We start from the raw sequence: 57,449 nt of genomic DNA on the forward strand, positions 1-57,449 counted from the left end.
AGCACCCCAGCCCACCCCCCAGCCCACCCCCCAGCCCACCCCCCAGCCCACCCCAACGCGCGTCGACGGTTCATAGGACCTCTCGTGAGCCCTCGCGAGCGTAGCACCGCCCGGCGCTTGCGTCGCGCGTCGCGCGAACGAGCCTGGAGGCCTGCTACGGTGTGCGTATGCGTCTCACAGCGCCTGCGCTCCGCACGACGCGCGGCTTCGCGCGCGACGAGAAGCTCGCGCCGGCGGTCGGGATCGGTGGGTCGTGAACGACGAAGGCACTCCGGATCGCGCAGCCCGCGCACGCCTGCCGGCGACCGTGCTGCTGCTTGGCCTCACGAGCTTCCTCACCGACGTGGGCACGGAGATGGTCTTCCCGCTGCTGCCCGCGTTCGTCGCGGCCCTCGGCGCGAGCCCCACGTTCTTCGGACTCGTCGAGGGCCTCGCCGACGCCGTGGCGAGCCTCCTCAAGCTCGCCGCGGGCGCGCTCGTCGACCGCGCGCCCGCGAAGAAGCCGCTCGTGCTCGTGGGCTATGGACTCTCTGCGCTCGTGCGTCCGCTGATGGCGCTCGCCACCGCGCCCTGGCACGTGCTCGGCGTACGCCTGGCGGACCGCGTCGGGAAGGGGATCCGCTCGGCGCCTCGCGACGTGCTCCTCGCGAGCGCCGTCCCCGCGAGCGAGTCTGGGCGCGCGTTCGGCTTCCACCGGGCGATGGACCACGCCGGCGCCGTGGTCGGACCGCTCGTCGCTGCCGGCCTCCTCGCGTCGGGGCTCTCCGTGCGGAGCGTGTTCTTGTGTGCGTTGGTCCCCGGAGCGCTCTCCGTCGTCGCGGTCTTGGCCCTGCGCGAGCGCGCGAGCCCCGGCGGGGAGAGCGCGCCGCAGGAGGGAGCGCTCCCCTCGGAGACCGCCGCTCCGAGCGCGCCCCGGCTGCCGACGCGGCTGCGCGTCGCGCTTGGCATCTTGGGGGTCTTCGCGCTCGGCAACTCGTCCGACGCGTTCTTGCTCCTCCGAGCGCGGGAGTTAGGCGTCTCGCTGGCGTCGCTGCCGCTGCTCTGGACGGCGCTTCATGTCTCGAAGCTCGCGAGCTCGGCGCTCGGCGGCGATCTGTCCGACCGGGTGCCGCGGGCGCGTCTCATCGTCGCGGGGTGGCTCGTCTACTCGGTGACCTACCTTGGCTTCGGGCTCGCGACGCGACCGTGGCACGTGTGGGGCCTCTTCGTGGTCTACGGCACCTATTACGGCCTCACGGAGCCCGCGGAGAAGGCGCTGGTGAAGGACCTCGCGCCAGTGGCCCTGCGAGGTCGCGCGTACGGCCTCTACCACTTCCTGGTGGGCATCGCGGCGGTGCCCGCCGGCGTGCTCACGGGGGCACTCTGGCAGGCGCGCGGGCCGCTGACGGCGCTCGGCGCGGGCGCCGCGCTCGCTGCCGTCTCCGCGGTGGCGATGATGGCGTGGGAGCGAGGGAGGCCGCGCTGATGCGCGGAGCCGCTACTCGCCGATCTCGTGCGCCATCACGTCGCGAGGGCTCCGGAAGAACTGCGTCGGCGAGTAGGCGCCGAGGTTCGACACGCGCGAGGTGTAAATGCACGCGTACTCGTCAACCTGCTTTCCGAAGCTCGACTGCTCGTTGCCGTCCTTCATGAGGGAGCCCCAGTAGGCGTGGAAGCGCGCGTCGGCGCGGCGCTCGATCGCCAGCGACTCGGACTCCACGTGGCGAAGCACGCCGCGGATGCGCTCGACCGCGCGCTTCACGCGGGCGCGCTCGGCCTCGAGCCTGTCGCTCGGATCCCGGTCGAGCTGCCGAGCGAGATCCTTGATGCGCGCCTGATAAAAGCGCAGATCGTCCTCGTGACGCTCGCGCAGCTCCTCGAGGCGCGAGAGGGTCTCGAGGTCGTCGCGGCACGACTCGTAGGCCGAGACCTCGGTCTCGAGCTCCTGGATGATCATGGCCGTGCGCCAGGCCGAGTCCTTCTTCGACCGGAGGATGTCGCCGTAAATGTGATCGCCCACGTAGAGCACCTGATCGCCCGCGACGCCCATCGCGCGTTCGAGCTCCTGCAGGTTGCCTCCCTCGTAGACCTTTCCCCGCTCGAGCGGGAGGGCCGCCGGCTTCGTGCGGTCGCCCTCGTGCTCCAGCAGCGGTCGCCGCTCCTGGAAGAAGGCGGGCTTGGTCGCCGCGACGATGACGACGTCGAAGAAGTTCCGCCACGACGGGTACTCGTTCATGCTGCCGCCGAGCAGGTACGTCATCATGCGCTCGGTGTAGGCCCATCGCGAGTTGGTCAGCAGGAAGAGGCGCTTGCCCGAGCTCCGTAGCTTGTGGAGCGTCGGCGCGAGGTCCGCGTCGCGGAGCACGAAGCGGGGAAGATCGGCGGCGATGGCGTCCAGGATCGTGCCGTCCCGGTGCGCCTCGTCGATGCACTCTCGGATATCGGTGAAGAGCTTCGCGTAGTCGACCGCGAACCCTCGGTCCTCGAGAGCCTGCACGAGCGACGCGTAGGTCACCGCCTCGCTGAGCGCGTAGAGCGTGTCGATCCAGTGGTAGCGCGGGGTAGCCGGGCGGATCTTCTTCGAGTGATAGAGCGCGCGGATCTCGTCGCGCGACAGCTCGCGGAAGCCGTGGAAGCCCTTGCTCACGTTCTTGTAGCGGTCCATCTTCAGGACGTGCCCGAAGCGCTTGTCGATGAGCAGCCCGCGCACGGCGAAGTCGGTCGGCACCGTGACGCTCTGGATGAATTCGGGGTACCCGCGCGCGATGAGCTTCTTGAGGGTCGCCTCGATCGACAGACGGTCCATCTCGGCTTGGTTGTAGATGGCGAGCGTGTAGTCCATGTCGAAGCCGACCCACGCGATGTGCGCGAGCCGCAGGTTGCGATTGCAGAATACACGTTGTTGCCGCGCGATGCGCGGAGGCCGGTCGCGGGTGAGGAAGTCGTCGAGCGGCAGGAAGAGCTGCCCGCCGGTCCCGGCGGCGTCGGGCGTCGCGCCGCCTGCGTCGCGCCGGAGCCTCGCGGTCGCGTCGCCGCTCCCGGTCGCGCCGCTCTCGGACGCGGCCTTGTCGTCGTTGGTCATCCTGTCGGTTCTCGCATTCTCGGGTTCGCCCCTGCGCAGGCTGGCCGCCTGCGCCCTCCCGTGGGCCTGCGCGGAGCGCCGCAGGCAGCGCGCTCAGGATCCCACGGCGCTCGAGCTCTTTCAAGTCGAGCGGCCTCGGCCCGTTCGCGCGGTGCGGTGCGCTGGGAAGTGCTACACGGGCGAGATGGGCCCCCTCGTCGTCCTCCGCTCCGGTGACGTGCCTCCTCCCATCGCCGCGCGTCGCGGCGAGTACCTGGGCTGGTTCCGCGGTCACGTGGGGGACGCGTGGCCCGGCGCCGATGCGTGGGTCGAGCACGACGTCCGCGTCGACGCGCCGCTGCCCGATCCCCGCGCCGTCGCCGGCTTCGTCCTCACGGGCTCGAGCCACAGCGTCACCGAGCGCGCCCCCTGGATGCTCCGCTACGAAGCGTACCTCCGCGAGTGCGTCGCGGCCGACGCGCCGGTCCTCGGGGTCTGCTTCGGCCACCAGATCCTCGCCCAGGCGCTCGGTGGGCACGTCACGCAGAACCCCCGCGGGCGAGAGATGGGGACCCGCGTCGCGCGTCGCCTCGGCGACGATCCGCTCTTCGCGGGCCTTGGCGCCGCGTTCTCCGTGAACACCACTCATGTCGACACGGTCGCGCGGCTGCCGAGGGGCGCGCGGATCCTCGCCACCACCGCGCTGGAGCCCCACGCCGCCTTCGCGCTCGCCGAGCACCCGCGCGTGCGCGCGGTGCAGTTTCACCCCGAGATAGACGGCGACGCCATGCGCCAGTGGGTCACGTTGCGGAGACCGCTCCTCGAGGCGGAGGGCCTCGACGCCGACGCCATCCTCTCCGAGGCCACAGACACGCCTGCGGGCGTCTCCGTGCTCCGCAACTTCGTGACAGAGTTGGTGGCTCGTCCCTAGCGCTGCCCGCGAGCGCGCCGCGACCCTACGCCAGGGGTCGCCACCACGCCTTCACGTGGTCCCACGCGTTCATGCGGACCCGCAGCGCCTTCGCCGCCGGCACTGCGGCGCGCTTCATGCCGAGCGCGTCACCGGGGGCCACGACGAACCCGTAGCGCGTGCGCACGTAGATGCGGGCCGCCTCCGCGAGCGGCGAGTGGGGCTCCACCGGGGGTGCCGGCGATTGGGGCGGAGGCGCCTCGGGTGTCCCCTCCGGGGTCGGCGGGGCGACCGCGCGCTCGACGAACTGCTCGACGGAGTCGGAGGCGAGCGGGAGGGTGCCGGCGTCCTCTGCGGCGATCCTCACGTACTCCCACAGGTTCTCGATGCGCTCGCTCGGTGGGGTGGGGAAGATCGGGGTCACGAGGTGGCTCGTCAGCAGCGCGCGCTTCACCGGCCGATAGAAGAGCGCGAGGAGCAGCAGCGGCCAGAGCGTCTGCGCGGCCGACTTCGCCGAGCTCGCGGCGCGCTGCATGGCCTGGCGGATCGCCTCTTCATCGAACTTGGGGCCGCGGGGGCTCGGGCGTGGCTCCCCTCCGTCGGACGGTTCGCTGGGTTCTTCGGTCGGCTTGCCCGCGTGCTGGTGGCCCTTGCGATCGCCCTTGCCCGTGCGCCAAAGGTAGGGCGCGAGCACCGCGGTGAAGGCGAACACGAGGAGCGCCGCGCCGAGCAGCGGCAGGACGTTCTTCCGCGGCAGCGCCGAGACCGTCGCCTTCTTCTGGACGCGCCGCGACGTCGCCCCCGAGAGCGACTCCCAGATCGAGACGCGCATCGCCTGCTTCGACGCCATGAAGAAGAGCAGCCCCACGAGGAAGCCCCCAAGCAGGAGCAGCGGGATTGGCATCCACGCGCTCATCTTGCTCTCTTCCCACTTCGAGACGCGACCCTCGTTGTTGAGGATGATCATCACCGCGCCTATCCACCCGACGGACGGCCAGAACGCGCCGAGCAGCTCGAACCGGTGGTGCAGCGAGAGCATCCCGCTCGGGAGGGCGAAGCAGAAGAAGAAGGTCCCGATGAGGAGCACCTTCGGCAGATCGACGTGCCCGAGCAGGCCGACGTAGACACCCACCCACATCAGGAAGAAGCCCGCCATGAGCACCGGAATGGTGCGAAAGCGGAGCAGCGCGATGAACTGCCCGGTCACGAGCCCCGCGAGGCCCGCGAGCACGGCCCCAATGACCTCGAGGGAGTCACCCCGCTCGTACGAGATGATCGTGAGAACGAAGGCGCCGAACCCGAACACCGCGAAGAGGAAGTAGGCGAGCAGGGGACGCCACGCGAGCTTCACCGACTCGAGGAGCGACGGGTGCCAGTGGCCGACGGGCGTGGTCATGTCCCCTCCAGCGCGAGGTTCGGTCCGGCACGCCGGAGCCGCAGGACGTGCGCACCTCGCGCGTGCGACAGCTGCGTGGCGTAGCGAGCGCCCTCCGCGGCGCGCGCGGCGGCGACGTTGGGCGAGGGCTTCCCCTTGAAGAGCCCGAGCAGGTCGGTGCGATTGTCGTCCGCGCCGACGGGATACTTGAAGAACAGGAGCTTCCCGAGGGCGCTCAGCTCCTTCTGCGTCGCCATGATCTCGCGCGGGTCGATCACGGACGGATCGGCGTAGATCACGCTCGCGCCTGGTCCGATCGCTTGCGCGGCGGGGCCGAACCCTGCGCTCACGAAGATGGCGGACATGTCGCCGCCCGGGCGGGGGAAGGCGTCGAGCGGGAAGTGATTCTGCCAAGCCACGTCTGCGCCGAGGGCCCGCCACTTCCGCTCCTCGCCTCGCTTCGCGACCATCTCGTGGAGCTGGACGGTGCCTCCTGGGCCGCGCGCGGCGACCGCGAGGCTCACCTTCTCGCCGCGCTTCGCCAGGGTGTGCGCCAGCGCGATCCACCCTTCGACGAGGAGATCGAGCAGGGCCTCGAGGTGCTCCTCGCGGGCACCGTCGGCCTCGGGGAGGTAGCTGTCGAGCACGAGCAGCACCTTGCGCGGCGCATACGGCACCGACTCGGGCACGCGCACCTGGAGCTGACCCGTGTTGACGCTGAGCTTCCAGTGGACGCGGCGGAGGTCGTCGCCGGGGAGGTAGGCGCGCACGCCGTAGTGCTCCTCGGTCGGGCGGCGCGAGAGCATGCTGAGCGAGCCCTCTGCCTTGGCCAAGGAGCGCGGCTTCTTGTCGAGCTGAAGGGGGCGCAGCCGCGGAAGCGCCCGGAGGCTCGCCACCGCGCGCGCCGCGACCCGCACGCGGGTGAGGCCGAGCACGTCCTCGTACCAGATCTCGGCGGGCCCAAGCTCGTACACCCCGCGCGGCGTGCGCGGGAGGGGGGCCGACACGGTGGTGTCGGTGCGAGAGACCGATCGGTCCAGCGCGAAGCGCGTGTCGCCGCCGAGCCTGCGGGGAAGCGTCTCTTCGATGTGGAGGCGAAAGCCCGGCGGGACCGGGATACGGGCGAGCGTGAAGCGCTCGACCACGGCGTCGCCGGCGTCGACTACCGCGGGCTGCAGCTCGCGCTCGATGGAGCCGCGGCCTCGCCTCACCCGGTCGTCGAAGGCCCGCACGCTGAACGCGGACACCAGGGTCGCGGCGGTCGCGAAGAGGTAGTTCAGGCCGAGGCCCGCGACCGCGATGACGCCCAGCTGCGCCCACTTTGCCGAGAGCGCGAGCCCGACGGCGATGAGGGAGGTGATGGCGAGCGAGATGCCGCGGGCGGTCATCACGCGCACGTGGCGATCGAGGGCCTCCACGAGCGCGGTGAACGGCGGCTTGCCGGCGACGCGCAGCGCTCGCCGCTCGCGGCCCACCTTGACCGAGATGCCCACGAGCTGGGCGAAGAAGAGGGGGGTGGTTAAGTATGCGAAATACGTCGCAAATTCGCCGCCCGAGTCCTGTACCTCGCTCGTGTCGAAGACCATCGACGAGAGCCCGCCCACCGCCCACGGGAGCAGGAAGAGGAGGAGGCCGTGGAAGCCGGCGCGGAGCAGCTTGAAGAACGTCATGCGGGGGCCGGCACACGCTCGGTGCACTGCGCCACGAACTCGCGCCCCACCTGAGAGTCGGCGGTGAGGACGCGGTGGCCGAGCACGTCGGGCGCGAGCACCTTGACGTCCTCCACGGCGACGAAGGCGCGGCCCTCGAAGAGCGCCCTGGCCTGGCAGGCGCGCGCGAGCAGGAGCGTCGATCGAGGCGAGACCGACCGGAGGTTGCGGTGGTCCGAGCGCAGCGCCCGCATGATGGCCACGAGGTACCTGCGGATTTCCGGCGAGACGTAGATCCGCGGGACGGTCTGCTGCCAGAGGAGCACGTCTTCCTTCGTGACGACCGGCGTCACCTCGGACAGCGCGGCGGTGGCGCCCAGGTGGACCTCGAGCATCTTGGTCTCGGCGAGCTCGTCCGGGTAGCCGACCGAGAGCATCATCATGAAGCGGTCGAGCTGCGCGGCGGGGAGCGGGTAGGTGCCCTCGTCGTCGAGCGGGTTCATCGTCGCGATCGTGATGAACGGCGCCTCGAGCTTGTGGGTGGTGCCCTCCACGGTGACCTGGCGCTCCTCCATCACCTCGAGCAGCGCCGACTGGGTCTTCGGTGGCGCGCGGTTGATCTCGTCGCCGAGCAGCACGTTGGTGAACACCGGCCCCGGCTGAAACGTGAACGTCTTCTGACGCATGTCGAAGATGTTCGCGCCGGATACGTCCATCGGGAGCAGATCGGGGGTGAACTGGATGCGCTTGAACTTCGCCGCGACGCTCGCCGCGAAGGCGCGCGCGAGCACGGTCTTGCCCACCCCGGGGACGTCTCGGAAGAGCACGTGCCCGCTCGCGGCGACGCACCAGAGGACGCGCGCGATGACGTCGTCCTTGCCCAGGATGACCGAGCGCATCGAGGCCATGACGGCGCGGAACTGCTGCTGAAGGTGAGAAGCGTCGAAGGCCGGGTTGGCGGGCGCGACGTGAGGAGGCATGGCGTTCAAGGGTCGGGTTTCTCCCATCGGGAAGAGAGCAGGAAGCGTCGTATCCGAAGCCAGAACTGTCGGCCCGCCGAGGCCTGCGCGTGTTCGTATCCCCAGAGCCAGGTCTCGACCTTCTCCTCCGGGACGCGCCACGCCGCCGCGTACGCGCGTACCACCCTGAGCTCGGCCTCGTCCCCGAGGCCGTCCACCGCGGCGAGCTCGCACATGAGCTCGACGATCTTCTCCCGCCGCTCCTTCGGGACGTACCGCGCGGCCTCGGCCGGCGTGTACACGCGGAACTCGTCGTCCTGGAGGGGCGCCATGCCCTCGGTCGCGAGGAACGCGTCGACGAAGGCGCGCTCCGCCGCGTGCACCTCGCCGTCGGCAGCGACGACCGACACGAGCGGGAACAGAATGGCGCGGGGCGGCGCGGACTGGGGCGGCGCGTCGTCGAGGGGGCCGGGAGGGGGCGGGGGAGGCGGGGCCGCCTCGGCCTGCGCATGCGCAGGGGAGTCCGGGGATGTGCGCGCGCGCGCGGGAGGCGCGAGAGGCGCGTGGGGAGCGTGAGGCGTGGGCCAGGCGCCGTCCGCCACCGGTGCGCCGCCGTTGGGCGGCGGGATCGTGCTCGGCACGACGCGGAAGGGCGGGGCGCGCTGGCTCTTCGGGCGGCTCGGGGCCTCGGGGCTCGGCGCGCTCGCGCTCCCGCCGCCGGCGCGGCCCCCCAGCGAGAACGGATCGGCGAGGGTCTCGAGCGGCCTCTGCGCGAGGACGAGATCCATCAGCGCGTCGAGGTCGGGCGCGACGAACGTGGCCGAGACGAGCGCGGCCAGATCGGGGAAACCGTCGCGGACGGCCCAGGCGTCGAGCTGCGTCACCAGCGCCTCCCGCGAGCGGAGATCGGTCGCGCCGCGCTCGTCCAGCAGCGCTGCGTGCGCGCCGCACGCCGCGCATCGGCGCACGTCGAGGGCCTCGGGGGCGAGCTCCTCGAGGCACGCGGGGCAGCGGTTGCCCTGCACGAGCGAGAGGTCCCTCGCGAGCTGCGCGGCCGCGACGCGGCCCACCTTGGTGACGCCGCACAGCTTGCACCACACCCGCGCCGGCACACCGAAGCGACACGCCGCGATACGCGCGTCGTAGGTCTCGACGAGGCCGCCTTCGAGGAGGCAGTGAGGGCAGTCGTCGAGCAGCTCGACAGCGGAACCACGCATCTCGTGAGATGGTATCGGGTTCTCGCGCGCGCTGTCATGGAGTCGCGCCGCGCGGGGCGCATCGTGCCCGACCGCGCCTACACCCCCCCCTGTCGCACGACCTCGCCCGCGCGTTCTTCGCGGCTCGTCGTGTGACGCCTTGCGCGTGGGTCGCTTCGAGCCCACCCTTGCACTGCACCACGCCGGTGCAACGCGCGCCCTTCGGGGGACGTGCGGCCTGACCATGCCGACCCCGCGCTCCACACCCGCCACGCTCGGCCCGAGGCTCCCCGGCCTCCCCGGCCTCCCCGGCCTGGCGCTCGCGGCGCTGCTTGGCTTCTTCGTTGCCCACACCGGGGCGGCGCGGGCCGAGCAGGCCTCGACCGGCGACGGCGACAACCGCGTCCGAATCGCTCAGCTCCTTCGGCTTGGGCGCAGCCACACACCCGAGGCCCGCGCCGAGCTCGAGCGAGCGCTCCAGGATCCCGCAGAGGCGGTCCGGCTCGCGGCCAGCGTCGCCCTCGTCGCCCTCGCCGATCCCGCGGCGGTCCCCGCGATCGAGCGGCGCCTCGCGGTCGAGACCTCGCCTCGCGTCCGGGAGCGCCTCCACGGCGCGCGCGCCGACCTCCGGGCGATGGCGCTCAAGCGCGCGAGGTTCGTCCTGCAGGTCGGGAGGATGGTGAACGCCACGAGCAACACGAACCCCGCGCTCTCGGCCGTGATGGCGACCACGACGCGCGCGCGCGCCTCGTTCGTTGCCGGGGCCGTGCTGCTAGAGGGGCCCGCCGACCCGCTCTACGCGAGCGCGGTCGACCGCAAGCTCCCGGTCCTCCTGCTCGATGGGCAGCTCTCGCGCTTGGCGCGGTCGAGCGCCCCTGGTGGGGTCTCGCTCGCCGCGCACGTGGAGATCGTCGTCAGGGCGGTGCCGTCGCACGCGCTGAAGGCCACGCTCCGCGGGAGCTCCACGGGCACCGACACGCCAGCGGTCCTCACCAGCCAGGCGCGGCTCGCCGAGCTCGAGAGCCAGGTGGTCGGCAGCGCCGTCGAGAGCGCGCTCCGCGGCGCAGAGGGCGCGCTGGCGGGCGCGTCGAAGTAGCCGCGTCGGTGAGCGGCGTGCCCACGCCAGGCGACCCAAGGGGCAAGGCATGAACCTGAGGTGCGCCCCGAAGGGGCGAACGATGGTCGAAGGCGGGCCCGAGCCGCAGGCGAGGTCTCGCCTTGAACCGCCCGAGCCCCCGGTGGCGGTATAGGATGCACGCGTGCCTTCACCGCGCGTCCTCTTCGTGTCCAAGCCCGTCGCCCCCCCCTGGCACGACGGCTCGAAGAACCTGGTCCGCGACGTGGCCGCGCACCTGGAGCGCGTCACGCCGACGGTGATGAGCACCGAGGCCTTCGCGCGCGCGTCGAGCCTCCCGCCGCGGGTCCGCGTCGAGCCGGTGTACTCGGCGGCATCTCGGTTTACGCCGCCGTTCGCCGCGAACACTCGAGTGTTCGCGCGCCTGCTTCGCGGCGATCCACTGGACCTCTGGCACTTCATCTTCGCGCCCAACGCCGCGTCGTCGGGCGCCGCGCTCGCCGCCAAGCGCGTCCGCCGGCTCAGCGGCTTTCGCGGGCCCGTGGTGCAGACGGTGGCGAGCGCCCCGCGCACCTTCGAGGGGGTGTCGCGCCTGCTCTTCGGCGACCACATCATCGCCCTCAGCGAGTGGACCCGCCGACGACTCGTCGACGCGGGGGCGACCCGCGCGCCCATCCATGTCATCCCACCGTGCGCCGCGGCCCCGGCCGAGCCAGCCGAAGGGGTGGTCCGCGCTCTGCGCGCGCGGCACGACCTCCGCGGCAAGGTCGTGCTCTACCCGGGGGACTACGAGTTCTCCCAGGGCGCGCGGACGGTGGTCGCCGCGCTGCCCCGCGTCCTCGCCGAGGTGCCCAACCTCACGGCGGTGTTCGCCTGCCGCGCCAAGACGCCCCGCGCGGCGGTCGCGGAGGCGGAGCTGCAGCGCGAAGTCGAGCGCCTCGGCCTCGCCCCGCGGGTGCGGTACCTCGGGGAGGTGCCCGACATGCCGGCGCTCCTGCGCGCCAGCGACGTCGTCGCCTTCCCCGTCGACGATCTGTACGGCAAGGTCGACGTGCCGCTCGTGCTCCTCGAGGCCCTCGCGCTGGGCGTCCCCCTCGTGGTCGCCGCCGGGGGCCCGCTGGAGGAGCTCGCCCCCGCCGCCTCGGAGGTGCCACCCGGCGCGCCCGAGCGCCTCGCCGCGGCCGTCGTCGGCCTGCTCGCCCCCGGCGCCGCCCTCGAGGCGGCCAAGCTCGGGCGAACGCTCTACGGCGAGCGCTTCACCCCCTCCGTGGTCGCGCGCGCTCACGACGCCCTCTACGAGCGCGCGCTCGGCGTGGCGCCCGCCTGAGAGCGAGCGTGGCCGTCGTGGACGCCTCTCGCGTCGACCCGAGCGGGGGGCGTTCCCGCGCTCGCCAGGAAGTGGTAGACGCCCCTTGCCATGTTCGACAAGCCCGGCTCCGAGATCCGCTCCTCGTTCCTCGACTTTTTCCGGAAGCGCGGCCACGAGGTCTGCCCGTCCTCGAACATCGTGCCGCAGAACGATCCGACGCTGATGTTCACGGCCGCCGGGATGGTGCCGTTCAAGGACGTGTTCACCGGCAAGGAGACGCGCCCGTACACCCGCGCGACGTCCAGCCAGAAGTGCATTCGTATTTCCGGAAAACACAACGATCTCGAGAACGTGGGCGTGACCGCGCGTCACCACACCTTCTTCGAGATGCTCGGCAACTTCAGCTTCGGCGACTACTTCAAGGAGGAGGCCATCGTCCACGCGTGGGACCTCCTCGTGCGCGAGTGGGGCATCCCCCAGAACCGCCTCGTCATCACCGTGTTCGGCGGCGAGGGTGACCTCGCGGCCGACGACGACGCGCGGGGGCTCTGGCGGAAGGTGACCGGGCTCGGCGACGACCGCATCATCGGCATGGGCGCCAAGGACAACTTCTGGTCGATGGGCGACGTGGGCCCGTGCGGCCCGTGCACCGAGATCCATTTCTACACCGGCGACGGCGAGCCCACGCTCGGCACCTTCGGCGACGAGCCTGGCCCCGACGGAATCGGCTGGATGGAAATCTGGAACCTCGTGTTCATGCAGTTCGAGCGCAGGAAGGTGGAGGGCGGCTTCGCGATGGACGCGCTGCCCAAGCCCTGCGTCGACACGGGCGCCGGGCTCGAGCGCGCCGCGAGCGTGCTCCAGGGCAAGCGCTCGAACTACGACTCCGACCTCCTGCGAGCGCTCGTCGAGAAGGCGGCCGAGCTTGCGAAGAAGCCCTATGGCGGCACGCTCGGCGACGACGACGTGTCGATGCGGGTCATCGCCGATCACGCCCGCACCACGGCGTTCCTCATCGCGGAGGGCGTGTTCCCCGACCGCGGCGACCGGGAGTATGTGCTCCGCCGCGTCATGCGCCGCGCGATTCGCCACGGACACCGTCTCGGCATCCGCGAGCCCTTCTTGCACCACGTCGCGCTCGAGGTCGTCTCGCAGATGGGAGGCAGCTACCCGGAGCTCGTCGAGCGCCGATCCATCATCGCGAGCGTCGCCGAGCAAGAAGAGGTGCGCTTCCGCGAGACCATCGACCGCGGGCTGCGCATCCTCGACGACGAGATCGCCGGGCTCCGAGGGCGGGGCGAGGACACCCTCGCCGGCGACGTCGCGTTCAAGCTCTACGACACGTTCGGCTTCCCCCTGGACCTCACCTGCGTCATCGCGCGCGAGCGTGAGCTCTCGGTCGACCAGGAGGGCTACGACCGCGCCCTCGAGGCCCAGAAGGCGCGCAGCGAGGGCTCCAAGGTGGGCGACCGCGCGCTCGACGACGTGTGGCACGCCGTGAAGGAGCGCCTAGGCGCCGCGGCCTCCACCCGGTTTCTCGGCTACGACGCGGAGGAGGGCTCCTGCGCCGTGCTCGCGATCGTGAAAGACGGCGCCGAAATCGCGCGGGCCGAAGCGGGCGACGAGGTGGCGATCGTTCTCCACGCCACGCCGTTCTACGGCGAGTCCGGCGGCCAGCTGGGCGACGCGGGCGCGCTCACCTCCGCCGAGGCGGGCGGCGCGACGGTCACAGTGCGCGATACGCAGAAGCCTCTCGCGGGCCTGTTCGTGCATCATGCACGTATCGATGCCGGCGCCGTGGCCACGGGCGACACCCTGCGGGGCGCGGTCGAGCACGCGGCGCGATCGGCCACGCGGCGCAACCACTCGGCGACGCACCTGCTCCACTGGGCGCTCCGGACCGTGCTCGGCGAGCAGGCGACCCAGAAGGGCTCGCTCGTCGGCCCGGACCGCCTCCGCTTCGACTTCTCCCACGGCCGCGGCGTCTCGCAGGAAGAGATCGCGCGGATCGAAGGCCTCGTGAACGGGAAGATCCTCGGCAACGCGCCCGTCGTCACCGAGGTGCTCCCGATCGCCGAGGCGCGCGCCCGCGGCGCCGTCGCGATGTTCGGCGAGAAGTACGGCGACGTCGTGCGCGTGCTGACCATGACCCCCGACTCCGTCGAGCTCTGCGGTGGCACTCACGCGCGAGCGCTCGGTGAGATCGGGCTGTTCAAGGTGGTCTCCGAGGCCGGCATCGCGGCGGGCGTGCGGCGCATCGAGGCGGTCACGGGCGCGAACGCGCTCGCGTACGTCCAGCGGCTCGAAGCGCAGGTGCGGTCGGCGGCGGCGACGCTCAAGGCCTCTCCCGCGGAGCTCGGCGAGAAGCTCGACAAGCTCGTCCAGGGCTCGCGGGCGCTCGAGAAGGAGCTCGCCGACGCCAAGCGAAAGCTCGCGATGGGAGGCGGGGCGGCGGGCGGCACCTCCGGGGGTGGAGCCCTCGACGACCTGTCGGGGCGCGCGAGCGCGCGGTCGTTCGGGAAGGTGCTCGCCGCCCGCGTCGACGCGCCAGATGGCGCGGTTCTCCGCGAGATGGCCGAGAAGCTCCGGGACAAGCTCGGGGAGTCGATCGTGCTGCTCGGCTCGGTGAACGGACCGAAGGCGCAGCTCGTCTTGACCGTCTCCAAGGGGCTCATGGGCCGCTTCAAAGCGGGCGAGCTCATTCGCCCGGTCGCCGCGGTCGTTGGTGGCTCCGGCGGGGGTCGCCCCGACATGGCGCAGGCCGGCGGGACCCAAATCGACAAGCTCGATGAGGCCCTCGCGGCGCTCGACGCGCTCACTCAAGGGTAGCGGGCGCCCCAAATCGTAAAAAGAGCAAGAGCTGAAGAAACTGGCGTCTCCGCCGCTCCGGCGGCGGTGCGCTAGTCCCCTGGAGTCGTGGTTCGTATCAGAAGTCCGGTCTCGGTGTCATGCCGAGGAGCGAGGGGGTGCCCCGTTTTCGGCGGCGGCGGGCCCGTCCTCAACTCGGACGTCGTTCCGCGCGGTGGAGGCGGCGCTTTGCGCTCAGGGGACAGTGGTTTCGGGTGTGACCGCGCGAGAACGCCGACCCTCGAACATGAGTATCCTCCCACCGCCGCCGAAAACGGGACACCCCCTCGCTCCCTTGTGGCGAACGGCCGAACCCGCGCGAATTCTGGAAGGGATCACGCTTCCAGGGGACTAGCTTAGTTAGTTAGTTAGTTAGTTAGTTAGTTAGTGGTCGGCGGCATCGGCGGCGCTCGCGTGGCGACGGAGGCGCGCGCGGGCTTTCGCGAGGGGCCTGAACTGCTCCAGGGGCACCAGCCGCGCCGGACGCGGGCGGGCCCGCAGGAACGCCGCGACCTCCTCGCTCACCGGCACGCCGGACAAGTCGAGCCCGGTCAGCGCGCTGGTCACCACGCACGCGCGCTCGTACGACGAGCCCGACGCCTCGACGAAGACCACCATCCGCCCGTTCAGCTTGCAGGCGCCCCCACGTGACGGACCGCCACCCCGTGCCCGCCCGAGCTCGGCGCGGACCTCCACGCCGAGGGCGCGCGCTAGCGACTCGAGCGTCCGTAGGAGCGCGCCAGGGCCCATTTGAGGAAGGGTAGCATCTGCGCGTCGTCCGGCACGTTTTTGAACGAGGGCGGCGCTGAGCGTCAAGACGCCACCCTTCGACGCGGGTCGGAATTGCGGTTGCTTCGCGTCGAAGGATCGACGACGCTAGCGGTCTGACAGCGCCAGCTGTCGGACAGCGACCACCCGGCATGACCGAAACGCAGCGTACTTCGCCGCCACCCCCGATCTCGCACGGCACCGTCATCAACGAGCGGTACGAGATCTCCCAGAGCCTCGGGAAGGGAGGCATGGGGGAGGTGTTTCTCGCGTACGATCGGACGACCCACCAGAAGGTCGCGCTGAAGATCGTACGCGAGGAGGCACGCATGCCCGGCGACGACGAAGCGCTTCGGCAGGAGCTGCTCCACGCGCGCTCGGTGTCGAACCCCTTCGTGTGCCGCGTCCACGACCTGGTCCCCTCCGGCTATGGGCCCATCCTCGTGATGGAGCACATCACCGGGAAGACGCTCCACACCCATATTCGCCTGAAGAAGGCGCTCGGGGGGTACACCTCGGACGAGTTCCGCCGCATCGCGCACGAGGTCTCGTCGGGCGTCGCCGCGATCCACGCGCAGGGGCTCGTCCACGGCGACCTCAAGCCCGGCAACGTCATGGTCACGTCCAACCCGGACGGCTCCATCGGCAAGGCCATCGTCCTCGACTTCGGCTTCGCGAAAGAGCGCGCCCGCGCGAGCGCGCGTCGACCCGGGGCTCCGCCCGACGGCGGGACGCCCAACTACATGGCGCCCGAGCGCATTCGGTCCGGTGGCGCTTCGCAGGAGGACGACCTCTACGCGCTAGGCCTGACGCTGTGGGAGATGTGGACCTGCCGCGTGCCGGAGCCCGGGTACAAGCCCCGCGCCAAGCCGATGCGCAACCAGATCATGTTCGACGTGCCTTCGGGGCTGTCCGTCGACGAGATCAAGCAGATCTTCCGCTGCCTATCCGACGAGCCCACCCAGCGCATCCCAGCGCGCCACCTCCGGTTCTTCAACCCGGCTGCGCTCACCACGAGCGGCGTGCAGCTCCCACGCGAGCGCCTCGACCCCGGGCCCCCGCCCGGTCGCAGCGCCGCCACGAGCTTCCAGCCCGGGTCCCAGTCCTTGCTCACCACGTTCGCGACGAACTCGCCCGAGTACGTCGGTGAGCTCATCGCCCTCGACAAGCCGCAGATCTCCATCGGGCGTCGCACCGACGTCGACATCGTCGTGCCTGAGGCCACGGTGAGCGGACACCACGCGAACCTCCGGTGGAGCGCGGGGAGCTGGCAAATCGAGGATCAGGGCTCCACGAACGGTACCTACGTAGAGCACACGTACGAGCGCAAGAAGTCGGTCAATCTCATGCACTCGGGCGAGGTGCAGTTCGGCGAGCTGCGCTTCAAGCTCGTGAGCTTCCCGAAGGACTCCGCCGCGCACAAGCGCGCGCGCACCTACCTGGCGAAGCGCGACGGCCTCACCGGGCTCTACGCCACCGACTACCTGCTCAAGGCCGTCCAAGAAGAGGCCCAGTTCGCCGAGTGGGTGGAGCAGCCGCTCACCGTGGCGCGCTACGAGCTGCGCGGGCCGACACGCCAGGTATCGGAGCGGCCGACCATCCTCGAGATGCTCGCGCTGCGCCGCGCGGCGACCCGCGTCATCGAGCTGACCGACATGCTCTTGCTCTCGCTCATCGCCGTCACGGGCGGCAAGACCGGGCCGTTGCGGTTCGCGGTCGCGATGGTCGGGCCCGGCCCACACGAGGCGAAGAGCCTGGTCGAGCAGGTGGTGGGGCAGGTTCAAGGGATGCTCCCCGAGGGGCTCGATCTGCACGCGTCGATCGCGCGCCACGAGCCGGGCATGAACGTGCGCGCGCTCGTCGATCCAGCCTGAGTCGGCGCTGGCCAGTGGCGTAGAGGCGTAGAGGCACAGCGCGCGAATGACCGACTCGCAGAGACAGCCGTCGCATCCGCCTTCGGAGCCCCGCCCCGCGCGGCGAAGCTTCGTCGAGCCGGCCCGTGACGCCCCGGTGCGCCTCCAGCTCCTGGGCGCCCTGTTGCTTCCGTTCCTGCTCATCGCGGGGCTGCTCTACGTGTGGCGGCGGCCGCGGGCCGACGAGTCGGCGAAGGTTGACGCCGCGACCAACCCGCCCGCGAGCGCGGAGGCCACGGCCACGGTGGACGCCGGCGCGCCCGCCGCCCCGGCGGGGCCCGCGGTGAAGCTGGGCGAGGTGAAGATCCTCGGGTGCCAAGACGCCCGCAAGAAGCTCCCGCCCGAGCAATGCGATCACGTCCCGCTGGTCGAGCAGGCGCTCGTGAAGGCCATCGAGTCGCAGAGCAAGTGCCTGCCCGAGTCGGCCGGGGCGGGAAGCATCGAGTACGCCGTCGACGTCACCTTCACGCGAAAGCGCACCCCCGTGGTGCTCTCGCTGCCCCGCGCGGGTCGCTCGTTCAAGAACGCGAAGGTCGTGGGCCCCTGCGCGAAGGCCGTGCGCGCGCAGCTCGCGACGCTCTCCCTCGAGGGCGCGCCCCATACACACGCACGCTACAAGCTCAGTGTCGTCGCGACCTACGGGGCGGCGGCCCGCGAACGCTGAGCGCCCGCCGAAAAAGTTGCTAGGATGCCCCTCATGAAGCGCGTCCTCGCTCTGCTGCCGCTCGCCGCGACCTTGCTCGTCCCGCAGCTCGCCCTGGCCTGCCCGTCGGGCGCGAGCTCGTGCTCGGGCCCCTCGGGCTACGCCTCCACCTTCGGCGTCGGTGTCGCCGCCGGCATTCTCTCAATCCTGTACGAGCGCACGCGGGGGAAGCGGCGGTGATGACCGGCTCCCGCCTCGAGGCTATTCCCGCGAGAAGAGCGCGTCGTCGTAGATGCGCAGCGAGCGGAACAGCCCCTGATCGCTGCGCTCGAGCACGAAGAGCGACGGGGTAGGGCGGACCTCGGCGCCGTGCACGCTGAGCAGCGCGCCCTCGACGATGCAGTGGCGACCGTCGTCGCCCATGCCCGTGGGGAAAAAATTGACCCCGCCGGCGAGCAGATGCACGAAGCCTGCGGCGATGTTGGCCCGGCCCTCGCGCTGCCGCGCCGTGGGTTCGCGCGTGAAAGATGCCGGATCGAAGAGCGCCGAGGCGGCGACGGGATCGCCCGCGGCGAACGCGTCGAGCAGCGCGCGCACGTTGTCCGGCAACACCGCCGGGAGCGGCGGCAGGCTCAGCGGCGCGCGCCCCGTGCAGCGGGGCAGCTCGCGCGCGCGGCAGTACACCCGCAGCTCCACCTCGCGCGATCGGCGGCGCTCGGCGACGACGGCGATGGGCAGCGCGAGCCGCAGCTCCGCCCGATCGAACTCGAGTGTGCCCTCGGTCATGTCCCGGTCGATGCCCGTGACGAACGCGTAGCGCTCGAATTTCGCGTTCGTTTCGGCGAGCTTCTCGCGGAGCCGCTCCAAGTGGGCGGACAGGTCGGCGAGACCCGAGCTGCGCCCGAACATGGGCTCGTCGAGGGTGGCTCGCGCCCCAAGGCGCAGAAGCAGCGGCTCGAGCTCGCTCGCCAGGATGGCGGGGAAGAACACCTCGGACAACCAGCCGCGAAGGCTTGAAGGGTTTCCGCGCTCTTCCGATCCGATGCTCATCTCGCCCCTTGAGACTGCTCCCTTTCCCCCAGGGAACGCAATCTCTATTCTGGTCGAAAAGAGGGTTCGATGGCCAGCGAAACGGTTCTCTTCGCGTCCGCGCCGGACGCGGCCTCGATCTACGAGGTTTCCATGCGCGACGGCCTCCAAAACGAGGCGCGGACCCTCCCGCTCGGCGACAAGCTCGCCCTGCTGGATGCGCTCCTCGGGAGTGGGCTTCGGCGCGTCGAGCTCACGAGCTTCGTCTCGCCCACGTGGATCCCGCAGCTCGCCGACGCCGACGCGCTCGCGCAAGCGGTGGGCGCGCGGTCCATCCCGCCGGGCGCCGTCCTCTCTGCGCTCTGCCCGAACGCCCGCGGCCTCGCGCGCGCCCTCGCCGTGGGCCTGCGCGAGATCGCCGTCTTCGTGAGCGCGAGCGAGACCCACAACAAGAAGAACGTGAACCGCACCATCGAGGAGTCGCTCGCCGGCTTCGAAGCGGTGGTCGCCCCCGCCCGTGCGGCGGGCGTCGCGGTCCGCGCCTACGTGTCGTGCGTTTGGGGTTGTCCGTACGAAGGCGACGTCGACGAGCGCGCCGCGGCGGCCATCGCGAAGCGACTCCTCGCGCTCGGCTGCTACCAGGTGTCGCTCGGCGACACGATCGGCGCCGGCACGCCACGGCAGACCGCGCGCATCGTCGAGAGGTTCCTTGGCGAGTTGCCCGTCGACGCCGTCGCGCTCCACATGCACGACACGCGCGGGACCGCGCTCGCCAACGTGCTCGCGGGGCTGGAGCTCGGCGTGAGGCACTTCGACGCGTCCGTCGGGGGGCTCGGCGGTTGCCCCTACGCCGCCGGAGCCGCGGGCAACGTCGCGACCGAGGACCTCGTGTACCTGCTCGAGGGCATGGGCGTGCGCACCGGGCTCAGCCTGCCCGCGCTCGTGGAAGCGGCGCAGGTCGCCTCGCGTGTGGTCGGCAGGGTGCTGCCGGGAAAGGTGCACCGCGCCGGCCCGCTGCGCCGTGAGGGGGCGCCAAACTTTGCCCCCGAAAGCGCCGCGTCTTCGAGTAAAGCCACGCCGTGATCCGCACCGTCCGCGCCTCCCGCCTCGTCCGCCTGCGCGGTCGTCTGCGCGCTCCCATCGCGGTCTTCGGCGCGCTCGGGCTGCTCGCTTGTCGACGCTCCCCCGAGGAGCTGCCACCCCCCTCCACGGTCCCGAGCTCCGCGTCGATCCCGCCCCCCGTGGCGACGGCGACTCCTCTCACCTCCGCCTCCCCGGCGCCAGGCACGTCCTCGGCCGCAGCGCCGAAGGCCCCGCCCAAGGTGCCGGGCTGCCCCCCCGATCCCGAGGGATCGCCCATGGCCGCCACGTTCGCGATCGTCTTCCCCGAGGCCGGTGGCGCGAAGGTCGAGGCCGAGCTCGCGCGCAACGAGCACGACGTCACGCGTGGCCTCATGTACCGGACCGAGATGCCCGCCGACCACGGCATGCTCTTCCAGATGCCGCGCCGCGAAGAGCAGATTTTCTGGATGCGGAACACCTGCCTCTCGCTCGACATGCTCTTCCTCGACGACGACGGCACCGTCATCGGCGTCCTCGAGCGCGTACCCATCCTGAACGAGGCGCCGCGCACCGTGCGAAAGCCCTCGCGCTACGTGCTCGAGGTCAACGCCGGGTGGGCCGCGGCCCACGGGGTCCGCGCGGGGATGCGCGCGAAGCTCCCGAGCCTCTGATTCCCGGCCTCCCGAGCCCGCGGCGCGCCCTATTTCGCCGGCGATGCGCGTCGTGGTAAGGGAGGGCCCATGCGTCACACGGCTCCCGTCCTCGCCCTCGCGCTCGCGCTCTCTTCCGCGCTGGCTTGCAGCAAGAGCTCTCCGCCCGAGCTCACCACCGCGCACGCCGATCCGGCGGTCGCGACCGCGGCCCAGAGCGCCGTGGTTCAGCCCAGCCACCCGGGCCAGGGAGGCGGCGGCGTCTCGTCCGCCACGGGCGGCGATCCCCTCGCTGGGCGCTTCAGCCTCGCAGACGCGACCCGCGACGTCCACGGCACCGGCGCGCTCCTCGCCACCATCGACACCTCGAAGGGCGCGCTCACCTGCAAGCTCTTCGAGGACAAAGCCCCAATCACGGTGGCGAACTTCGTCGGCCTGGCGACGGGCAAGCGCCCGTGGAAGGACGGCGACACGTGGGTCAGTCGCCCCGCGTACGACGGCACCACTTTCCACCGCATCATCAAGGGCTTCATGATCCAGGGCGGCGACGCCAAGGGGAACGGCACGGGCGAGCCGGGCTACGTCATCAAGGACGAGCTCTGGGAGGGCGCGAAGCACGACCGCGCCGGCCTGCTCTGCATGGCGAACCGTGGCCCGAACACGAACGGCGCCCAGTTCTTCATCACCGACGACCGCGCCCCGCACCTCGACGTCAGCTACACGATCTTCGGCGAGTGCGCGCCGGTCGACACGGTGCACGCGATCGCGAACGTGTCGGTCATCGGCGAGCGCCCAGCGACGACGGTCACCATCAAGAAGATCACGATCGCGCGCGAGAAGGCCGCGGCGGCTCCGGCCGCGAAGTAGACCGCGCGCGGCGCACACGCTCTGGGGATCGCGCCGGGGGACCTCGTCGGTCCCTTCGCACTGGCCACGCGCGCTTCAGTCCGCCTGGTAGAGCACCGACTGCGAGCCCTCACGGAAGTAGAACCTGTCGTGCTCGCCGCGATCGAACGTGGCGGCCCCGAACAGGTTCCACGCCACGCTCCACACCGCGCAAGCCTTGAACAGCCCCCCCATGGGGCGCTGCCCCAGCGCGAGTAACACGAAGAGCAAGACCGCGTAGTCATTCGAGAATCGGTAGCCGAACTGACGCCAGCCGCTGTTCTGATAGAGCAGGTCGAGCGCGCAGGGCAGCAGGGCGGCGACCGCGAGGAGCGTGTAAGTCTGCGAGCGCGCCTTCGGTCGGAAGAGCCAGAAGTAGACGGGCGTCGTGAACCACAGCGCGAGGCCGTGCTCGTTGATGCGGAACGGGGTGCACGCAGGCCGGGCCCCGAAGAGCCCGCCGACGAACGCGGACAGCGCACCAAACGGACCGTGCTGTGGCCCCTCGAAGCACGCGAGGCCGCCCGGCGGGCGCCAAGGCAACACAGTGAGCATCACGCCGAGGTTCTTCGGGAGGTAGTGGTAGCCGAACAGCCCCCAGCTCTGGATGCGGCCCTTCCAGACCACAGAGAGGTGCTCGTGTCCGAAGGCCGTCGGGCTCGGGTTTCCGAAGCGCGCGTAGTTCATCGCGGACGAGAGCACGAGGACCACCGCCAAGGGCACCGCGAAGGGCGCAAGGCGCGTCATGAGCTTCCGCAGGTCGAGCCCCGCCCAGAGCAAGCGCGCACGCTGCGAAAGCTCGCCGTGCGGATCGGCGGCGGGGAGGCCGTGCTTGCTCGACAGTCGGATCGCCTCCACGAGGAAGACCAGGCCGAGGAGCACCGTCGACGGACGCGTCATCCACGAGCAGGCGAGGCACAGACCCGCGAGGAACGGCCTCTCCGCGTCGAGCGCGAACAGGAGGTAGAGCGCCGCGAGGCCCACGCCCACGACGTGGGCCGCGAACCACACAGTGCCTTCGACGGAGGTGAAAAAATAGACCGTCCCGAACGCGAGTAGGCAGGCGAGAGCCACGTTCTCGCCCTCGGTGCGGAGCGAGATTCGCCGCCGGCGCAGCTTCTCGAGGACGAGGAAAAGCACGGCTGGGCCCACGCCCGCGAGCCACACCATGAACTGCCCGTCGCGAAAGTCCTCCGGGCTCCCCGCGACCGCCACGAGCGGGAGCATGAGCACGGCGGGGAAGGGCGGGAAGCTGATGTAGGTCTTGCCCTGGAACTGAGCGAAGTCGTTGCCCTGCGCGTAGTCTGGCGGCCCGTTGCGGAGGTCTTGCCGGCCGTGGAGCCACGCGTCGGCGAGGTGCGCGTAGTGGTTGAACGCCGTGTGCTCCGTGAGCCGCTGTTTGCCGGCGACGGCCGCGAACACCACGAGGCACAGTGTGTAGATCGCGAGGGCGATGAGCAGTCGCCGCGGGCGCGAGCCCGCCGCGAGCCAGGTGCGGGGGCTGGGGAGCGCCGCGCTGGCGGGCGCGAGGGCGCTGCCGTCGCGGGCGGTCGGGCCCGGCGGCGAGGGGCGCTCGCCCGCGGTCGCGTCGGGGGTCTCGTCGAGGAGGGCCGTCCCGTCCTGGGGGACCGCGGGGCTCGCCGCGGCGTCTCGCGCCTCGGCGGGGTCGAGCTGTGGGACGTCGGCCAGTCGATCGGGCTCGGCGGCCGAGCCGTCGGTCGGCGCGGGGGCCTTCACTTCGCTTCCAAGCGACGCTCGTTCGTCCGACGCCATGAGCGCGACCTTTACCATGAGGGTCGGGGTCCGCGCATGAGGGTCGGGAGGGTGGCCCCCAGACCCCCAAGTCCGGCCCCTTGCCGCGAAGCGGACTTCGCACTCGGCCCTGCGGGTAGGCAGCGTGTTGCGCGGTTGAGGTAGCTCTAGGGGAAATCTGGCGGTATTCGTGGCCTCTGCGGGTTGGCACGTGCCTTGTAAAGGTGAGGACAACTGAATGGCTCTCCCCATCTCGACCGCCGCCGCTACCCCCGCCGATCCCCGCGCCTTGGCCATCCTGGCTAGGTCCATCTACCGGGAGCTCCGCGCGAGCGGGTACGCCGAGAAGGACGTCTTGGCGCTCGCAGGCGAGCTGCTCGACGTCGTCGCGAGCGAGGTCGAGGGGCGCTGCACGCGCGACTGAGAAGCGGTCGGTAACCGGACGGCTTGCGCACGGCCGTCGTGGCCCGCAGGGCGCAACGGGCACGGAGGGCGCGAGCCCGTCGAGCGGGCCAGCGCGGCTCGCGGAGCGCGACTCGAGCGCAGGAACGTAGGAGCATAGGAGCGTAAGAGCGTCACGCCTTGGGAGGTGGCCCTGCGCGGGACGCTCGCACACGCGTCCGCGCGGAGCTCCTGGAGAGCGCGGAGCGCGCAACGTCTGCGCGGCCTGCGCGACCGAATACCGCGGTAGAACATTGACAGACCTCACGCCCGCCAAGGACAATCGCGGCTCGACACACGACGGAGCGAGCGCGTTGGCGAGGTGCCCCTCGGCCAAGCCCCTGCTCGCCCGTGAATGAGCGAGGCAAAGGCGCATGTTCGCGATCATCATCAGCGAGAAGGGCGGGCCCGAGCGCCGCGAGGCCTACGACAAGAGCGAGATCAACGTCGGCCGAGTGCAAGGCAACGATCTCATGTTGCCGAAGGGCAACGTCTCGAAGCACCACGCGCGCCTGCTCTTTCGTGACGGTCGGTTCATCGTCACCGACCTGAAGAGCACGAACGGCACCTACGTCAACGGCAAGAAGATCGCCCAGGCGACCGTCGTCCGCGAGGGCGACAAGATCTTCATCGGCGATTTCGTCATCCGGCTCGAGGGTGCGCAGGAGGCGGCGCCGCCGCCGCCGCCGCCCGAGGCGAGCGCAAACGACGACAGCACGCTCGCGCGCGAGGCGGCCCCCGCGCCGCCGCCGATCCCCATGCCCGTGGTGCCCCCGGCGGTCCGACCGGCGCTGAACGGGCCCGCGGTCACGCTGAAGGCGTCGACCCACCCGCCGGGCGCGCGCCCCGTGCCCGGTCGCAGCGAAGCGTCTGCGGTGCAGCCCGCGGAGGAGGCCGACGACAGCGAGATCCACAAGCCTCGCCCCGGCATGCTCGGCCCGCGCCAGGCCACGATGCCCCTCAGCCCGTCTGCGCCGCTTGGCGCCCCGCCCGGGCTTCGCAGCCACTCCGGCGGTCCGCCTCCGCTGCCCTCCGAAATCCACACCCCAGGGCACTCCGCGGCCCCGGTAGCAGGGCCGCCGGCTCTCTCCGCGCCCCCCCTTCAGCCTCCGCCGGTGCACGTGGGGCCGCCGCCCGCGCAAGGGCTTGGGCGGCGCAACTCCGTCCCCCCTGCGCGGCCGGAGCCCCAGCGTCCGCCCCTCCGCGAGCCCGGGATCCGCGAGACCCGAGACCCGCGAGAAGCTGCCTCGCGTCCCGCGCCCGCGGCTGCGATCGCGCCCGCGCCTGCGCCTGCCGCCGCGCCTCCGCCCGCGCCCGCCCCGGCCGCGCACGGCTCCGCCCTGGCCGTCGCGGGCGATTTTGGCAAGACCGAGGCCCTGGTGAGCCTCGCCTCCAGAGTCGGACAAGTCTTCGATCTTACTCAGCTTCGTTCGCCAGGTAAGGTCCCGGATGCCGTCGTCAAGCGCGCTGAGGGCGCGGTCCGCGACGCGGCGCGCGCGATGTCGTCCGACGGCTCGCTCCCCGACGCCGTCGACGCCGAGGCGCTCTCGCAGGACCTCCTGTCGGAGCTCATCGGTCTCGGCCCCGTGACCGCGATGTTCGAGGACGACGAGGTCGTGGAGATCCACGCGCAGCGCTTCGACCGCGTGCTCGTCGGTCGTGGCGGCCGCCACGCAAGCGCGGACGTCGGTTTCTCGTCGGAGGAGGGGCTCGTGCGCATCGTGGAGCGGCTCTGCGAGCTCTCCGGAGAGCCCCGCGGGGCCGACGAGGTGATCGTCGATCGCGCGCTGCCAAACGGCGCGACGGTGTTCGCGGTGCTCGCGCCGCTCGCGCGGAGCTCCACGCTCTCGGTGCGCAAGCGCCGCGCCTCCGACGCCTCGTTCGACTCGCTCGCACGGGAGGGCGCGCTCTCGCGTCCGATGGCCGTCTACCTCGAAGCGCTCGTGGCCGGGCGGATGAACGTGCTCGTCATCGGCGCAGCCTCGGCCGACGCAGCGTCGTTCCTTGGCGCGTTCGTCCACGCGTCGCCGCCCAACGAGCGCGTCGCGGTCGTCGAGGACCACGAGGAGCTCTCCGCGCCGCACGCGTGCGTCGCCTCCTTCCGGAGGAGCCAAGGCGCCGCAGCCCTCGCCGCGGCGGCCCGCACGCGCCCCGATCGTCTCGTGGTGTCGCAGCTCGGCGGCGCCGCGCTCTCGGCCACGTTCGAGGCCATGGGGGACGGCTGCGAGGCCGTCGTCGCAGCGTTGACCGCGAGCTCGCTCCGCGCGGGCCTCGCGCGGCTGGCCGCGCAGCTCGTGTTCCAGCGCCCCGGACTCTCGCTCGATGGAGCCCGCGAGCTCATCGCGGAGTCGTTCGACGCTGCGCTCGAGCTTGGGCCGTCGACCGACGGTCGCCGCCGCGTCGTGCGCGTCTGCGAGGTGGGCGTGGATCCGGCGAAGGGCTTCGCCACCAAGGACATCTTCGTCCTGAACGAGGCCGACGGTACGTTCCCACCCTCCGGGGTCGTCCCGAAGGCCGTCGCCGAGCTGAACGCTCGGGGCGCGCGGATCGACGCGGCCATCTTCCGGCGCGGCAAGTAGGACCCGGCGCGCTCCCGCGCCGACGCGGTTCCGACCACGCGGCGGTCGGCGTCGGCCGAAGCCGGCGCCGACCAGGCGCGCTCTAGGCCGGCGGGGCGGACTCCGCGGGGGCCTCCTCGGGCTCGGTCTCCACCGCGCGCTTGTAGCCGCACTCCTTGTTCGCGCACACGACCATCGGCTTGGCCTTGCTGCCGCCGTAGACGAGGAACGGCGCGGCGCACGCGGGGCACGCCTCGTGGATCGGCTTCTGCCACAGCTTGAAGTCGCACTTGAGCGTCTCGCTCGCGTAGTTGCTGCAGCCGAAGAAGGTCTTGCCGCCCTTCTTCTTCGAGCGCACCTCGATGAGATCGCCGCCGCACTTCGGGCACGGGACGCCGAGCGGGACGGGGCGCGCGTTCTTGCACTCGGGGTAGCCCGTGCACGAGAGGAACTCGCCGTAGCGCCCGCTCCGAATGATCATCGGCTTCGAGCACTTGTCGCAGTCGATCCCGGTCTCGCGCGGGGGCGGGGCGCCCTTGCCCTCGGGCCCCAGGTCGCGCGTGTTCTTGCACTTTGGGTAGTTCGAGCAGCCGAGGAACCAGCCGTTCTTCGACCAGCGCTTCATCATTTCGCCGGGCGCGAGCGCCTTCAGCTTGGCGTCTTCGCTGGTCGGTCCGCACTGCGTGCAGACCTCGCCGGTCGGAGTGGGCTCCGGGTTCCAGCGCTTGCCCTTCTTTCCGGCGTCCAGCTGTTCGCGGAAGCGCTTGTAGAACCGAGAGAGCAGCGTCGTGCGCTCCACCGTGCCCGCCTCGACCTCGTCGAGCTCCTGCTCCATGCTCGAGGTGAACGCGGGATCCATGAAGTCGAGGTGGCTCGCGACGAGCCCGTCGACCACGTAAGTGCCCAAGGTCGATGGGCGGAAGCTCCGGTTGTCGAGCTTCTCCACGTAGTCGCGCGCCTGCACCTTGCTGATGATCTCGGCGTACGTGCTCGGCCGCCCGATGCCGCGCTCCTCGAGCTCTCGCACGAGCGAGCCCTCGTTGTAGCGGGCCGGCGGTTGTGTGAACTTCTGCTCGGTCACCACGGCCGGCGGCGCCAGCGTGAGCGCCTCGTTCTGCTTGAGCGGCGGGAGCTGCCCGTCGTCGTCGGCGGGGCCCTTGCGCCCGTCGGCCTCGCCGGCCGCTTTGGGCTCGTCGTCTTCGCCAGCCTGGGTCGACTGGTTGGAGGTGCCATACACGTCGAGCCACCCGCCGAACTTCAGCACCCGCCCGCTGACGCGCAGGCCGTACTTCGCGTCGGCTGCCTTCGCCTCGATGTCGACGCCGGTCTGGTCGTAGACCGCGTCGCTCATCTGGCTCGCGACGAACCTCTCCCAGATGAGCTTGTAGAGCTTGTACTGCTCGTCTTTCAGGTGCTTCTTGATGGCGTCCGGCGGCTGCTCGAGCGAAGCGGGCCGGATGGCCTCGTGCGCGTCCTGTGCGTTCTTCTTCGAGCGGAACGTGTTCGGCGTCGCGGGGAGGTGCGATTTGCCGAACGTCGCCTCGATGTGCTCGCGCGCGGCGGCTTGCGCGTCGGGGGACACGCGGGTCGAGTCGGTACGCATGTAGGTGATGAGGCCCACTGTGCCCACGTCCTTGCCGAGATCGATGCCCTCGTAGAGCGCCTGCGCGACCTGCATGGTGCGCTTGGCGCCGAAGCCGAGGCGGTTCACCGCGTCTTGCTGCAGCTTGCTGGTCGTGTACGGCGCGGGCGCCTTTCGCTTGCGCTCCGCTGTGGTGACCTTGGCCACCTTGTACGAGGCTCCCTCCAGCCCCAGCTTGGTCGCGGCGGCGGTCACGCCCTCGCTGACGTCGAGGCGCTCGCCGTTCTTCGAGACGAGCCGCGCATAGAAGGGCGTGGGGCGCTTGCCCGCCTGGGCCAGAGTGGCGCCGATGTTCCAGTACTCGACCGGCTTGAAGGCCTCGATCTCGCGCTCGCGATCGACGATGAGCCGGAGCGCGACGCTCTGCACGCGGCCCGCCGACAGCCCGAAGGCCAGCTTCGACCACACGAGGGCGGACACGTCGTAGCCCACGATGCGGTCGAGCACGCGACGCGCGCGCTGCGCGTCGTAGAGCGCACGGTCGAGCTTGCGCGGCGTGGCCACGCCCTTCTGGACCCCGTTCTTGGTGATCTCGTGGAACTCGACCCGCTTCGCCTTGGCGGGCTCTGCCGTGAGCTCCTCGGCCAGGTGCCAGGCGATCGCCTCACCCTCGCGGTCGGGGTCGGTGGCGAGCAGGATGTCGGTGGCGTCGCGGGCGGCGCCCTTCAGCTCGGCGAGCAGCTTCTCCTTGCCGGGGACGATCTCGTAGGTCTCCAGGAAGCCGTTCGTGATGTCGATCCCAAGCTTCTTGGGGAGGTCCTTGATGTGACCCTTCGAGGCGAGCACCTCATAGCCGGTGCCCAGGTATTTCTTGATGGTCTTTGCCTTGGCGGGGGATTCGACCACCACGAGAGTCTTCGCCATAGCTCCTCAAGCCTGCCGCGAGCGCCTCGATCGCGGCGTGAAGTGACACGAGCGGGCCGGTCATTTTCCGGCCCGACTGAAAAATCCAAGGGGTCCCTCTTCTACTACGTTCTGCAACGTGAGCGTCAAGAGCGCCGTCGTGGCGTCGGCGATCGACGTCCGAGCGGCCTGGGCGAGCTCTTCCAGATGGCGAGGGCGCGCGTCGACGTGCGCGAGCAGGCCCGCGTGCTCCGGAGCGAGGTCCTCCTGAGCCGTCACTGGCGCCGCGCCGCCGGCCCTCACCGCGCGCGGGAGCGGCCCGAGCGGCAGAGGCAGCGTCGCGCCAGGCAAGAGCTCGAGGCTTCGGAGGAAGTGCGCCGTCGAGGTCAGCGGTCGCGCCCCGCGCTCCAGCTCTTGGAGCGAGCCCTCGAACCCTCCCATCGACCAAGGCGCCTGCGGGACGACCCACAGCGGGCGCCCCAGCTTCCGGGCCCACCACGCCGCGTTCAGCGCGCCGGAGCCGCGCCCCGCCTGCACGACCGCTACGGCGTGCGAGAGGCCCACCAGCACGCCGTTCCGGCGCAGGAACTGGGGTCGGCGCGCTACCGCGTCGGTCGGGAACGGCCAGACCATCGCCCCGGGCGACGCCGCGATGCGATCGTAGAGTCCCCGGTGCTCCGGCGGGAATACGTGCGCAGAGCCCGTCGCGACGACGCAGATCGTCGCGCCGCCCGCGGCGAGGGCGCCTTCGTGGGCCGCCGCGTCCACGCCGACCGCCCCCCCGGAGACGACCACGCCGCCCGCCGTCGCCACTCGACCGGCGAGCTCGAACGCGAAGGCTCTGGCCTCGGACGTCGGCCGACGCGTCCCGACGATCGCGACGGGTACGCCGGCGGGGAGGGCGCCGGAGAGGGTGATGGGCCGCGGCGTGGGGAGGGTTCGGAGCGCGGCGGGGTAGGCGGGATCGCAGGGTTCGAGCGTGCGCATGCCCCGCTCTCGGCCGGCGAGGCCCGCGCGTTGCGTGCGACGAGCGCGCCGCGGGCTTACTGTCGCACTTACTGGCGCACGAAGTGGAACGGAATCACGACCTTGCCGGTCCCGTCGAAGTGCCAGCCGCGCACGTGGTTCTCCACGCACTTGGCCACCGTGGGGGGCGAGCCGGAGCCGGACGCGGACGTGACCGTGCCGTTGCTCGCCACCGTGATCGCGACGGAGACGTTGGCGCTCGGAGCCGACTCCGCGGCGTTGTCCCAGCACTTGCGCTTCACGGCCGCCTTGTACGTGTTGATGGTCTTGCCCACCGACGCCGCGTCCAGTGGACGCCCCCCGGCCGCAGGGCCCGCGCCGCCCGCGGAGGGGATGTCGGTCCTCGCCGAGGGGGCCGGGCTGGAGCCGCCGAGACCGAGCTCCGCGAGGTTGACGGCGCCACCTTTCGGAGGCGCGCTTGGGGCGGCCGGGGCCGCCGTGCCAGGCTTGTGGAGCACGGCCAGCTTCTGCGATGCCGAGGTCGACGGGGTCGGAGATGCGACGGGGGCCTCGACGGTGCCGGAAGGGGCCGGGAGCGCGCTGGCGCTACCCGTGGGGGCGGTGGGCGCGGTGGCTACCGGGCCGGCCTTGAAGGTCATGACGGCTGCGGTAATGCCGAACGCGGCCGCGAGCACGACCGCCGCGACGAAGATGAGCGGCGCCATGCTGCGCGCCGGCGGTGGCGGTGGAATCGACGCTTCGGCGCGGGCCGAGAGGGGCGAGGCGAGGGAGCTCGAGGCGATCTCCGCGGCGGGCGCAGGCGCGAACGCGGGGGCGGAGACCGCGGGCGCGGCCTCGGCGAGCGGGAACGCGAAGGGGTCCGCGGCGGGCGCGATCGCGAAAGGATCGACGCCGGCGAACGGGTTCGACGCGGGCGGAGCCACCACCGAGAGAGCCGCGGCGGCGGGCATCGACTGCGAGGCGGGCTGCGCATGTGCGGCAGGGGGCGGCGCGAGCGCGGGGGAGGCGTGCGTGGCGGGGTGCGAGACGGGGTGCGAGACGGGGTGCGAGACGGGGTGCGAGACCGCCGGCGCGAGCGCCGCGGCGGCGGCCGCCCCTCCTGCCCCGCCACGCGAGATGGGCACCACGTTGCTGCGCAGCGCCGCGGGGGCCGGCCCGAGGGGCGCCGTGACGCGCGCCGCGGGCGACGGGCGCGTGACCGCCGCGCGTGGCGCGACCGCGGGCGGCGGGCTCGACTGCCCCGTGAGCGGCCTCGAGGGCACGGCCTCGCGCACGATCCCGTGGAGCTGCGTGGTGGTCTTGACGGGCCGCCACTCCTCGAAGCCCTCCTGCCACACCAGGGTGTCCTCGGTGATGGCGCCCGCGGCGGCCTTCGTGCGGAGCTCGGCGAGGCGCATGGGGCCGACGGGCAGGCCGTTGATCGCGGCGTACCACTCCTCGGTGACCGACGCTTCGAAGCTTGGCGCCGCGGGCGCCATGGCCATCATGGTCTTCTCGTCGTCGTCGTCGTTCTGGATGCGCCGGTTGAACGCGCCTGCGAGCGCGCCCGGGGCGACCGACGACCGCGCGGGGCGTGCGGCCGAGAGCGAGGTGGCGAGCCCGCCGGAGGAGCGCGGCTCATCGGGGCGTGGAGCCTGCCGCGCGACGCTCGACTCGGTGACCTCGGCGCGGACCTCGATGAGGTGGCCGCACTTTCGGCACTTCATGCGCACAGTGCGGCCCGCCACCTTCTCGTCGGCGATTTGGTACTTGGCCTTGCACTGGTCGCAGAGAAACTTCACCGCTCACCGCCTTCTGCCGCGCGCGCCCCGAGCATACAGAGAATACCCGTGTAGACGGCCCAGCGTGGAGCTCGATCGAAAAAAAAACCGCGAAGAGTCATACCCACATTGCCTACAGTGTCGCCTAGCGAAGTCTCGTGACGTGCTCGGTCACGCGGGCGCGGGTCGCCTCGTCGGGCGCAAGCGGCGCGGCCCGCTCCCAGGTCTCGAGGGCGCGCGCGCGGAAGCCGCTCTTCTCGTAGAGCACGGCCAGGTTCTTCAGCGCCGGGAACGAAGAAGGCTCGAGCTCGAGGGCGTGCTCGACCTCGGTGATGGCCTCGTGCAACCGATCGACGTTCCCGAGGACCAGGCCGAGCTGGTAGCGGGCGCGGAAGCTCTTCGGCCGCTCGTGGATGGCGTCGCGGAGCAACGCGATCGCGTCTTCGGCGCGGGACTCGAGGAAGGCGGCGGCGGCCCCTTCGAGCATGCGCTCGTGATCGAGCGCCAGCGTCGATGGTCGGATGTCGTCGCCCAGGCGCTCGGAGAGGGGCTCTTCATTGGAGACCTCCCGGAGGCTGTCGTCCGTGAAGACGAGCGCGTCGTCGGTGCGCCGCTCGGGCGGGACGAACGTGGCGAGCGACAGGAGCGCGGCCGGGCTCTCCGCCGTGCGCGCGTGGCGACCGAAGTACGTGAGCCCGCCCGATCGCGCGGCGGCGTACGCGCCCTCGATCGCTCGGTGGAGGGGGAGCGGCAGCGCGACGTAGGGGGTGGGCGAGCGCCCGGTGAGGCTGGCCAGCCGGGTGAGCACGACGAGATCGTCGGGGGCGAGCATCGCGACCAGCACGCGCTCGTCGTCGGCGAACAGCGGCAGCACCTTGTGCTGCTTCGCGAAGTCGGCCGGCACCACGAGGTGGCTCGTGTCGATCCCCACCCGCTCGAGGTCGACCGCCGGCACCCCGAACTGCTCCGAGAGTCCGCGGAGCACGTCGGCCTCTTTGACGAGGCCCCGGGCGATGAGCTTCGAGGCCAGCGGCTCGCTGCCCTCCTCGGAGAGCGCGCTCGCGAGCTCGGCCTCGCCGAGGACCTGCCGCTTCAGCAGGACCTTGCCGAGCTGCTTCTTCTCACCGGTCATCGCTGCGCCTTGTCTCCGTCCGACATTCTAGCAAGGGCCGCGCGCTTGTACTGCGCAAATGTGCCCCCGAGGATGTGGGCGCGGGCGTCGCGGACGAGCTCGCCGTAGAAGTGAAGGTTGTGGAGCGAGAAGAGCCTCAGCACCAGCACCTCGCCGGCCAGGTAGAGGTGGCGTAGGTAGCTCCGCGTGTATCCGCCCTGGCAGCAGGCGCACGCGCACTCGGGGTCGAGCGGCCCGAGGTCGTGTTTGTACCTAGCCTGCTTGATGACCACCTTCCCGAAGCGCGTGAGGGCTTGGCCGTTGCGCGCGTTTCGCGTGGGGAGGACACAGTCGAACATGTCGACGCCGTGCTCGATGCCCTCGAGGAGATCGCGTGGCGTGCCGACGCCCATGAGGTAGCGCGGGCGCTCGGCGTCGAGCAGGTGGGCGACCTCCGCGAGCGTCTCGATCATGCGCTCGATCGGCTCGCCCACCGAGAACCCACCGAGCGCGAGGCCATCGAAGCCGGGCTCGAGGGCCGCGAGCTCCTCGGCGTGCGAGCGCCTGAGATCGGCGAAGCACGCCCCCTGTACGATGCCGAATAGGGCCTGACGCTCTGGGCGCGGAGCGGCGAGCGCGCGCCGCGCCCACCTCGTCGTGCGCGCGACGGCGGCCTCGACGATCTCGCGCGAGGACTCCCCGGGAGGGCACACGTCCAGCTGCATTTGGATGTCCGCGCCGAGGAGCCCCTGCACGCGGACCGCCTCTTCCGGGGAGAGGTGATGCTTCGCGCCGTCGAGGTGGGAGCGGAACGTGAAGCCCTCTTCGTTGGGGAGGACGAGGCCACTCGAGGGGCGGCCCGTCGCGCCGCCCGGCTTGCGCTGGGCCAGCGAGAACGCCTGGAACCCGCCGGAGTCGGTGAGCATCGCTCGCGGCCACCGTGAGAATCCGTGGAGGCCGCCGTGCTCCGCCACGACCTCCGGCCCGGGGCGGAGCCACAAGTGGTAGGTGTTCCCGAGCACGATGTGCGCGCCGGTGCTGGCCACCTCTTCGGGCGTGAGGGTCTTGACAGACCCCTGCGTGCCCACCGGCATGAACGTGGGGGTCGTGACCACTGCGTGTGGGGTCGTGAAGGTGCACGCGCGCGCGTGGCCCTCCGTCGCGTCGACGCGGAGCGCGAAGCCCTGGGTGCGTGGGGTCATGGTGTCTCCGGCGGGCAGTGCGGGCGCCGCGCGAGGAACATCGCGTCGCCGTAGGAAAAGAAGCGCAAGCGGCTCCTCACCGCGTGCTCGTAGGCGGCCAGCACGCGCTCGTGCCCACCGAAGGCGCACACCAGCGCGAGGAGCGTCGACTTCGGGAGGTGAAAGTTCGTGAGGAGCGCGTCCACGATCGCGAACGGGTACCCAGGCTGGATGAGCAGGCGGGTGGTCTGCGCGCTGACCACCGCCACGTGGCCCGGGCGCGTGGGGTCGGCGGCGCTCTCCAGGGCGCGGACGACGGTCGTGCCGATCGCGACGACGGGGGCTCCGCGCAGGCGAGCCGCGGCGATCGCGTCGGCCGTGGCCGCGGGGACCGAGTAGGTCTCGGAGTGCATCGCGTGGTCGTCCAGGTCGTCGGCCACGACCGGGGAGAACGTGCCGAGGCCCACGTGCAGCGTAACGCTCGCCACGTCGACGCCCTTGGCCGCGAGTGACGACAGCATGGCGCGCGTGAGGTGGAGGCCGGCGGTCGGCGCCGCGACGGCGCCCTCCTCCCTCGCGAACACGGTCTGGTAGCGCTCCTCGTCGACCTCGGTCGCGGGGCGCCGGATGTACGGTGGCAGCGGGATCGCGCCCTCGCGGCGGATCGCGGCGTCGAGGTCGCCGTCGCCGTCGCCGTCGCCGTCGCCCTCGTCCTTGCGCGCGCACGCGAGCGCGACGCGGAGCAGGCCCTCGTCGGGATCGTTGCCCAAGATCTCGCCGCGGAGGCCGGCCGCGCGACCGAGGGTGAGCTGCGTGCCCGCGCGAAGCGACTTGGAGGCTCGACCGAGCGCAAGCCAGACGCCCGGCGCTTGGGGGCCCGCGCGCCGCACGAGGAAGATCTCCACCTTGCCGCCGCTCCCGACTTTGTGGCCGAGCAGGCGCGCGTTCAGGACGCGCGTGTCGTTCACGACGACGAGCGCGCCGGTGGGCACGAGATCGATGAGGTCGCGGATCCCGACGATGGCGTGTGCGGGCTCGGGGGGCTCGCCGAGCGCGAGCAGCCGCGCCCCGTCGCGGGCCTCGGTCGGGGCGCTGGCGACGAGCTCTGCGGGGAGATCGTAGTCGAAGAGGGCCGTCCGCATACGAGCGGCGACCTAGTGCACCGCTTGCCCGGGAGCGTCAAGGGGTCGGCGCGCGGGCGCGCAGCCCGGCGCTGTCGTCGTCGATCAGCCTTTCCCCTCGAAGCTCACGTGGAGGCGGGTCATTTTCCGCCAGAGGGTGGTGGGCGATATCCCGAGCAGCTCGGCCGCGCGCTCGCGGTTGCCGTCCGAGCCGGCGAGGGCCTCCTCGATGGCGCTCCGCTCCGCCGCGTCGACCGACTCGGCGAGCGACTTGCCAACGCCCTTCGCGCGCGGCGCGTCGTGCGGCGCGTTGGCGTGAGGGAGGAGATCCTCGGGGTGGATGACCCCGGTCTGGATGAGGGCGACCGCCTGCTCCACCATGTGCTCGAGCTCGCGCACGTTGCCCGGGAACGCGTACTGCTGGAGCACCTCTGGTACGCGCGGATCGAAGCGGGCTCGGCACGCCATTTTCTTGTTGTACTTTGCAAGGAAATGCCCGAGCAGCTCGTTCAGGTCTTCCATGCGCTCGCGCATGGGTGGGAGCTGGAACCGGGCGACGTTGAGCCGGTAGTAGAGGTCCTGACGGAAGCGCTTCTCAGCGATCGCGGGGAGCAGGTCTTGGTTCGTCGCCGCGATGATGCGCACGTCCACCTTGATGGGCTTGTTCTCGCCCACGCGGCGGATCTCGTTCTCCTGGATGGCGCGCAGGAGCTTGGCCTGGAAGGCGAGGGGGGTCTCGCCGATCTCGTCGAAGAAGAACGTGCCGCCTTCGGCCTCTTCGAAGAGCCCCTTGCGCGCGCTCACGGCGCCCGTGAACGCGCCTCGCGCGTGGCCGAACAGCTCGCTCTCGAGCAGCGTCTCGGTGATGGCGGCGCAGTTGACCGGGACGAACGGGCGGTCCTTCCGCTTGGAGTTGGCGTGGATGGCCTTCGCGACCAGCTCCTTGCCGGTGCCGCTCTCGCCGGTGATGAGCACGATCGTGTCGGTGGGCGCGATGCGCACGATGCGCCCGAGCACGTCGCGGATGGCGGCCGAGCGACCGACGATGTTCTCGAACTTGTACCGGTCCTGGAACTCACGCGTGAGGAGCGCGACCTCGCCGGCGAGGCGTCGGCTCTCCACGGCCTTGCCGACCTTCACCATGAGCTCTTGCTCCGTGAAGGGCTTCTGGATGTAGTCGAAGGCGCCGAGCCTCATCGCGTCGACGGCGCTCTCGATCGTGCCGTACGCGGTCATCAGCAGGACCTCGGTGAGGGGCTGGGCCTCCTTGACGGCCCGCAGCACCTCGATGCCGTCTTTGGTCCCCATGCGCAGGTCCGTGAGCACCACGTCGAAGGCCTCGGTCGCGCCGCGGGCGATGCCGAGGTCGCCGTCGCCCGCCTCCTCCACCTCGTAGCCGCCGCCGCGGAGCATCATGGCGAGGGTGGTGCGCATGTTCCTTTGGTCGTCGACGATGAGGATCTTCGGCATGGGACTCGCGCAGCCTAGCGGAGGTCGCGCGAGCGCGCGCGGTTGTCTCGGCTCCGTCGTCGCGCCCTGCGAGCGAGTCGTGTAGAGTGACGCGCGATGCGTACCGCCGTCGCTCTCGCCCTCGCGCTCGTCGGAAGTGGGCTCGTTGCGTGCGCCGTCGCGAGCGGCGAGGTCGCCGGCGGCGAGCCGCGGGTCGACGCGTCCGCCCCGCCGAGCGGCGACCGGGACTCCGGCAGCGGGGACACGTTCACCGACATCTACCGCGATATCCTTGGGCCGACGGGCTTCGCGAGCTGCACGGCGAGCAGCAACTGCCACGGCGGCGCGTCCGAGGTCGGCACCCAGTCGAGCGGCTACATTTGCAAGGACAAGGCGCAGTGCCGCAGCACGCTGATCTCGAGCGGGCAGCTCGTGCAGGGCGAGAAGGACTTCACGAAGACGAACCTCTATCGCGCGCTCCGCAGGTCCGAGAAGGAGGGCCGCATGCCACAGATCCCGAGCGGCCTCATCTTCACCCAGGCCGAGCTCGACCGCATCGGACGCTGGGTCGCTGCGGGCGCGCCGGACAACTGAGCTGGCGCGCCGGCGGTCGCGGGGCAGGCGACCGCGCCCCGTGCGCCCGCCCGCGAGCGCGGGGGAGCCGCTCAGAACATGACGCCGAGGATGAGTCGCACGGTCTGCGCCGTCGAGAGGCTCACGTCGGCCGCCTGGGCGCCGTTGGGTGGCAGCACCGCCTGCATGGCGGACTGCTCGCCGGGCAGGTAGCTGAGGCCGCCCAGCGGGAAGAACACGCCGTACTGGAGCGCCGAGTAGAAGCCGCCCATCTTCGACGGATCGTCGTTCAGCGTGCCGTCCTTCGCCTGGTAATAGAGCTGCAGGTCGAGCTCGATGCCGAGGTCGCGCTTGTTGCCGGGCGTCTGGATGAACTGGCTCGCGCGGCTCCAGATGATGGCCGCGCCGCCGCCAAATTTCTGGCCGTTCGGGCTGCGGAGGAAGTCGTACTCGACCGAGGGTCGGAAGTAGTACGTGCCCTGCACGCGCGACAGGATGCGGCGGTGAAAGATGTAGTCGACGTAGTACGACGGGTGGAACCGGAAGGTCGAGATTGGGCCGTCGCCCTTCCGCACCTGGAGGCCGTTCGCGCCGGGCGCGAGGCCCTCGACGTTCCCGTCGCCGCTGGCCCAGCCGAAGCCGAAGCCCACGCGGAGCTTGTCCTCGATGGCCTTGAACTCGGACTGCGTGGCGAGGCCGAACTGGCGCACGCCGATGGGATCGTTGATCTGGTTTTTCGCGGGAGACTTCGCGATTTGCCCGAGCACCGAGGCGAACTCGGCCTCGAAGCGGAACTTTCGGTAGAGCAGCTGCAGCCACGCGTCCGGGACGAACGCCTGCGCACCGCGCCGCTCGAGGCCGCGGTCGGTGGCCGCCGTGTCGTTCGTGAGCGGGTTCTCGCCGGCCTTCACGTCGAGGTGCTGCGAGCGGTAGAGCGCGAAGACGCCCCCGTTCACGACGATGTCGCCCTTCGCGAGCTTGAGCCGCTGGAGCTCGGGGTTCGTGCGGTGGGCTGCGAGGAGGCTCCACTGCCCGGCGTTCGTGAGGTTGGCCGTGTTGTACGGCTGGCCGCCGTACACGTCGTACGGGCTCGCGTTCGTGGCGCCGCTGGAGATGAAGTCCCAGGAGCCGCCAAAATAAAGGTCGAGGCTCTTGATGCCCGTGACGAACATGATGCGGTCGCTGTTCGTCTGCCAGTCGTCGTCGATGCGATCGCCGGAGTTCGCGAGCATGCCCATGCCCCAGTGGAGCGGCAGGCGACCGAAGCGGAGCTGGCCGACGGGGGTGAGGTACTCGGCCCACGCCCGCTGCACGTCGATCGAGTTCTTGTAGCCGTTCACGCCCGCCGTGGGCGGGCCCTGGGTGGTCGAGAAGGTGCCGAGCGGGGCGTAGCCGTTGTAGCCGTTGACGGCCGGCCGGTAGCCCGTGGAGCCCGTGCCGCTCGGCTGGAGCGCGTACGCGTCGGGGGTGGAGCCGAGCACGACGTTGTTCAGGAAGTCGACCTGCGAGAGGATGCGCAGGTTGTCGGAGATGTGGATCTCCGGGTTGAGGCGGAGCCGCATGTTCGCGGAGGCCTGGGTCTTGTCGAAGCAGGGCTCGGTGCCCGTGTCGCCGCACTGGTTGACCGTGCGCGCGGCGCCCGCCTGGTCGTTGTACGTGTGGTCGAGCGGGTGCCCCCAGAGGTTCGCCTCGTCGCCCGGGTTGTTGAATCGACCCAGCGCAAAGTTGTGGAAGAGCTCGCCGCGGGTGCGGAAATAGCCGTGCAGCTCGAGCACAGGGCGCGTGCGGCCCCACCAGTCGTCGCTGAAGACGCTGGACGGCACGCCGGCCACGGCGCTCTCGTCGGGCCGGGCCTCGCCCTGCGCGACGAGCTTGCGCTGGTCGTGATCGGGATCGGGCGTCGGCGCGCTGGGGGCGACCGTCGCTGCGCCCGCGGCGCCGCCGGCCGGCATCAGGTTGCCGCGCGCCGCGGGGTCGACCGTGGGGCCCGCAGCCGCCCCCTGCGCCAGCGCCGCAGGGGCGTAGGTGAGCGGCGCGAACCCCAGGAGGCCGAGCGCGAGGAGGAGCGGGAGGGCTCTGCCGTGCCGGATCTGCATCGTGCCTCGGGCTTCTACCATGGTCTCTCCGAGCCGCTCGATCGAATATGTGCCCGTCGTCGCGCGGGCCCGGCGCCTAGTCGCGGGCGCGAGGGCGCGGTCTGCGTCGCACGTAGAGCCCCGCGAGCGATGCGCAGAGCGCGAGTGCACACCCCGCCGCGGCCCGCGGGTGGTGCACGGCGAGCACCAGCGCGCGCAGGCCAAGAGTCGGTGGCGGCGCCGGCGCTGGGGACGCGCGCAGCTCGGCGCTGGCGGCGTCGCAGGTGTCGGCGCCGTAGCAGGCGGCCCAGCAGGCCAGCGCGGAGCGCCCCTCCGGCTCGAGAAACGTTAGCAAAATCATGCCATTGGCGCTCTCCCCGGCGTCCCCGGCGAGCGCGACCCTCGTGACGTGCGGTGTCGTCGCGGGCGGGGCCACGGTGTGCCATCGAGGGGGAGCGCCGCGCGCGAGGTGGACCGCCGTCGCGCCCATCGCGCCGAGCCGCTCGAGCGCGATCGGTTTCGCCTCATCGACCCAGCCGCTCACCTCGACCGTGACGCACGCGGCGAGGCCGCCTCGCGCGGCGGTGCCCCCTGACTCGAACGAGACGAGGGTCGCCCGCGGCGAGGTGCGCGACAAATCGGGAGGCCGCGGCGAGGCGGGCCCGGAGGGGAACGCCGCGAGCCCCGGCAGGACGAGGCGAGGCGGTGTGGAGGCGGCGGCGTCGCGGCTCGCCGTCATGGCGCCCGCGGTCGCCAGGAGCGCGGCCACGCAGAGCGCGCGCGCCCTGGCGCATCCGGCGCGCTCCGTGCGACCCGCGCGAGCCCCGCAGAGCCGCGCCACGCTCAGGCGCCGCCGAGCTCGTCCAGCAGCAGCTCGAGCTCGTCGCGCAGCTCGTGGAGCGAAGCGCGGACGGCGTGCATGGCGCGCGCGGAGCTGGCGTCCGGTGGGCGCTCGGCGGCCGCGGCTTCGCTCACGACCGAAAGCGCGTCGCGCTCTGCGGCTGCCGCGCCGGCGTCGGCGTCACGTAGGCGGTCGTCGGCGAGGCGTGAGGCGTCGATCGCGGGGCCCTCGAGGTCGTCCTCCTGCCGCGCTGCCCGATCGATGGGGCGCTCGCCGCTCTCGGGCGTCGCGCTCTCGGGGGACGCCGCTGCGTCGCCCTCGTCGGGCTTGCGCGACAGCTTCTTCCGCGCGCCGGCGATGGTGAAGCCCTCTTCGTAGAGCAGGGTCCGCACGCGGAGCAGGTTCTCGACGTCGCGCCGGGAGTAGACCCGCTGGCCCTTCGAGCTCTTCGTAGGGCGGATCGCCCGAAACTCGCGCTCCCAGTACCGAAGCACGTGCGGTTCCACCCCGACGAGGCCCGCGACCTCGCCGATGCGAAAATAGAGCTTCGAGGGCATGGCCTCCGAAGGTCCCGACGTGGCGCCCAGGCGCAGCTTCGTGCTCAAGGGGTGCTCACTCGACGATGCCCTCTACGTGGCGAGGTGGCGAGGTGGCGGCGTGCCGGGTGGTGCGTGGATGCGTGGCGGGCCGCATGGGGCGAAAGGGCGAGCGGAAGCTCAGCCGCCGCTGGCGGCGTGCTGTTGCGGCGCCGCGCTGGCGACGGCCTCGTCGGCGCGGGGGTTCAACGCCAGTTTGAGGATCTGGCTGGCCTTGAAGGTGAGGACCCGGCGCTCGCTGATCTTGATCGCGTCTCCGGTCTGCGGGTTGCGACCCGGCCGCTGGCGCTTGTCGCGCAAGACGAAGTTTCCGAAGCCGCTGATCTTTATCTTTTCCCCGCGCCCGAGGGTCTCTTTCATCATCTCGAAGACGAGGTCGACCATGTCGGCCGACTCCTTCCGAGAGAACCCGCCCACCTTCGCGTACAGTGTCTGGACGATCTCAGCTTTCGTCATTTCCCCGATGCCCCCTCACTACTGTGAGCTCGCGCTGGAGCGGCGACGGCTCGCAGTGCTCGAAAGAGTCGCCGATTTTGTGAGTCGTTGCCAGCACATTCGCGCCGACCCGTCGGCCGCGGCCTTGGGGAGGCTGTGACCCGAGGGATGCGCGCGCCTTGCGACATTAGGCAGCGAGGCCGATTAGGCCGCGCGACAGGTCAGGCGGCGAGCTCCTCGGCGAGCTCCTCGACGGCCTCCGCCGGCGGCGGGACGCTCGCGATGGCTGCGACCGACGCGGGTGACGCCCCGGCCTTGTAGGCCTCGAGCGCGGCGCGGCGTCGCGCCGCCTGCTCCGTGCCGACGAGCAGCGCGACGTAGCCGTAGCCGAACGCGAACAGCATCGCGAAGGGCATCGCGAACCAGTGCCCGGTCTGGCCGGCCGCGACCACGCTGACGGCGCTGAGGAGGCCCAGCGCGATCTCGGTCATCGGGAGGTCGGCGCGCGCGTGGTAGCGTGGGGCGGCGCCCGGCTTGAGCAGATCGCCGGCCTTCGGTGTGCGGACGAACTCACCGGCCATCGACCGGAGCCCCTCGAGGACGGCCTTGCTGAGGTGCGGGGCGAGGCCGCAGCCGAGCGCGAGCAGGGCGGGCAGGTTACGGAAGGCCTCGCGGCGCGTGCGTCCCTGCGCGGTCATCGCCATCGCGTAGAAGGCGGCGAGCGAGCCCGTGGTGCCCGCGCAGAGCGGCAGGTCGATGAGGAGCATGGTGCGCGCGTTGGTCGCGGGCATGAGGACGAGCGCCGGCAGGAGCAGCACGCTGAGGAGAACCATCAGCGGGTACGCGAAGTGCGGCGTCATGTGGAAGAACGCCTCGATGCGCTGCGTGACCGTGAGGTCCTTCGCGGTGAGCACGCGCTTCATGAGCTTGCGGGAGGTCTGGACGGTGCCCTTCGCCCAGCGGAACTGCTGCGCGCGGAACGCGCTGACGTCCTCCGGGAGCTCCGCGGGCGTGACGACGTCCTCGCGGTAGGCGAACTTCCACCCCGCCATCTGCGCGCGGTAGCTGAGATCGAGGTCCTCGGTGAGGGTGTCGTGCTGCCAGCCTCCCGCGTCGCGGATGGCCTCGCGGCGCCACATGCCGCCCGTGCCCGAGAAGTTGAAGAGCCAACCGGCCGCCGCGCGGGCGCGGTTCTCGACGAGGTGGTGGCCGTCGAGCATGAGGGCCTGGACCCGCGTGAGGATGGAGACCTCGCGGTTCAGGTGGCCCCAGCGGGCCTGGACCATGCCGATGGTCGGGTCGGCCATGAACTGCGGGACGAGCGCCCGGAGGAAGTCGGGCTGGGGGATGAAGTCGGCGTCGAAGATGGCGATGAGCTCGCCGCGCGCCACGTCGAGGCCCGCGTCCAGGGCGCCGGCCTTGTAGCCGGTGCGGTCCACGCGGTGGATGTACTGGATGTCGAGGCCCGTCTCGGCGAGCCGCCGCACGTGGTCGCGCACCATCATGCGCGTCTCGTCGGTCGAGTCGTCGAGGACCTGCACCTCGAGGCGCTCCCACGGGTACTCGACCTGGGACACGGCGTCGAGCAGGCGCGCCGCCACGGTGGCCTCGTTGTAGAGCGGCAGCTGGATGGTCACCGTGGGCAGGGACGCCGGGTCGACGTTGTCGGCCAGCGGGGGGACCCCCGCCTTCATGGCATTCAGCTTCTTCGCGAGGCGCAAGCAGGTGAACACGAGGTGCGACCGGTGGAGGCCGTACATCGAGAGCAAGAGCAGGACGCTGAAGTAGGCGACACACAGGGCGACGTGCATGGTCAGAACCAAACCACTCCGCCCCGCGGAAGTTGTCACCGACTTGTAAATGTTTGCACCCGCTTGTTGCGAAGCGTCATGAATAAAGTGCAGTGATTCAAGATACTTGACCGATCGTTGCGCGTGCGTCACGGCGCTCGGCGGACGCCTCGGCGCGCCGAGACGTCTTGCAAGTCCGCGAAACTCAGGCGCAATTTGTCCAGGTAAGCGCGCGTGTGGCGATGTCGGTCGAGGTGTGGCGTTAGGCGAGGTGGCCCACCACCGCCGCGGCCGCTGCCGCGAGCCCGCCCGAGCCGACCAGGTTCGCGACCGCCTCGATGTCCTTCGACAGCGGGCGGTCACCGACCATCGGCGCCACGCGCTCGCGGACGAGCGCCAACGACGCCGCCACGCCGCGGCTTGGCGTCACGGGCGCGCGCTGGTCGACGCCCGCGCAGGCGGTCATGACCTCGATCGCCAGCGCGTGGCGCGTGTTCCGCACGACCATGCCGAGCTTCCGGGCGCTCACGCTGCCCATGCTGACGTGGTCCTCCTTTCCGGCGGACGACGGGATGCTGTCGACCGACGCGGGGTGGCACAGGACCTTGTTCTCGCTGACGAGCGAGGCGCTCGCGACCTGCGCGATCATGAACCCCGAGTGGAGGCCCGAACCTGCGGCCAGGAACGGCGTGAGGCCCGACGAGAGCGAGGGGTTCACGAGCTGCTCGACGCGCCGCTCGCTGATGTTGGCGAGCTCAGCCACCGCCATCGCGGCGAGGTCGAGCGCGAGGGCGAGCGGCTGCCCGTGGAAGTTGCCGCCGCTCAGGATCTCGGTCTCCCCGCTGTCGGTGAACACGCTGGGGTTGTCGGTCACGCTGTTGACCTCGCGCTCGAGCACCCCGCGGACCCACGCCAAGGCGTCGCGCGTGGCGCCATGCACTTGAGGCATGCAGCGGAGCGAGTAGGCGTCCTGCACCTTCGCGCAGTCGCGGTGGCTCTCCGCGATGCTGCTGTCTGCGAGGAGGGCGCGCAGGTTCGCCGCGACCACCTCCTGGCCGGGGTGGGGCCTCGCGGCGTGGAGGCGCGGGTCGAAGGGTTTGGTGGAGCCCTTCAGCGCCTCGAGGCTGATGGCGCCCGCGACGTCCGCTGCCGTGGCGAGGCGCTCGGCCTCCAGCAGGCGCAGCGTGCCAAGCGACGCCATGTATTGCGTGCCGTTGATGAGCGCGAGCCCCTCCTTGGCCTCGAGCACGATGGGCTCGACCCCCGCGCGCTTCATGGCCGCGCGCCCGTCCTCGACCGGGCCTTCACCCACGCGCGCCTCGCCCTCGCCGATGAGCACGAGCGCGAGGTGGGCGAGCGGGGCCAGATCGCCGGAGGCGCCGACCGAGCCCTGCGACGGGATGCGCGGGTGGACCCGGCCGTTCAGCATCGCGACGAGGGTGTCGAGCACCTCCGCGCGGACGCCCGAGTGTCCGAGCGCGAGCACCTGGGCGCGGAGCAACATGATCCCTCGCACCTCGGCCACGCCGAGGTCTTCGCCAATTCCCGTCGCGTGCGACCGCACCAGGTTTCGCTGCAAGGCGCGGATGTCGGCGGCCGAAATGCGCGTCTCGGCCAGCGCCCCGAAGCCGGTGTTCACGCCGTACACGTTCCTCGCGGCGTCGCCCGCCGCCACGATCGCGTCGATCGCTTGGCGAGAGGCCATGACCTTGCGTCGCGCCGTGGGGCACACTTCGACCGGACGCAGTCGCGCCGCCACGTCTTCGAGAGCGTCGAGGGTGAGCGGGAGACCGAGGAGCACCGGAGCGTCGACCATCGCCTGGTCGTAGTCTGGATTCACGGGCGTGGGAACGCCTCCGGCGGAGCGGCCCTCAGGTAGGTGAGTGTGTGCCATCTGGTCGCTGGCGCGACCGATGTGGTCGGTCGAGAGACCATTGGATGGAGCCGCCGCGGGGAGGAACCCCGGCGGTTGCCTCCCTCGCGGGAAGCACGTCGTCGGCGTGGATCGTGCATCCGTAGGAGGGCGCGACGTCCGCGCCACTCGAGGTGCCTCTTGAAACGACCCTCCGCCACCGTGTTCGTCCTCGTTGCCGTTGCAGCGGCCGCCGGAGGCCTCTTCGCAGGGTGCGGGAGCCAGGAGGGGATCGTCATCGATGATGACGCTTCGGCCGACGGCGTGTCGCCTCCGCTCGACGGCGCACTGGACGCCACCGGCGGCGGCGAGGGAGGAGCGGACGGCGCGGTCGACGGCGGCGGAGGCGACGCCCGCGTCGACGGCTCACTGGACGGATCGCGCGACGCGACCATCGTGGACGGGTCGCGGGTCGACTCGGCGGTGTGCACCCCGACCGGCGGCGCGTGTGCGACGAGCGTCGACTGCTGCACGGCGAACTGCGACGCGACCACGCGGCTTTGTGTGCCGCCCGTCGCGGCCTGCAAAGCGCCTGGCGAGGCGTGCGCCACCGGGATCGAGTGCTGCACGTCGGCCTGCAACGGCGGAGCCTGCGATGCGCGGCCCTGCGTGGCCGACGGCCTGTCCTGCGCGACCAGCGGCGACTGCTGCGGCGCGAACTGCCAGCCCGACCCCCTCGGCGGCGGGAAGTGCGAGCCGCTGAACCCCACCTGCAAGACCGCGGGCAACCCCTGCGGGGCCGACGGCGAGTGTTGTTCGGCCTTCTGCAACGGCGGCGTCTGCTCGGCGCGTCCCTCCTTCTGCACCCAGGTGGGCGACGCGTGCGCGCGCGACACGGACTGCTGCACGGGCACGTGCACGATCGCGGCGGGCGCAACGCTCGGTGTGTGTGGTGCCGTCCCGTCGGTCCCTGGCAGCCCCAACTGCTCGCCGGCCGGCACGCTCTGTTTCGAGGCCTCGACCACGTGCGGCGGGTCGTGCTGCAGTCGAAAGTGCGCTGTCTACGCCCCCTCGGGCCGCTCGATCTGCCAGCCCGCGAGCGGCTGCCGCCCCACCGGCGAGATCTGCGTGGGCGACGGGGACTGTTGCGGGTCGGGCACGCTGCCCGACGGCACGCTCGCCGAGGTCACCTGCGCGCGGCGCAACCCCTCGGATCCGGTCGGCAAATGTGACAACGGCAAGCGGTGCAGCCCGGCGGGCTCCATCTGCAAGCTGGCGACGACGTCGTGCAACGCCACGGACCGCTGCTGCTCCGGCACGGTGCAGCAGAACCCGCTGCGCTGCCAGCAGGACGCCCTCGGCGTCCCGCGCTGTCTCATCGCCCCGATCGACTGCACGGCGGCGCCGCCTCCCGCCGGGACGGCTTGCAGCTCGAGCGCCGACTGCTGCGGCAACCCCTGCACTCCGAGCCCCGCCGGTGGCTTCGTCTGTGGCGATCCCGGGAGCTGCGTCCCCGTCGCGGGGGCGTGCACGACCCACGCCGACTGCTGCCCGGGCACCCCGTGTGTGTTCGCGCCTGGCTCGTCGTCCGGCGCCTGCGGCGGGGTCGTCCTGCCCGATGGCGGCGTCGGTCCGACGCCTGACTCCGGTGTGCCCGCGGACGGCGGCGGCGCCGACGGCGGTACTCCTCCGCCGGGATGCGCTCTCTACGGGCAGGTGTGTGCCGCGACGGCAGACTGCTGCGACGGCGTCCCGTGCACGAGCGGCCGGTGCCGTACGCCATGAAGCGCCCCACCATGAAGGCCGCCCACTTCCGAACCCTCGTCGTCACCCTCGCGTCGCTCGGTCTGGGCGGCGTGTGGGCGGGCTGCGGGACGACCACCGCGATCTCCGAGTACCCCGACAGCGCCCTGATTCCGGCGGGCGGCGACGGGGGGCCTGACGCCCCCGGCGACGGCGCGTGCGTCGGCCTCGCGTGCGGCAACCCCGAGGCGGGGAACTGCGTGGGGCTCGAGTGCCAGCGGGCCGTCTGCGAGGCTGGCACCACCACCAGCCTGAGCGGCACCGTGCTCGATCCCTCCGGGAAGGTGCCGCTCTACAACGCGTTCGTATATGTGCCGAACAGCGAACCGAACCCCATCAAGGAGGGCGCGTCCTGCGATCGCTGCGACGGCCAGCTCAGCGGGCGGCCGATCGCGGTCGCCGCGACCGACTCGGCGGGGCGCTTTCGGCTCGAGGACGTGCCGGTCGGCAAGGACATCCCGCTCGTGGTGCAGATCGGCAAGTGGCGCCGCAAGGTCGTCGTCCCCGCCGTCGCGGCCTGCGTCGACACACCGCTCGACGCCGGCCTCACGCGCCTGCCCAAGAACCGCGTGGAGGGCCATATCCCTCGCATCGCGCTCTCGACCGGCGGCGCCGACGCGCTCGAGTGTTTGCTCCGCAAGATCGGGCTCGACGACACCGAGTTCGGCCCCGAGGGCAGCCCGGCGCGCGTGCATCTCTTCTCCGGCGGAGGTTACTCGGACAACGGCACGCCCGTTCCCGCGCCGACGACCATGGCCGGGGGCACGGCGCTCACCGCGAGCAACGGGCTGTGGCGCGACGCCGCGTCGCTCGGTCGCTACGACGTGGTGTTGCTCGCGTGCGAGGGCGACGAGAACGCTCCCTCGAAGCCCGAGACCGCGCGCGCCGCGCTCTACGAGTACGCGAAGAATGGGGGCCGCGTGTTCGCGTCGCACTACCACAACTACTTCTTCTCGGCCTCGCCGGTGCCCGCGGTGCAGGGGGTGGCCGCGTGGACCGACATGCGCCCCGATCCGGCGGGGAAGCTCGAGACGATCGAGGCTACCGTGGAGACGAGCTTCCCGAAGGGCGCGGCGATGAAGGCCTGGCTCCAGAACACCGGCTCGCTGAGCGCGGCGGGTGGGCTGCCCATCCAGGAGGCGAGGCACAACGTCGAGACCCTCGGCGCGGGCGCCCTCAGCTGGATCCGGGTGACGAACCCGCGTTCGGGGAACACCGAGGCCGTGCAGTACATGTCGTTCAACACGCCCCTAGGCGCCGCCGACGCGGACGTGTGTGGTCGCGTGGTCTTCAGCAACCTCCACGTAGGCGCGGGCAGCACCGCAGGCCAGCCATTCCCGACCGGCTGCTCCGGGGGAGAGCTGACGCCGCAGCAAAAGGCGTTGCTGTTCATGCTGTTCGATCTGTCCTCGTGTGTGCAGCGGGACGATCAGCCACCGGCGCCGCCGCGTTAGCGCTCGCACCGGGACCGCGCCGAGCAGCCCGGACAACATGGCCGCCGTTGTCTTGCGGACAGCCGGGACGCGAACGAACGATGCGGACGCAGGGGCCCGACAAAAGAAAAGCGCTGCGCTCGCGGCACCCGTACCGACCCCCTCGGCCCACGGCCGCGGAACGACGGCAGGGCGGCTACGCCCGACCCTCTCCTAGAAGTCGGGCCGCGTGGCGACGGGCTTGGCGGTCGCCGGGCCGCCCTTCGTGGCCGCCCGCGGCTTGGTGGTCTGTGGCGCGGCCGCCGGCGGTCGCGTGGTGGTCGCTGCGGCGATCACTGCCGTGGCGACGCTCGCCGCCTCACCCGGTGGTGGCGGTGGCGGCGGTGGCGCGCTCGCCGGCTCTGCGGAGCTTGCCGTCGCGCTCGGCTGTGGCGCCGCGCCGGCGGTCCGGCGGTCGCCGCGTGCAAGCACGAAGACTGCGCCCACGATGAGCGCGACGACCACGCCGAGGGCGAAGAAGGTCCCCGCCCGGGCGCGGGTGAGCCGCGAGCCCGGTCTTCGGAGGCTCTGGCGTGCCACGCTGCCGGAGCCCGGCTCCGATGGGCACGTCGGCGTGCCCTCGTCGACGGTGACGCTCGCGAGGCTCACGCCAAGGGCCGCTTCGGTCGCGCTGTCGGGACAGGCCTCGCGCAGTGCGAGCTCGAGCTCGGTGGTCGACGCGTGGCGCTCCAGGGGGGCCTTGCGTAGGGCCCGCTCGAGCTCGACGAACATGCGTGGAGGGATGTCGGGCGACGGGTCCACCTCGCGCTCCAGCACGGCCACGAGGCTCGCCGCCGCGGACGACGCCTGGAACGGGCCGCGGCCCGTGAGCAGCTCGATGGTCATCGCGGCGCACGAGAACAGGTCGCTGCGGGCGTCGAGCTCGACGCCCCCGCGGATCTGCTCGGGCGACATCGCGCTCGGCGTCCCGAGCACCTCGTCGCGCGCCGTGAAGCTCGGGCTGGACCCGGGCCGCTTCGCGATGCCGAAGTCGAGGAGCTTCGGCGTGACCACGCCCGCGCTGTCGACGGAGAGGAAGACGTTGCTCGCCTTGACGTCGCGGTGGATGACGCCCTGGGCGTGGGTGTGCGCGAGCGCGCGGAGGATCGGGAGGAGGACGGCGAGGGTTTCGCCCACGCTGAGCTTACCTCGGCGCGCGAGGACAGCGGCGAGGCTCTCGCCGCGCAGTCGCTCCATCACGAGCACGGCCTCTCCCGCCTCGGTCGTCAGGAAGTCGTAGACACGTACGATGTTCGCGTGAACCAGGCGCCCCGAGATGTCCGCTTCGTGCTTGAAGCGGGCGATCGTGGCGTCCGCGCCGTCGTCGCCCTCCTTCGGCGGCACGACGACCTTGAGCGCGACCTCGGCGCCCGTACGCTCGTTCCGCGCCGCGTACACGAGCGCCATCCCTCCGCGGCCGATCAGGCGCTCGACCGCGTAGTGACCAAAGCGCTCGGGTTGCGACGCCACCCAGTCAGAGTATCGGTCGCCGCCCGATTCGCCAACGAAGGCGCGACGCGAGCCTGCCGAAATAGCAACAGTCACGCGCGCTTGGGCGACCCCAGCGCGCACCCCGGCGCTCGACGGAAACGCGCGCTAGTTGCACACGAAGCCGTCCTGGCGCTTGCACTGCACGTTGCTGCGCTTCGCGCAGCACGCCTCGCTTGCACCGCACCGCGCGGCGCACTCCGCGCAGGCCGCCGGGCAGTCGCCCGCGCACGGGACCGGGCCGCAGCAGGCGGTCGCGTAGGGCGGCGGAGTCCCGGGGCACCCCGAGCCCGGTGCGTCCGGAGCGGCGTCGGCGGTTGGCCCAAGGTGTGCGTCGGCGTCGCTCGGCGCGGCGTCGCTCGGCGCGGCGTCGCTCGGCGCGGCGTCGCTCGGCGCGGCGTCGCGTGCGACGCTCGTGTCGGCGGCGCCGTCGAGGTCGTCCTCGAACCGGTAGTCGGGGATGGCGCGGCACGCGACCGCGGTCGCGAGGAGCGAGAGCGCCGTAGCGGCCTGGAGCGGGCGGCGCGGCATCAGAAAGTGCCTCCAATGCTCGCCGAGAGGCCCGTGGCGCGGCCCGCGTGATCGGCGCTCGGTCGCAGGAGCAGCCACGTCCCGGCGCCGAGCCCAAGCACCCCCGCCGCGCCGGTGGCGATGGCGAGTGGCAGCATCGCGCGCGCGCGGCCGGCGGCCGCCTCCACGGCGTCGGCGCTCTGCCGCGGGCACACGCCGCCTGGGCACGTCTCCTGGACGCTGGAGATGGCGGACTCGCGGACCGCCAGCGCGACGGCGCAGCCGGCGACCAGCGCCGCCCCCGCTCCGACGACGAGCGCACCCGGGGTGAGGTCCCTCGCGCCGACGGTGCGCGGCGGGGCCTGGGCGGGCCCCCGGGGGGCGGGTCGATCGACGCGCTCGCCACGCAGCCCGATGACCACGACCGTGGGTTTGCCGGCGGCGAGCGTCACGTGGATCGGCGCTGGCGCGTCGCTCCCTCTGCGCACCACGACGCTGTGGGCTCCGGGCTCGAGGGTCACGGTCGCGCGGCGGTCCGTGACGGGCACGGGGTGCTCGTCGATGAGGAGCTCCAGCGCGCTCGAAGTGGCCCCGTCGATCTCGACGGAGAGCTCCGAGAGCTCCAACGCGAGCGCCAACGCGCGGGCTCTTGCGCTCTCGACGACGGCCGCGTCGGCGGGGCGGGCGACCTCGCCGACCGCGCGGTAGGCCGTCAGCGCCTCCGGCCGTCGCGCGAGGGCCTCCAGGCAGGCGGCGACGCGGTAGCGGACCGAGGCTGTGTCGCGCTCGCGCTGAACCGCGCGGAACATGGCGAGCGCGGCCCCGACGTTGCCCCGGGACTCCTCGTCGTACGCGGCCGTGAACGCGGCGCGGAGAGCCTCGACGTCGCTTGGCTCTGCCGCGCGCGCGGGGCCGCTCATGAGGACGGCGGCGATGGCGATCGCGGCCACGCGCGCGCCGCGCCGTTCACTCATCGCCATGGTCCAGCCCGTAGAGGCCTCGCTTCTTCAAGAGGTCGCGGAGGTGATGCCGCGCCACGTCGGCCTCGCGCGCCGCTCGAGAGAGGTTTCCGCGGCAGCGCCGCATGAGCACCGCGAGGTAGTCGCGCTCGAAGCGAGCGATCGTGTGCTCCTTCGCCTCGGCGAAGGTGCCGACGACGTGGCTCGGCTGCGCGGTGTCGGCGCGCGCCCCAAACCCTTCGCCCGACACGTCGCCGCGCCGAATGATCCCGTCGTCCGTGAGGGCGGCCCCGCGGTGGAGCGCGTTGGCGAGCTCACGGACGTTCCCGGGCCAAGGCTGCTCGGCGAGGTAGTCGAGGGCCTCGCGCTCGATCATCGCCTCGCTGCCGCTCCGCGCGAGGATGGCGCGACTCAGGAGCGGGATGTCCTCGGGGCGGTCGCGCAGGGGTGGGAGCGTGATGCGCACGCCCGCGAGGCGAAAGTACAGGTCCTCGCGAAAACGTCCTCGCTCGATCTCGACGCGGAGATCGCGGTTCGTCGCGGCGATGACGCGTACGTCGAGCGGGAGCGGCGTCTGGCTGCCGACCCGCACGGCCTCGCGTCGCTCCAGGACGCGGAGGAACTTCGCCTGGAGCGCGGGAGGGAGCTCGCCTACCTCGTCGAGCAGCAGCGTCCCGCCGTGGGCGGCCTCGAAGAAGCCCGCGCGACGCTCGCTCGCGCCCGTGAAGGAGCCCCGTTCGAAGCCGAACAGCAGCGCGTCGGCGAGCGACTCGGGGAGTGCGGTGCAGTCGACGACCATGAAAGGCCCCGAGGCGCGCGGCGAAGCGGCGTGGACGGCTCGCGCCACCTCCTCCTTGCCCGTGCCCGTCTCGCCGAGGAGGAGGATCGTGAGGTCCTTCGAGGCGATCCTCGCCAACAGCGCGAAGAGCTCTCGCATCCCGCGCGACGCGCCGACGAGCGCGCCGAACCCCTCGTCGCGGGGCTCCTCGGGCGCTGCCGCGGACTGGTCGACCTCGACCAAGAGGACCGTGTCGCCCACGAGCAGCTCGGCCCCGACGGGGACGTCCAGATCGCGCACGCGCGCGCCGCCGAGCCACGTGCCGTTCGTGCTCTGCTGGTCGCGCACCCTGATGGCCGCCCCATCGACCGACACCAGCAGATGGACGCCGCTGACGCGGGGATCGGGGAGGGCGAGGTCGCAGGTCGTGTGGCGCCCGACCGTGGCAGACGCGCGCGTGAGCGAGAGGCCGCGGTCCTTGCCGGGTCCGGAGATGGCGCGAAGCCGCACGCCCGCGACCCGTTTCGCGGGGGCGGTCTTGCTTGCGACGGTCTCGGGCGCAGGGATCAAGGGCTCCACTCACAGTAGCAAATTCCGCCGTGCGCGTGCGGACGCTGCGCGCCCCGCGGGACGGTCAGCGGGGCCCGCGCGGCTGGAGCGCCACCTCGTGGAGGAGCGCGCCGCGCCCCGAGCGCAGGGCCACCGTCAGCGCGTGGCTGCCGGGGGCGACCCGGACGAGGCCGAAGCTCTGGCGATCGTGGTGCGGCCCCGATCCCGACACGACGGGCTCGGTGACCTGGAAGAGCACCTCGGGTCCGAACGTGCCGTCGGTGCGCTTGGGGGGGAAGCTCGACGCGTGCAGAGGCCCCGCGACGCACTCGTGAAAGGCATTGAAATCCTTGAAGATTGCTCGCTCCGGCGTAAAGCGGTGCACGGCGGCGTAGTGAACGTCGGCCGTGAGGAACAGGAGGTTGTGGACCCCCGCCGCGCGGCAAGACGAGAGGAGCGTGGCGAGCTCTCGCTCACGGCCGAGAGGCGCCCCGTCGCTCTGCCCGAAGCCCTCCTGGGTCGCGCGCGTGTGCTCCGTCGCGGCCGAGTGGGGAAGGACGAGGGCGAGCGGCATGTCGGTGGCGATGATCTTCCAGGTGGCCGTCGAGGTCGTGACACCCCGCGCGAGCCAGGCGAGCTGTTCCTCGCCCCAGAAGGCCGAGCCCTCGGGCTCGAGGTTCTCGCCGTCCGGGCTCCGGTAGCTGCGGCCGTCGAGGAGGAACAGCTCCGCCCCGGCGCCCCATCGCACGCTCCGGTAGAGGCGCGCGCTCGGCCTCAGCGGCACGTACTCGCGCATTGCACGGAGGGCGTGGCGCGCGAGCACGTCGGCGCGCTGCTCGGTCGCGCGGGGGTCGCTGCGGACCGCGCCGGGCCACCAGTCGTTGAAGACCTCGTGGTCGTCCCAGATCGCGTAGAGGGGGACCTCGCGGGCGAAGCGTTGGAACTCGGAGCACAAGAACGGGTACGCGAAGCAACCGCGGAAATCATCGAGGGTCTCGGCCACCCGCTGCTTGGCCGGCGTGACGAGGTTTCGCCACACCGTGCCGTCGTCGAGGGGCACCTCCGCGACGAGCGGCGAGTCCGCGTAGATCATGTCGCCCACGTGAACGAAGAAGTCGGGCGCGAGCGCGCGCATGGCGCCGTAGGCGGCGAGCCCCCCCCGCTCCGGGTCGATGCCCCACCCCTGACCGACGGTGTCACCCGACCACACGAACCGCAGCTCACGGTCGTCGGTCGCGGCGGTACGAGTCCTGCCCATGGTCATGCTCTCCGGCGACGGTTCGCCGAGCCCCGCGCGAACGAACCCCGCGCGATAGAGCAGCGGCGCGCCTGCTGGCAGTCCTTCGACGACGAGCTGCGCGGTGAGGTCGGTCGCCGGGGTGGCGCGCGGGCCCATGACGCGGCGCGCGCGCACGAACCCGGGGTCGTCGACGCGGGTCACGTCCACCACCAGCCGCCCGCCGCGCTCGGCGTCCTCGCCGGTCGCCTTCGCCCAAACGACCGCCGACGAAGACGTCGCGTCGCCCGACTGCACGAGCGGGCCTCGCCACGCCGATGGCGCTGGCGGGGGTGCCGCGGCGCCGTGGCTCGCCGGACGCGTGGGCCGACAGCCGGCGAGGAGCGCCCCGCCGCCGAGGAGCAGCGCGCGACGGTGGAGCCGGCTCATGAGCGGCCAGCGGCCTTCTTGGCGTTGATGACCTCGATGTTGAGGGCGAGCACGCGGCCGAGGGCGGTCTGCCTGTCCTCGCGAGACGGCGCCACGCGCTGCCACGCCGCGACCGACAGGGCGATCTCCCGAGCCTTCCGGTGGAGCTCGACGGCCGCCGGACCCCGTGGGAGCTCGAGGATGCGTTCCATGATGTCCTGGAGCGACTGCTCGACGATCGAGATCCGGGTTGAGCGCGCCAAGCTGCCTTGCTCCTCGTCCCCTCCCGAGCACCGAACCTTAGCACGGGCTGGGACGAGCGCACACGGCTGGCGGCGGCCTTGGCAACGGGCGCTCGACTCGGTAGGTGTCATGCGATGAAGACGCCTCGATGGCCCGCTGCTCGCGGGAATGAACCAGGGTGCGGGTTGTCGCTGCGGCGGCGTCGGTGGGCGAGCGGTTCGCGCATCGCCAGGGCCCTCTTCAAGGGGTGCCTCGCCTTGGCCCTCACCTCCGCGCCGCACGCGCTCGCTCAGCGAACGCCTACGCCACCCGCTCCACCCCCCGGCGCCGCGCCTACGCCCACGCTCCCGCCCCCTGGTTCCATCGCTCCGGAGAGGCCTCAGGCGCCGACGGTGCTTGTGCGGAGCCCCGCGCTTGCCGCCAAGAAGGTCGTGCTCGACAACGGCCTCACCGTGCTCCTGCACGAGGACCACCGCGTCTCGACCGTGAGCGTCAACGTCACCTATCACGTCGGGTCGAAGGACGAAGCGCCCGGGAAGAACGGGTTCGCGCACCTCTTCGAGCACGTGATGTTCCAGGGGTCGAAGCACGTGGCGGAGGACACGTTCTTCCGTCACCTCGAGGAGGTCGGCGGGACGGGGATCAACGGCACGACCAACAACGATCGGACGAACTACTACGAGACCGTGCCGTCGAACCGCCTCGAGCTCGCGCTCTGGCTCGAGAGCGACCGCATGGGATTCCTTCTCGACCACGTCGACCAGGCGACGTTCGACAGCCAGCGCGAGGTCGTGAAGAACGAGCGTCGTCAGAACTACGAGAACGCGCCCTACGGCCTGGTGGGCCAGGCCGTGCGCGCGGAGATCTTCCCCGCAGGGCACCCCTACCACCTGCTCACCATCGGCTCGCCGAAGGACCTCGACGCGGCGTCGCTCGACGACGTGCGGACGTTCTTTCGGACATGGTACGTGCCATCCAACGCGACCCTCGCGCTCGCGGGCGATTTCAGCGAGGCCGGCGCGCTCGCGCTCGTGCGGAAGTACTTCGGCCCCATCGTGACGCGCCCGCTGCCCGCTCGCGTGGCGCCCGCGCCCGTCAAGCTCGCCGAGCAGGTCACCATCGAGGTCGACGCGGACGTGGAGCTGGCCCGCGCGTACGTCACGTGGCCGAGCCCGGCGTTCTTCGCGCCAGGCGACGCGGACCTCGACATCGCCGCCCGCTCGCTCACGGCGGGGAAGACGAGCCGCCTCTACAAGCGCCTCGTCTACGACCTCCAGATCGCGCAGGGCGTCTTCGCGTCCCAGGCGTCGATGCAGCTCGCCAGCTCGTTCGAGATCGTCGCGACCGCGAAGCCGGGGCACACGGCCGCCGAGTTGGTAAAGATTATTGATGAAGAGCTCGCGACCCTTCGGTCACGCGGCGTGACCCCCGAGGAGCTCGCCCGCGCGAAGGTCTCGACCCGGGCCGACGCGATCTTCGGCATGGAGCGCGTGGGCGCGCGCGCCAACCTGCTCAACACGTATTTCCAGTACACCGGCGACGCGGACTACTTCGCGAAAGACCTCGCGCGGTACGAGGCGACGAGCACCGACTCGGTGCGCGACGCCGCGAGGACCCACCTCGTAGAGCGTGGCCGCGTGGTGACGCTCGTCACGCCGAAGAAGGGGGCCCCCATCGCCGGGGTCGTCGTCCGCGTGCAGAAGGGCGGTGCATCGTGAGCGCCCGCTTGCCTCGCCTGCCCCGTGTGCCGCGGCTCGCGCTCGCCGCGCTCATCGCCACGGCGTGCGCCGGGGCGACCCCGCCGCCGCCGCTGCCACTCGCCCCTCCCACGGTCGCGCCCGCGGCGCCTCCGGCCGCGCCCGCCGAGACGCCCGACGCGCCGTTCCGGGCCCAGCCGCCCGCCAAGGGCGACGTTGTGCGTGCCTTCGCGCCGCCCGAGGTGCGCGAGCTCACGCTGAAGAACGGGATCCGCGTGCTCTTCGCGCCGCATCCGGTCGGCACGGTGAGCGTCACGCTCGTCGTGAAGGCGGGGCAGGGCGACGTCCCGCGCGCGCGGCCGGGAGCGCTGTCGTTCCTCGGCGCGATGCTCGAGCAGGGAACGAAGACCCGATCCGCGCTCAAGATCTCCGACGAGCTCGAGGCCATCGGCGCGCACGACCACGCGGCCTTCGGCTGGGACTCCGGGGCGATCGGCGTCGACGTCCTTCGTGAGCACCTCGACAAGGCCCTCGACCTGATGGCCGACGTGGTCCAGAACCCCACCTTCCCCAAAGACGAGCTCGAGCGCCTCCGCGCGCGCAGGCTCGCCAACGTTCAGTCGGAGAAGAACAGCCCCTCGAGCATGTCACGGAACGCCCAGGCCGCCGCGTTGTACGGGCGCGCGCACCCGTACGGGCACTCGCTCACGGGCCGTATGGCCGACATCAAGGCCGTCACCGTCGCCGAGCTCTCCCAGCTCCACCGCGAGCTGTTCGTCCCGAGCCTTGTCACGTTGGTCGTGGCGGGCGGAGTGACCGAGGACACGCTCGTCCCGTCGCTCGAGCGCGCGTTCGGCTCGATGAGAGGACCCAAGCGCCAGCGCGCAGCCGTGCCGAGGCTCGCCGCGCCGAAGGGGGCCAGCGACGAGACGCGGCTCGTCGTGGTCGACAAGCCCGGCGCCGCTCAGTCGCAGATCTCGGTCACGCAGGTCGGCGTCGCGGCCGACGTCGCCGATCGCGACGCGCTCACCGTGATGAACGCGATCCTCGGGGGCATGTTCTCGAGCCGCATCAACCTGAACCTGCGCGAGAAGCACGCGTACACGTACGGTGCGCGCACCGGCTTCGCGATGCGCCGTGGCGCCGGTCCGTTCGACGCCGGCGCGGCGGTGGTGACCGACAAGACCGTCCCCGCGCTGCGTGAGGTGTTCGTCGAGCTCGAGGCCATGCGCACCGCCGAGGTGACCGAGGCCGAGCTCGCCGGCGCGAAAGACGCGCTCATCCAGGGGCTGCCCGCGCGCTTCGAGACCGCGCGCGACGTGGTCAACGCGCTCACCGACGTGGTCGTCTACGACTGGCCCAAGGACGAGTACGCGACGCGCGTCGCGCGGCTCTCGAAGGTGACCGCGGCCGACGTGAAGCGCGTGGCGGTGCACTACCTCACGCCGCGCAAGATGAGGGTCATCGTGGTCGGCGATCACGCGCGGCTGAAGGACGATCTCGAGTCGATGCACCTCGGCGCGGCCGCTCTGCGAGACGCCTACGGGGACCCGCCTGCGACAGCGACGAGCGCGACGCCCGCCGCGAAGCCCGCGCCCGGCAAGCCCGCGCCCACGACGCCCACGCCTGCCAAGCCGGCACCCGGCAGGTCTGCACCCGCGAAGCCCGCGCACTAGCGCTGGGGGCCTCTTCGGGCGGAGCGGCGGGCGCGAGGTCCGCCGCGCGCCGCGGGGAGGGTGTGGTAGCCTCGCCGGCGACGATGCAGCCCCACGCGCTCCCTGTTCGACTCCAGCAGCTCGCCCGCACCCTCGAGTCGCGGTTCCTCGGCAAAGACGAGGTGATTCGGCTCTTGCTCATCGCGGTGGTCGCGGGTGAGCACGCCGTCCTCGTCGGGCCTCCGGGCACCGCGAAGTCGGCGCTCATTCGGATGTTCGCGAAGCTCATCCAGGCGCAGTACTTCGAGTATCTCCTCACGCGCTTCACCGAGC

Annotated in this window: 46 protein-coding genes (1 of these 46 only partly in view); 19 read left to right on the forward strand and 27 right to left on the reverse strand. The window is 71.7% G+C overall.

Annotated features, from left to right (window positions below; genetic code table 11):
- Positions 1–355: 355 nt before the first annotated feature.
- The gene (locus IPQ09_10470) at positions 356–1,465 is read left to right on the forward strand and encodes an MFS transporter (GenBank protein ID MBL0194626.1); all 1,110 of its coding nucleotides are present in this window, start codon (positions 356–358) and stop codon (positions 1,463–1,465) included.
- Positions 1,466–1,477: 12 nt separating this feature from the next.
- Here the strand turns inward: IPQ09_10470 and IPQ09_10475 are convergent, their stop codons facing one another.
- Positions 1,478–3,061, reverse strand: a complete 1,584-nt coding sequence (locus IPQ09_10475) for an HAD-IG family 5'-nucleotidase (protein MBL0194627.1) — start codon at positions 3,059–3,061, stop codon at positions 1,478–1,480.
- A 184-nt stretch (positions 3,062–3,245) separates the two neighbouring features.
- Between IPQ09_10475 and IPQ09_10480 the strand changes: the two genes are divergently transcribed.
- Positions 3,246–3,971, forward strand: coding sequence for a glutamine amidotransferase (locus IPQ09_10480; GenBank protein MBL0194628.1), 726 nt, complete (start codon positions 3,246–3,248; stop codon positions 3,969–3,971).
- Between the two features lie 25 nt (positions 3,972–3,996).
- Here IPQ09_10480 and IPQ09_10485 read toward each other — a convergent pair whose 3' ends face one another.
- The 4 genes from IPQ09_10485 to IPQ09_10500 are packed head-to-tail and all read right to left on the reverse strand — an operon-like array spanning position 3,997 to position 9,150.
- On the reverse strand, positions 3,997–5,346 hold the full coding sequence (locus IPQ09_10485; protein ID MBL0194629.1) for a hypothetical protein: 1,350 nt from the start codon (positions 5,344–5,346) through the stop codon (positions 3,997–3,999).
- Positions 5,343–6,995 (reverse strand): DUF58 domain-containing protein, encoded by a 1,653-nt coding sequence (locus IPQ09_10490; protein ID MBL0194630.1) that lies wholly within the window; start codon positions 6,993–6,995, stop codon positions 5,343–5,345. The genes IPQ09_10485 and IPQ09_10490 overlap by 4 nt, the downstream gene beginning before the upstream one ends.
- Positions 6,992–7,954, reverse strand: a complete 963-nt coding sequence (locus IPQ09_10495) for a MoxR family ATPase (protein ID MBL0194631.1) — start codon at positions 7,952–7,954, stop codon at positions 6,992–6,994. Before IPQ09_10495 ends, IPQ09_10490 begins: the two co-directional genes overlap by 4 nt.
- A 5-nt stretch (positions 7,955–7,959) precedes the next feature.
- Entirely contained in the window at positions 7,960–9,150 is a 1,191-nt protein-coding gene (locus IPQ09_10500) for a TerB family tellurite resistance protein (GenBank protein MBL0194632.1), read from the reverse strand.
- Between the two features lie 223 nt (positions 9,151–9,373).
- Between IPQ09_10500 and IPQ09_10505 the strand changes: the two genes are divergently transcribed.
- The 3 genes from IPQ09_10505 (at position 9,374) to alaS (ending at position 14,342) form a co-directional block, all read left to right on the forward strand.
- Entirely contained in the window at positions 9,374–10,225 is an 852-nt protein-coding gene (locus IPQ09_10505; protein MBL0194633.1) for a HEAT repeat domain-containing protein, read from the forward strand.
- A gap of 163 nt (positions 10,226–10,388) precedes the next feature.
- Positions 10,389–11,531, forward strand: coding sequence for a glycosyltransferase family 4 protein (locus tag IPQ09_10510; protein MBL0194634.1), 1,143 nt, complete (start codon positions 10,389–10,391; stop codon positions 11,529–11,531).
- Between the two features lie 90 nt (positions 11,532–11,621).
- Positions 11,622–14,342: an alanine--tRNA ligase gene (gene alaS / locus IPQ09_10515; protein ID MBL0194635.1), complete on the forward strand. Its 2,721-nt coding sequence runs from the start codon at positions 11,622–11,624 to the stop codon at positions 14,340–14,342.
- Positions 14,343–14,744: 402 nt separating this feature from the next.
- Here the strand turns inward: alaS and IPQ09_10520 are convergent, their stop codons facing one another.
- A complete protein-coding gene (locus tag IPQ09_10520) occupies positions 14,745–15,110 on the reverse strand; it encodes a hypothetical protein (GenBank protein ID MBL0194636.1) in 366 nt (121 codons plus the stop codon).
- A gap of 170 nt (positions 15,111–15,280) precedes the next feature.
- Between IPQ09_10520 and IPQ09_10525 the strand changes: the two genes are divergently transcribed.
- Genes IPQ09_10525 through IPQ09_10535 form a run of 3 tightly spaced genes read left to right on the forward strand, consistent with a single transcriptional unit; the run spans position 15,281 to position 17,924 of the window.
- Positions 15,281–17,002 (forward strand): protein kinase, encoded by a 1,722-nt coding sequence (locus IPQ09_10525; GenBank protein MBL0194637.1) that lies wholly within the window; start codon positions 15,281–15,283, stop codon positions 17,000–17,002.
- Positions 17,003–17,048: 46 nt separating this feature from the next.
- Complete coding sequence (locus IPQ09_10530) at positions 17,049–17,705, forward strand: hypothetical protein (GenBank protein ID MBL0194638.1); 657 nt, start codon at positions 17,049–17,051, stop codon at positions 17,703–17,705.
- Between the two features lie 33 nt (positions 17,706–17,738).
- Positions 17,739–17,924 (forward strand): hypothetical protein, encoded by a 186-nt coding sequence (locus tag IPQ09_10535; protein ID MBL0194639.1) that lies wholly within the window; start codon positions 17,739–17,741, stop codon positions 17,922–17,924.
- 21 nt (positions 17,925–17,945) lie between these two features.
- Here the strand turns inward: IPQ09_10535 and IPQ09_10540 are convergent, their stop codons facing one another.
- Positions 17,946–18,734: a nuclear transport factor 2 family protein gene (locus tag IPQ09_10540; GenBank protein MBL0194640.1), complete on the reverse strand. Its 789-nt coding sequence runs from the start codon at positions 18,732–18,734 to the stop codon at positions 17,946–17,948.
- A gap of 69 nt (positions 18,735–18,803) precedes the next feature.
- On the opposite strand from IPQ09_10540, the gene IPQ09_10545 reads away from it, so the two are divergent.
- From IPQ09_10545 to IPQ09_10555, 3 genes are all read left to right on the forward strand, one after another.
- Positions 18,804–19,796 carry a hydroxymethylglutaryl-CoA lyase gene (locus IPQ09_10545; protein MBL0194641.1) on the forward strand — a complete coding sequence of 331 codons (993 nt, stop codon included), beginning with the start codon at positions 18,804–18,806 and terminating at the stop codon, positions 19,794–19,796.
- A complete protein-coding gene (locus IPQ09_10550) occupies positions 19,793–20,446 on the forward strand; it encodes a DUF192 domain-containing protein (GenBank protein MBL0194642.1) in 654 nt (217 codons plus the stop codon). Before IPQ09_10545 ends, IPQ09_10550 begins: the two co-directional genes overlap by 4 nt.
- Before the next feature lie 69 nt (positions 20,447–20,515).
- Positions 20,516–21,292: a peptidylprolyl isomerase gene (locus tag IPQ09_10555; GenBank protein ID MBL0194643.1), complete on the forward strand. Its 777-nt coding sequence runs from the start codon at positions 20,516–20,518 to the stop codon at positions 21,290–21,292.
- A 75-nt stretch (positions 21,293–21,367) separates the two neighbouring features.
- On the opposite strand, the gene IPQ09_10560 is transcribed toward IPQ09_10555, so the two are convergent.
- Positions 21,368–23,101, reverse strand: a complete 1,734-nt coding sequence (locus tag IPQ09_10560) for a hypothetical protein (GenBank protein ID MBL0194644.1) — start codon at positions 23,099–23,101, stop codon at positions 21,368–21,370.
- 199 nt (positions 23,102–23,300) lie between these two features.
- Between IPQ09_10560 and IPQ09_10565 the strand changes: the two genes are divergently transcribed.
- Complete coding sequence (locus IPQ09_10565; GenBank protein ID MBL0194645.1) at positions 23,301–23,486, forward strand: hypothetical protein; 186 nt, start codon at positions 23,301–23,303, stop codon at positions 23,484–23,486.
- Positions 23,487–23,877: 391 nt separating this feature from the next.
- Positions 23,878–26,082 carry a Flp pilus assembly complex ATPase component TadA gene (tadA, locus tag IPQ09_10570; protein MBL0194646.1) on the forward strand — a complete coding sequence of 735 codons (2,205 nt, stop codon included), beginning with the start codon at positions 23,878–23,880 and terminating at the stop codon, positions 26,080–26,082.
- Positions 26,083–26,164: 82 nt separating this feature from the next.
- On the opposite strand, the gene topA is transcribed toward tadA, so the two are convergent.
- From topA to IPQ09_10605, 7 genes are all read right to left on the reverse strand, one after another.
- Positions 26,165–28,567 carry a type I DNA topoisomerase gene (gene topA / locus IPQ09_10575; GenBank protein MBL0194647.1) on the reverse strand — a complete coding sequence of 801 codons (2,403 nt, stop codon included), beginning with the start codon at positions 28,565–28,567 and terminating at the stop codon, positions 26,165–26,167.
- 60 nt (positions 28,568–28,627) lie between these two features.
- On the reverse strand, positions 28,628–29,533 hold the full coding sequence (locus IPQ09_10580; protein ID MBL0194648.1) for a DNA-processing protein DprA: 906 nt from the start codon (positions 29,531–29,533) through the stop codon (positions 28,628–28,630).
- A gap of 68 nt (positions 29,534–29,601) precedes the next feature.
- Positions 29,602–31,314: a zinc-ribbon domain-containing protein gene (locus tag IPQ09_10585; GenBank protein ID MBL0194649.1), complete on the reverse strand. Its 1,713-nt coding sequence runs from the start codon at positions 31,312–31,314 to the stop codon at positions 29,602–29,604.
- Positions 31,315–31,438: 124 nt separating this feature from the next.
- Positions 31,439–32,425 (reverse strand): hypothetical protein, encoded by a 987-nt coding sequence (locus tag IPQ09_10590; GenBank protein MBL0194650.1) that lies wholly within the window; start codon positions 32,423–32,425, stop codon positions 31,439–31,441.
- Complete coding sequence (tgt, locus tag IPQ09_10595) at positions 32,422–33,606, reverse strand: tRNA guanosine(34) transglycosylase Tgt (protein ID MBL0194651.1); 1,185 nt, start codon at positions 33,604–33,606, stop codon at positions 32,422–32,424. The genes IPQ09_10590 and tgt overlap by 4 nt, the downstream gene beginning before the upstream one ends.
- Entirely contained in the window at positions 33,603–34,727 is a 1,125-nt protein-coding gene (gene queA / locus IPQ09_10600) for a tRNA preQ1(34) S-adenosylmethionine ribosyltransferase-isomerase QueA (protein MBL0194652.1), read from the reverse strand. Before queA ends, tgt begins: the two co-directional genes overlap by 4 nt.
- Before the next feature lie 84 nt (positions 34,728–34,811).
- Entirely contained in the window at positions 34,812–36,176 is a 1,365-nt protein-coding gene (locus IPQ09_10605; protein ID MBL0194653.1) for a sigma-54-dependent Fis family transcriptional regulator, read from the reverse strand.
- Between the two features lie 96 nt (positions 36,177–36,272).
- On the opposite strand from IPQ09_10605, the gene IPQ09_10610 reads away from it, so the two are divergent.
- Positions 36,273–36,749, forward strand: coding sequence for a hypothetical protein (locus IPQ09_10610; GenBank protein ID MBL0194654.1), 477 nt, complete (start codon positions 36,273–36,275; stop codon positions 36,747–36,749).
- A gap of 71 nt (positions 36,750–36,820) precedes the next feature.
- Here the strand turns inward: IPQ09_10610 and IPQ09_10615 are convergent, their stop codons facing one another.
- The 6 genes from IPQ09_10615 to hutH all read right to left on the reverse strand — a co-directional run bounded on the left by IPQ09_10615 (position 36,821) and on the right by hutH (position 44,281).
- Positions 36,821–38,845 (reverse strand): TIGR04551 family protein, encoded by a 2,025-nt coding sequence (locus tag IPQ09_10615; GenBank protein MBL0194655.1) that lies wholly within the window; start codon positions 38,843–38,845, stop codon positions 36,821–36,823.
- Positions 38,846–38,900: 55 nt separating this feature from the next.
- Positions 38,901–39,572, reverse strand: coding sequence for a hypothetical protein (locus IPQ09_10620; GenBank protein ID MBL0194656.1), 672 nt, complete (start codon positions 39,570–39,572; stop codon positions 38,901–38,903).
- Between the two features lie 74 nt (positions 39,573–39,646).
- Positions 39,647–40,201 carry a MerR family transcriptional regulator gene (locus IPQ09_10625; protein MBL0194657.1) on the reverse strand — a complete coding sequence of 185 codons (555 nt, stop codon included), beginning with the start codon at positions 40,199–40,201 and terminating at the stop codon, positions 39,647–39,649.
- Between the two features lie 159 nt (positions 40,202–40,360).
- Positions 40,361–40,696: an integration host factor subunit alpha gene (locus IPQ09_10630; GenBank protein MBL0194658.1), complete on the reverse strand. Its 336-nt coding sequence runs from the start codon at positions 40,694–40,696 to the stop codon at positions 40,361–40,363.
- Between the two features lie 200 nt (positions 40,697–40,896).
- A complete protein-coding gene (locus IPQ09_10635) occupies positions 40,897–42,486 on the reverse strand; it encodes a glycosyltransferase (protein MBL0194659.1) in 1,590 nt (529 codons plus the stop codon).
- Positions 42,487–42,727: 241 nt separating this feature from the next.
- The gene (hutH, locus tag IPQ09_10640; protein MBL0194660.1) at positions 42,728–44,281 is read right to left on the reverse strand and encodes a histidine ammonia-lyase; all 1,554 of its coding nucleotides are present in this window, start codon (positions 44,279–44,281) and stop codon (positions 42,728–42,730) included.
- Positions 44,282–44,518: 237 nt separating this feature from the next.
- Between hutH and IPQ09_10645 the strand changes: the two genes are divergently transcribed.
- Together IPQ09_10645 and IPQ09_10650 are read left to right on the forward strand one after the other, a co-directional pair.
- Positions 44,519–46,102 carry a hypothetical protein gene (locus tag IPQ09_10645; GenBank protein ID MBL0194661.1) on the forward strand — a complete coding sequence of 528 codons (1,584 nt, stop codon included), beginning with the start codon at positions 44,519–44,521 and terminating at the stop codon, positions 46,100–46,102.
- Positions 46,103–46,113: 11 nt separating this feature from the next.
- Positions 46,114–47,574, forward strand: coding sequence for a carboxypeptidase regulatory-like domain-containing protein (locus IPQ09_10650; GenBank protein MBL0194662.1), 1,461 nt, complete (start codon positions 46,114–46,116; stop codon positions 47,572–47,574).
- Between the two features lie 192 nt (positions 47,575–47,766).
- On the opposite strand, the gene IPQ09_10655 is transcribed toward IPQ09_10650, so the two are convergent.
- The 6 genes from IPQ09_10655 to IPQ09_10680 form a co-directional block, all read right to left on the reverse strand.
- Entirely contained in the window at positions 47,767–49,062 is a 1,296-nt protein-coding gene (locus IPQ09_10655) for a serine/threonine protein kinase (GenBank protein MBL0194663.1), read from the reverse strand.
- Positions 49,063–49,188: 126 nt separating this feature from the next.
- Positions 49,189–49,611, reverse strand: a complete 423-nt coding sequence (locus IPQ09_10660) for a hypothetical protein (GenBank protein MBL0194664.1) — start codon at positions 49,609–49,611, stop codon at positions 49,189–49,191.
- Entirely contained in the window at positions 49,611–50,570 is a 960-nt protein-coding gene (locus IPQ09_10665) for a hypothetical protein (protein ID MBL0194665.1), read from the reverse strand. Before IPQ09_10665 ends, IPQ09_10660 begins: the two co-directional genes overlap by 1 nt.
- Entirely contained in the window at positions 50,557–51,897 is a 1,341-nt protein-coding gene (locus IPQ09_10670) for a sigma 54-interacting transcriptional regulator (GenBank protein ID MBL0194666.1), read from the reverse strand. Before IPQ09_10670 ends, IPQ09_10665 begins: the two co-directional genes overlap by 14 nt.
- Positions 51,898–51,961: 64 nt before the next feature.
- Positions 51,962–53,542, reverse strand: a complete 1,581-nt coding sequence (locus IPQ09_10675) for an alkaline phosphatase D family protein (protein ID MBL0194667.1) — start codon at positions 53,540–53,542, stop codon at positions 51,962–51,964.
- Positions 53,539–53,784 (reverse strand): hypothetical protein, encoded by a 246-nt coding sequence (locus IPQ09_10680; GenBank protein ID MBL0194668.1) that lies wholly within the window; start codon positions 53,782–53,784, stop codon positions 53,539–53,541. The genes IPQ09_10675 and IPQ09_10680 overlap by 4 nt, the downstream gene beginning before the upstream one ends.
- A 411-nt stretch (positions 53,785–54,195) precedes the next feature.
- Between IPQ09_10680 and IPQ09_10685 the strand changes: the two genes are divergently transcribed.
- The 3 genes from IPQ09_10685 to IPQ09_10695 all read left to right on the forward strand — a co-directional run.
- Positions 54,196–55,482: an insulinase family protein gene (locus IPQ09_10685; protein MBL0194669.1), complete on the forward strand. Its 1,287-nt coding sequence runs from the start codon at positions 54,196–54,198 to the stop codon at positions 55,480–55,482.
- Positions 55,479–57,137 (forward strand): insulinase family protein, encoded by a 1,659-nt coding sequence (locus IPQ09_10690; GenBank protein ID MBL0194670.1) that lies wholly within the window; start codon positions 55,479–55,481, stop codon positions 57,135–57,137. Before IPQ09_10685 ends, IPQ09_10690 begins: the two co-directional genes overlap by 4 nt.
- 83 nt (positions 57,138–57,220) lie before the next feature.
- On the forward strand, positions 57,221–57,449 hold the start of the coding sequence (locus IPQ09_10695) for an AAA family ATPase (protein ID MBL0194671.1). The gene runs 938 nt beyond the window's last position; 229 of the gene's 1,167 nt are visible here — the first part of the coding sequence; it begins with the start codon at positions 57,221–57,223; its stop codon lies off the right edge, out of view.

The organism is Myxococcales bacterium, assembly GCA_016720545.1.
In the GTDB taxonomy this organism is placed as follows: Bacteria; Myxococcota_A; Polyangia; order Polyangiales; family Polyangiaceae; genus JAAFHV01.

Bases quoted from the DNA above. Each gene is read 5' to 3' on its own strand.
- IPQ09_10480 (MBL0194628.1), top strand. From the start codon at position 3,246: ATGGGCCCCCTCGTCGTCCTCCGCTCCGGTGACGTGCCTCCTCCCATC.
- IPQ09_10605 (MBL0194653.1), bottom strand. From the start codon at position 36,176: ATGCCGAAGATCCTCATCGTCGACGACCAAAGGAACATGCGCACCACC.
- hutH (MBL0194660.1), bottom strand. From the start codon at position 44,281: ATGGTCGACGCTCCGGTGCTCCTCGGTCTCCCGCTCACCCTCGACGCT.
- IPQ09_10545 (MBL0194641.1), top strand. From the start codon at position 18,804: ATGGCCAGCGAAACGGTTCTCTTCGCGTCCGCGCCGGACGCGGCCTCG.
- tadA (MBL0194646.1), top strand. From the start codon at position 23,878: ATGTTCGCGATCATCATCAGCGAGAAGGGCGGGCCCGAGCGCCGCGAG.
- queA (MBL0194652.1), bottom strand. From the start codon at position 34,727: ATGCGGACGGCCCTCTTCGACTACGATCTCCCCGCAGAGCTCGTCGCC.
- topA (MBL0194647.1), bottom strand. From the start codon at position 28,567: ATGGCGAAGACTCTCGTGGTGGTCGAATCCCCCGCCAAGGCAAAGACC.
- tgt (MBL0194651.1), bottom strand. From the start codon at position 33,606: ATGACCCCACGCACCCAGGGCTTCGCGCTCCGCGTCGACGCGACGGAG.
- IPQ09_10625 (MBL0194657.1), bottom strand. From the start codon at position 40,201: ATGCCCTCGAAGCTCTATTTTCGCATCGGCGAGGTCGCGGGCCTCGTC.
- IPQ09_10475 (MBL0194627.1), bottom strand. From the start codon at position 3,061: ATGACCAACGACGACAAGGCCGCGTCCGAGAGCGGCGCGACCGGGAGC.
- IPQ09_10565 (MBL0194645.1), top strand. From the start codon at position 23,301: ATGGCTCTCCCCATCTCGACCGCCGCCGCTACCCCCGCCGATCCCCGC.
- IPQ09_10500 (MBL0194632.1), bottom strand. From the start codon at position 9,150: ATGCGTGGTTCCGCTGTCGAGCTGCTCGACGACTGCCCTCACTGCCTC.
- IPQ09_10520 (MBL0194636.1), bottom strand. From the start codon at position 15,110: ATGGGCCCTGGCGCGCTCCTACGGACGCTCGAGTCGCTAGCGCGCGCC.
- IPQ09_10490 (MBL0194630.1), bottom strand. From the start codon at position 6,995: ATGACGTTCTTCAAGCTGCTCCGCGCCGGCTTCCACGGCCTCCTCCTC.
- IPQ09_10495 (MBL0194631.1), bottom strand. From the start codon at position 7,954: ATGCCTCCTCACGTCGCGCCCGCCAACCCGGCCTTCGACGCTTCTCAC.
- IPQ09_10560 (MBL0194644.1), bottom strand. From the start codon at position 23,101: ATGGTAAAGGTCGCGCTCATGGCGTCGGACGAACGAGCGTCGCTTGGA.
- IPQ09_10540 (MBL0194640.1), bottom strand. From the start codon at position 18,734: ATGAGCATCGGATCGGAAGAGCGCGGAAACCCTTCAAGCCTTCGCGGC.
- IPQ09_10525 (MBL0194637.1), top strand. From the start codon at position 15,281: ATGACCGAAACGCAGCGTACTTCGCCGCCACCCCCGATCTCGCACGGC.
- IPQ09_10580 (MBL0194648.1), bottom strand. From the start codon at position 29,533: ATGCGCACGCTCGAACCCTGCGATCCCGCCTACCCCGCCGCGCTCCGA.
- IPQ09_10615 (MBL0194655.1), bottom strand. From the start codon at position 38,845: ATGGTAGAAGCCCGAGGCACGATGCAGATCCGGCACGGCAGAGCCCTC.
- IPQ09_10555 (MBL0194643.1), top strand. From the start codon at position 20,516: ATGCGTCACACGGCTCCCGTCCTCGCCCTCGCGCTCGCGCTCTCTTCC.
- IPQ09_10635 (MBL0194659.1), bottom strand. From the start codon at position 42,486: ATGCACGTCGCCCTGTGTGTCGCCTACTTCAGCGTCCTGCTCTTGCTC.
- IPQ09_10535 (MBL0194639.1), top strand. From the start codon at position 17,739: ATGAAGCGCGTCCTCGCTCTGCTGCCGCTCGCCGCGACCTTGCTCGTC.
- IPQ09_10610 (MBL0194654.1), top strand. From the start codon at position 36,273: ATGCGTACCGCCGTCGCTCTCGCCCTCGCGCTCGTCGGAAGTGGGCTC.
- IPQ09_10650 (MBL0194662.1), top strand. From the start codon at position 46,114: ATGAAGGCCGCCCACTTCCGAACCCTCGTCGTCACCCTCGCGTCGCTC.
- IPQ09_10505 (MBL0194633.1), top strand. From the start codon at position 9,374: ATGCCGACCCCGCGCTCCACACCCGCCACGCTCGGCCCGAGGCTCCCC.
- IPQ09_10675 (MBL0194667.1), bottom strand. From the start codon at position 53,542: ATGAGCCGGCTCCACCGTCGCGCGCTGCTCCTCGGCGGCGGGGCGCTC.
- IPQ09_10630 (MBL0194658.1), bottom strand. From the start codon at position 40,696: ATGACGAAAGCTGAGATCGTCCAGACACTGTACGCGAAGGTGGGCGGG.
- IPQ09_10660 (MBL0194664.1), bottom strand. From the start codon at position 49,611: ATGCCGCGCCGCCCGCTCCAGGCCGCTACGGCGCTCTCGCTCCTCGCG.
- IPQ09_10470 (MBL0194626.1), top strand. From the start codon at position 356: ATGGTCTTCCCGCTGCTGCCCGCGTTCGTCGCGGCCCTCGGCGCGAGC.
- alaS (MBL0194635.1), top strand. From the start codon at position 11,622: ATGTTCGACAAGCCCGGCTCCGAGATCCGCTCCTCGTTCCTCGACTTT.
- IPQ09_10590 (MBL0194650.1), bottom strand. From the start codon at position 32,425: ATGACCGGTGAGAAGAAGCAGCTCGGCAAGGTCCTGCTGAAGCGGCAG.
- IPQ09_10530 (MBL0194638.1), top strand. From the start codon at position 17,049: ATGACCGACTCGCAGAGACAGCCGTCGCATCCGCCTTCGGAGCCCCGC.
- IPQ09_10485 (MBL0194629.1), bottom strand. From the start codon at position 5,346: ATGACCACGCCCGTCGGCCACTGGCACCCGTCGCTCCTCGAGTCGGTG.
- IPQ09_10665 (MBL0194665.1), bottom strand. From the start codon at position 50,570: ATGGCGATGAGTGAACGGCGCGGCGCGCGCGTGGCCGCGATCGCCATC.